58 protein-coding genes, 1 other RNA gene and 1 other annotated feature (1 of these 60 running past the window's edge) are annotated in these 56,750 nt (G+C 52.3%); of the genes, 19 read left to right on the forward strand and 40 right to left on the reverse strand.

Going from position 1 to position 56,750, the window contains the following annotated elements; translation table 11 throughout:
• Positions 1-84: 84 nt before the first annotated feature.
• The 3 genes from QVF11_RS16265 to QVF11_RS16275 all read right to left on the reverse strand — a co-directional run bounded on the left by QVF11_RS16265 (position 85) and on the right by QVF11_RS16275 (position 4,203).
• Positions 85-921: a shikimate dehydrogenase family protein gene (locus tag QVF11_RS16265; protein ID WP_287858247.1), complete on the reverse strand. Its 837-nt coding sequence runs from the start codon at positions 919-921 to the stop codon at positions 85-87.
• A gap of 29 nt (positions 922-950) precedes the next feature.
• Positions 951-2,270: an MFS transporter gene (locus QVF11_RS16270; protein ID WP_112213431.1), complete on the reverse strand. Its 1,320-nt coding sequence runs from the start codon at positions 2,268-2,270 to the stop codon at positions 951-953.
• Positions 2,271-2,346: 76 nt separating this feature from the next.
• Positions 2,347-4,203: a bifunctional sugar phosphate isomerase/epimerase/4-hydroxyphenylpyruvate dioxygenase family protein gene (locus QVF11_RS16275; protein WP_287858249.1), complete on the reverse strand. Its 1,857-nt coding sequence runs from the start codon at positions 4,201-4,203 to the stop codon at positions 2,347-2,349.
• A 126-nt stretch (positions 4,204-4,329) separates the two neighbouring features.
• Between QVF11_RS16275 and QVF11_RS16280 the strand changes: the two genes are divergently transcribed.
• Positions 4,330-4,968, forward strand: a complete 639-nt coding sequence (locus QVF11_RS16280; RefSeq protein ID WP_110275752.1) for a TetR/AcrR family transcriptional regulator — start codon at positions 4,330-4,332, stop codon at positions 4,966-4,968.
• Positions 4,969-4,994: 26 nt separating this feature from the next.
• On the opposite strand, the gene fumD is transcribed toward QVF11_RS16280, so the two are convergent.
• Positions 4,995-5,207 carry a fumarate hydratase FumD gene (gene fumD / locus QVF11_RS16285; protein ID WP_287858252.1) on the reverse strand — a complete coding sequence of 71 codons (213 nt, stop codon included), beginning with the start codon at positions 5,205-5,207 and terminating at the stop codon, positions 4,995-4,997.
• Positions 5,208-5,519: 312 nt separating this feature from the next.
• Between fumD and ynhH the strand changes: the two genes are divergently transcribed.
• The 3 genes from ynhH (at position 5,520) to lpp (ending at position 7,679) form a co-directional block, all read left to right on the forward strand.
• Positions 5,520-5,711 carry a protein YnhH gene (ynhH, locus tag QVF11_RS28705; protein WP_420915791.1) on the forward strand — a complete coding sequence of 64 codons (192 nt, stop codon included), beginning with the start codon at positions 5,520-5,522 and terminating at the stop codon, positions 5,709-5,711.
• Positions 5,712-5,717: 6 nt separating this feature from the next.
• Positions 5,718-7,130: a pyruvate kinase PykF gene (gene pykF / locus QVF11_RS16290; RefSeq protein ID WP_112213429.1), complete on the forward strand. Its 1,413-nt coding sequence runs from the start codon at positions 5,718-5,720 to the stop codon at positions 7,128-7,130.
• A 312-nt stretch (positions 7,131-7,442) separates the two neighbouring features.
• Entirely contained in the window at positions 7,443-7,679 is a 237-nt protein-coding gene (gene lpp, locus QVF11_RS16295) for a murein lipoprotein Lpp (protein ID WP_003029373.1), read from the forward strand.
• A gap of 66 nt (positions 7,680-7,745) precedes the next feature.
• Here lpp and ldtE read toward each other — a convergent pair whose 3' ends face one another.
• The 7 genes from ldtE to sufA form a co-directional block, all read right to left on the reverse strand.
• On the reverse strand, positions 7,746-8,729 hold the full coding sequence (gene ldtE / locus QVF11_RS16300; protein WP_112213428.1) for a L,D-transpeptidase LdtE: 984 nt from the start codon (positions 8,727-8,729) through the stop codon (positions 7,746-7,748).
• 99 nt (positions 8,730-8,828) lie between these two features.
• Positions 8,829-9,245, reverse strand: coding sequence for a cysteine desulfuration protein SufE (sufE, locus tag QVF11_RS16305; protein WP_110275748.1), 417 nt, complete (start codon positions 9,243-9,245; stop codon positions 8,829-8,831).
• Positions 9,246-9,256: 11 nt separating this feature from the next.
• Positions 9,257-10,477, reverse strand: coding sequence for a cysteine desulfurase SufS (gene sufS, locus QVF11_RS16310; RefSeq protein ID WP_287858256.1), 1,221 nt, complete (start codon positions 10,475-10,477; stop codon positions 9,257-9,259).
• A complete protein-coding gene (gene sufD, locus QVF11_RS16315; protein WP_287858258.1) occupies positions 10,474-11,748 on the reverse strand; it encodes a Fe-S cluster assembly protein SufD in 1,275 nt (424 codons plus the stop codon). The genes sufS and sufD overlap by 4 nt, the downstream gene beginning before the upstream one ends.
• Positions 11,723-12,469, reverse strand: coding sequence for a Fe-S cluster assembly ATPase SufC (sufC, locus tag QVF11_RS16320; protein ID WP_110275745.1), 747 nt, complete (start codon positions 12,467-12,469; stop codon positions 11,723-11,725). The genes sufD and sufC overlap by 26 nt, the downstream gene beginning before the upstream one ends.
• A 16-nt stretch (positions 12,470-12,485) precedes the next feature.
• Complete coding sequence (gene sufB, locus QVF11_RS16325) at positions 12,486-13,973, reverse strand: Fe-S cluster assembly protein SufB (RefSeq protein WP_112213425.1); 1,488 nt, start codon at positions 13,971-13,973, stop codon at positions 12,486-12,488.
• 2 nt (positions 13,974-13,975) lie between these two features.
• Complete coding sequence (gene sufA, locus QVF11_RS16330) at positions 13,976-14,353, reverse strand: Fe-S cluster assembly scaffold SufA (protein ID WP_112213424.1); 378 nt, start codon at positions 14,351-14,353, stop codon at positions 13,976-13,978.
• A gap of 776 nt (positions 14,354-15,129) precedes the next feature.
• Here sufA and QVF11_RS16335 point away from each other — a divergent pair.
• On the forward strand, positions 15,130-15,447 hold the full coding sequence (locus QVF11_RS16335) for a hypothetical protein (RefSeq protein ID WP_287858261.1): 318 nt from the start codon (positions 15,130-15,132) through the stop codon (positions 15,445-15,447).
• Positions 15,448-15,564: 117 nt separating this feature from the next.
• On the opposite strand, the gene QVF11_RS16340 is transcribed toward QVF11_RS16335, so the two are convergent.
• Complete coding sequence (locus QVF11_RS16340; protein ID WP_110275741.1) at positions 15,565-15,813, reverse strand: GlsB/YeaQ/YmgE family stress response membrane protein; 249 nt, start codon at positions 15,811-15,813, stop codon at positions 15,565-15,567.
• Between the two features lie 165 nt (positions 15,814-15,978).
• Here QVF11_RS16340 and QVF11_RS16345 point away from each other — a divergent pair, with 165 nt between their 5' ends.
• Entirely contained in the window at positions 15,979-16,167 is a 189-nt protein-coding gene (locus tag QVF11_RS16345; protein WP_110275740.1) for a YegP family protein, read from the forward strand.
• A 33-nt stretch (positions 16,168-16,200) separates the two neighbouring features.
• On the opposite strand, the gene menI is transcribed toward QVF11_RS16345, so the two are convergent.
• Together menI and ydiJ are read right to left on the reverse strand one after the other, a co-directional pair.
• Positions 16,201-16,611: a 1,4-dihydroxy-2-naphthoyl-CoA hydrolase gene (gene menI, locus QVF11_RS16350; protein ID WP_112213422.1), complete on the reverse strand. Its 411-nt coding sequence runs from the start codon at positions 16,609-16,611 to the stop codon at positions 16,201-16,203.
• The gene (gene ydiJ, locus QVF11_RS16355) at positions 16,608-19,664 is read right to left on the reverse strand and encodes a D-2-hydroxyglutarate dehydrogenase YdiJ (RefSeq protein WP_287858264.1); all 3,057 of its coding nucleotides are present in this window, start codon (positions 19,662-19,664) and stop codon (positions 16,608-16,610) included. The genes menI and ydiJ overlap by 4 nt, the downstream gene beginning before the upstream one ends.
• Positions 19,665-19,867: 203 nt before the next feature.
• On the opposite strand from ydiJ, the gene ydiK reads away from it, so the two are divergent.
• Positions 19,868-20,989, forward strand: coding sequence for an AI-2E family transporter YdiK (gene ydiK / locus QVF11_RS16360; protein WP_112213420.1), 1,122 nt, complete (start codon positions 19,868-19,870; stop codon positions 20,987-20,989).
• Between the two features lie 233 nt (positions 20,990-21,222).
• An RNA gene (gene rprA, locus QVF11_RS16365) (antisense sRNA RprA) lies at positions 21,223-21,330 on the forward strand.
• Here the strand turns inward: rprA and QVF11_RS16370 are convergent.
• From QVF11_RS16370 to ppsA, 3 genes are all read right to left on the reverse strand, one after another.
• Complete coding sequence (locus tag QVF11_RS16370) at positions 21,330-23,699, reverse strand: glycoside hydrolase family 3 N-terminal domain-containing protein (RefSeq protein WP_287858266.1); 2,370 nt, start codon at positions 23,697-23,699, stop codon at positions 21,330-21,332. The two genes, rprA and QVF11_RS16370, sit on opposite strands and share 1 nt — an antisense overlap.
• Positions 23,700-23,703: 4 nt before the next feature.
• Positions 23,704-25,101 carry an MFS transporter gene (locus QVF11_RS16375; protein ID WP_287858268.1) on the reverse strand — a complete coding sequence of 466 codons (1,398 nt, stop codon included), beginning with the start codon at positions 25,099-25,101 and terminating at the stop codon, positions 23,704-23,706.
• A 238-nt stretch (positions 25,102-25,339) separates the two neighbouring features.
• Positions 25,340-27,718 (reverse strand): phosphoenolpyruvate synthase, encoded by a 2,379-nt coding sequence (gene ppsA, locus QVF11_RS16380; RefSeq protein WP_112213417.1) that lies wholly within the window; start codon positions 27,716-27,718, stop codon positions 25,340-25,342.
• A 342-nt stretch (positions 27,719-28,060) separates the two neighbouring features.
• Between ppsA and ppsR the strand changes: the two genes are divergently transcribed.
• The 3 genes from ppsR (at position 28,061) to hemP (ending at position 30,439) form a co-directional block, all read left to right on the forward strand.
• Entirely contained in the window at positions 28,061-28,894 is an 834-nt protein-coding gene (gene ppsR, locus QVF11_RS16385; RefSeq protein ID WP_110275732.1) for a posphoenolpyruvate synthetase regulatory kinase/phosphorylase PpsR, read from the forward strand.
• Positions 28,895-29,049: 155 nt separating this feature from the next.
• Positions 29,050-30,096, forward strand: a complete 1,047-nt coding sequence (aroH, locus tag QVF11_RS16390; protein ID WP_287858271.1) for a 3-deoxy-7-phosphoheptulonate synthase AroH — start codon at positions 29,050-29,052, stop codon at positions 30,094-30,096.
• A 163-nt stretch (positions 30,097-30,259) separates the two neighbouring features.
• Entirely contained in the window at positions 30,260-30,439 is a 180-nt protein-coding gene (gene hemP, locus QVF11_RS16395) for a hemin uptake protein HemP (protein ID WP_112213502.1), read from the forward strand.
• A 35-nt stretch (positions 30,440-30,474) separates the two neighbouring features.
• Here hemP and selO read toward each other — a convergent pair whose 3' ends face one another.
• From selO to QVF11_RS16415, 4 genes are all read right to left on the reverse strand, one after another.
• Complete coding sequence (gene selO / locus QVF11_RS16400) at positions 30,475-31,917, reverse strand: protein adenylyltransferase SelO (protein WP_287858273.1); 1,443 nt, start codon at positions 31,915-31,917, stop codon at positions 30,475-30,477.
• 114 nt (positions 31,918-32,031) lie between these two features.
• Positions 32,032-32,496 carry an NlpC/P60 family protein gene (locus tag QVF11_RS16405; protein WP_112213414.1) on the reverse strand — a complete coding sequence of 155 codons (465 nt, stop codon included), beginning with the start codon at positions 32,494-32,496 and terminating at the stop codon, positions 32,032-32,034.
• A gap of 81 nt (positions 32,497-32,577) precedes the next feature.
• On the reverse strand, positions 32,578-33,327 hold the full coding sequence (gene btuD / locus QVF11_RS16410) for a vitamin B12 ABC transporter ATP-binding protein BtuD (protein ID WP_112213413.1): 750 nt from the start codon (positions 33,325-33,327) through the stop codon (positions 32,578-32,580).
• Positions 33,327-33,878, reverse strand: coding sequence for a glutathione peroxidase (locus tag QVF11_RS16415; RefSeq protein ID WP_182239399.1), 552 nt, complete (start codon positions 33,876-33,878; stop codon positions 33,327-33,329). The genes btuD and QVF11_RS16415 overlap by 1 nt, the downstream gene beginning before the upstream one ends.
• A gap of 223 nt (positions 33,879-34,101) precedes the next feature.
• Here QVF11_RS16415 and QVF11_RS16420 point away from each other — a divergent pair, with 223 nt between their 5' ends.
• Positions 34,102-34,902, forward strand: a complete 801-nt coding sequence (locus QVF11_RS16420) for a MetQ/NlpA family ABC transporter substrate-binding protein (protein WP_287858276.1) — start codon at positions 34,102-34,104, stop codon at positions 34,900-34,902.
• A 49-nt stretch (positions 34,903-34,951) separates the two neighbouring features.
• On the opposite strand, the gene btuC is transcribed toward QVF11_RS16420, so the two are convergent.
• The 9 genes from btuC to thrS all read right to left on the reverse strand — a co-directional run bounded on the left by btuC (position 34,952) and on the right by thrS (position 43,313).
• Positions 34,952-35,938 (reverse strand): vitamin B12 ABC transporter permease BtuC, encoded by a 987-nt coding sequence (gene btuC / locus QVF11_RS16425; RefSeq protein WP_112213410.1) that lies wholly within the window; start codon positions 35,936-35,938, stop codon positions 34,952-34,954.
• A 95-nt stretch (positions 35,939-36,033) separates the two neighbouring features.
• Entirely contained in the window at positions 36,034-36,333 is a 300-nt protein-coding gene (ihfA, locus tag QVF11_RS16430) for an integration host factor subunit alpha (RefSeq protein ID WP_004102960.1), read from the reverse strand.
• 4 nt (positions 36,334-36,337) lie between these two features.
• Positions 36,338-38,725, reverse strand: a complete 2,388-nt coding sequence (gene pheT / locus QVF11_RS16435; protein WP_287858279.1) for a phenylalanine--tRNA ligase subunit beta — start codon at positions 38,723-38,725, stop codon at positions 36,338-36,340.
• Between the two features lie 15 nt (positions 38,726-38,740).
• The gene (pheS, locus tag QVF11_RS16440; protein ID WP_112213408.1) at positions 38,741-39,724 is read right to left on the reverse strand and encodes a phenylalanine--tRNA ligase subunit alpha; all 984 of its coding nucleotides are present in this window, start codon (positions 39,722-39,724) and stop codon (positions 38,741-38,743) included.
• 169 nt (positions 39,725-39,893) lie between these two features.
• Positions 39,894-40,019: a sequence feature (Phe leader region), on the reverse strand.
• On the reverse strand, positions 39,970-40,014 hold the full coding sequence (pheM, locus tag QVF11_RS16445) for a pheST operon leader peptide PheM (RefSeq protein ID WP_001386830.1): 45 nt from the start codon (positions 40,012-40,014) through the stop codon (positions 39,970-39,972). Its footprint overlaps the feature before it by 45 nt.
• A 118-nt stretch (positions 40,020-40,137) precedes the next feature.
• On the reverse strand, positions 40,138-40,494 hold the full coding sequence (gene rplT, locus QVF11_RS16450; RefSeq protein ID WP_004102963.1) for a 50S ribosomal protein L20: 357 nt from the start codon (positions 40,492-40,494) through the stop codon (positions 40,138-40,140).
• A gap of 50 nt (positions 40,495-40,544) precedes the next feature.
• Complete coding sequence (gene rpmI / locus QVF11_RS16455; RefSeq protein WP_001124225.1) at positions 40,545-40,742, reverse strand: 50S ribosomal protein L35; 198 nt, start codon at positions 40,740-40,742, stop codon at positions 40,545-40,547.
• A 96-nt stretch (positions 40,743-40,838) separates the two neighbouring features.
• The gene (infC, locus tag QVF11_RS16460) at positions 40,839-41,381 is read right to left on the reverse strand and encodes a translation initiation factor IF-3 (RefSeq protein WP_052746887.1); all 543 of its coding nucleotides are present in this window, start codon (positions 41,379-41,381) and stop codon (positions 40,839-40,841) included.
• Between the two features lie 3 nt (positions 41,382-41,384).
• Positions 41,385-43,313, reverse strand: a complete 1,929-nt coding sequence (gene thrS, locus QVF11_RS16465) for a threonine--tRNA ligase (protein WP_142514047.1) — start codon at positions 43,311-43,313, stop codon at positions 41,385-41,387.
• 215 nt (positions 43,314-43,528) lie between these two features.
• On the opposite strand from thrS, the gene QVF11_RS16470 reads away from it, so the two are divergent.
• On the forward strand, positions 43,529-43,675 hold the full coding sequence (locus QVF11_RS16470; protein ID WP_185928555.1) for a hypothetical protein: 147 nt from the start codon (positions 43,529-43,531) through the stop codon (positions 43,673-43,675).
• A gap of 90 nt (positions 43,676-43,765) precedes the next feature.
• Here the strand turns inward: QVF11_RS16470 and QVF11_RS16475 are convergent, their stop codons facing one another.
• A complete protein-coding gene (locus tag QVF11_RS16475; RefSeq protein ID WP_112213406.1) occupies positions 43,766-43,999 on the reverse strand; it encodes a hypothetical protein in 234 nt (77 codons plus the stop codon).
• Positions 44,000-44,268: 269 nt separating this feature from the next.
• Positions 44,269-45,027, reverse strand: a complete 759-nt coding sequence (locus tag QVF11_RS16480; RefSeq protein WP_110275668.1) for a DUF481 domain-containing protein — start codon at positions 45,025-45,027, stop codon at positions 44,269-44,271.
• 288 nt (positions 45,028-45,315) lie between these two features.
• Between QVF11_RS16480 and pfkB the strand changes: the two genes are divergently transcribed.
• The 3 genes from pfkB to QVF11_RS16495 all read left to right on the forward strand — a co-directional run bounded on the left by pfkB (position 45,316) and on the right by QVF11_RS16495 (position 47,604).
• Positions 45,316-46,248 (forward strand): 6-phosphofructokinase II, encoded by a 933-nt coding sequence (gene pfkB / locus QVF11_RS16485; RefSeq protein ID WP_287858297.1) that lies wholly within the window; start codon positions 45,316-45,318, stop codon positions 46,246-46,248.
• Between the two features lie 92 nt (positions 46,249-46,340).
• Entirely contained in the window at positions 46,341-46,625 is a 285-nt protein-coding gene (gene ghoS / locus QVF11_RS16490) for a type V toxin-antitoxin system endoribonuclease antitoxin GhoS (protein WP_287858298.1), read from the forward strand.
• A 106-nt stretch (positions 46,626-46,731) separates the two neighbouring features.
• Positions 46,732-47,604, forward strand: coding sequence for a fructosamine kinase family protein (locus QVF11_RS16495; RefSeq protein WP_112213403.1), 873 nt, complete (start codon positions 46,732-46,734; stop codon positions 47,602-47,604).
• A 12-nt stretch (positions 47,605-47,616) separates the two neighbouring features.
• On the opposite strand, the gene tonB is transcribed toward QVF11_RS16495, so the two are convergent.
• Entirely contained in the window at positions 47,617-48,342 is a 726-nt protein-coding gene (gene tonB, locus QVF11_RS16500) for a TonB system transport protein TonB (protein WP_287858299.1), read from the reverse strand.
• A gap of 211 nt (positions 48,343-48,553) precedes the next feature.
• Between tonB and QVF11_RS16505 the strand changes: the two genes are divergently transcribed.
• Positions 48,554-48,850: a YciI family protein gene (locus QVF11_RS16505; RefSeq protein WP_110275659.1), complete on the forward strand. Its 297-nt coding sequence runs from the start codon at positions 48,554-48,556 to the stop codon at positions 48,848-48,850.
• A 57-nt stretch (positions 48,851-48,907) separates the two neighbouring features.
• Here the strand turns inward: QVF11_RS16505 and QVF11_RS16510 are convergent, their stop codons facing one another.
• Positions 48,908-49,081, reverse strand: a complete 174-nt coding sequence (locus QVF11_RS16510) for a YciY family protein (protein WP_130624366.1) — start codon at positions 49,079-49,081, stop codon at positions 48,908-48,910.
• 143 nt (positions 49,082-49,224) lie between these two features.
• On the opposite strand from QVF11_RS16510, the gene cls reads away from it, so the two are divergent.
• Entirely contained in the window at positions 49,225-50,685 is a 1,461-nt protein-coding gene (cls, locus tag QVF11_RS16515) for a cardiolipin synthase (protein WP_112213401.1), read from the forward strand.
• A gap of 34 nt (positions 50,686-50,719) precedes the next feature.
• Entirely contained in the window at positions 50,720-51,049 is a 330-nt protein-coding gene (locus QVF11_RS16520; RefSeq protein WP_110275588.1) for an HI1450 family dsDNA-mimic protein, read from the forward strand.
• 65 nt (positions 51,050-51,114) lie between these two features.
• Here the strand turns inward: QVF11_RS16520 and QVF11_RS16525 are convergent, their stop codons facing one another.
• From QVF11_RS16525 to oppA, 6 genes are all read right to left on the reverse strand, one after another.
• On the reverse strand, positions 51,115-51,951 hold the full coding sequence (locus QVF11_RS16525) for an ion transporter (protein ID WP_287858302.1): 837 nt from the start codon (positions 51,949-51,951) through the stop codon (positions 51,115-51,117).
• A 44-nt stretch (positions 51,952-51,995) separates the two neighbouring features.
• Positions 51,996-53,000 (reverse strand): murein tripeptide/oligopeptide ABC transporter ATP-binding protein OppF, encoded by a 1,005-nt coding sequence (gene oppF / locus QVF11_RS16530; RefSeq protein ID WP_112213399.1) that lies wholly within the window; start codon positions 52,998-53,000, stop codon positions 51,996-51,998.
• Positions 52,997-54,010 (reverse strand): ABC transporter ATP-binding protein, encoded by a 1,014-nt coding sequence (oppD, locus tag QVF11_RS16535; protein WP_142514050.1) that lies wholly within the window; start codon positions 54,008-54,010, stop codon positions 52,997-52,999. Before oppD ends, oppF begins: the two co-directional genes overlap by 4 nt.
• A gap of 11 nt (positions 54,011-54,021) precedes the next feature.
• A complete protein-coding gene (gene oppC, locus QVF11_RS16540; protein WP_110275584.1) occupies positions 54,022-54,930 on the reverse strand; it encodes an oligopeptide ABC transporter permease OppC in 909 nt (302 codons plus the stop codon).
• A 14-nt stretch (positions 54,931-54,944) separates the two neighbouring features.
• Positions 54,945-55,865: an oligopeptide ABC transporter permease OppB gene (gene oppB, locus QVF11_RS16545; RefSeq protein ID WP_110275583.1), complete on the reverse strand. Its 921-nt coding sequence runs from the start codon at positions 55,863-55,865 to the stop codon at positions 54,945-54,947.
• Between the two features lie 84 nt (positions 55,866-55,949).
• Positions 55,950-56,750: the 3' end of an oligopeptide ABC transporter substrate-binding protein OppA gene (gene oppA / locus QVF11_RS16550; protein ID WP_287858306.1), read on the reverse strand. 831 nt of this gene lie beyond the right edge of the window; the window shows 801 of its 1,632 coding nt (coding positions 832-1,632); its start codon lies beyond the right edge, outside the window; the stop codon is at positions 55,950-55,952.

Here is a 56,750-nt window from a genome sequence, read left to right on the forward strand (position 1 = left end):
AAAGCCTATCCTCAGCATAGTACCGGGAAGGAGGGAGTGACCATCTCATTAAATATAGCGCTATATTAACCGGATTCAGCCGTTTCAGTAACGAATTTCCGCCAGCTCGCGCAGCTGTTCCGGAGTTGCCACCGGCAGGTTGAAGAAGCGCAAATAGGCCGGGATCATCTCGAACAGCATATCGGTACCGCGCTGGATTGGGCATCCCGCCGCCTGTGCCGCCAGCAATAATGGCGTGAACTCCTGGGCCATCACCACTTCGCCAACAAACGTTCCCGGCGTCAGACGCTGCGGATCCAGCGGCAGCGGATCGCCCTCTTTCATTCCCAGCGGCGTCGCGTTAACCACCAGATCGTGCCCCTGCGGGTCGCGCTGCATCAGGGTAATATCCAGCTGAGGATAGTGCGCAAGCAGACGCTCAGCCAGCGCTTCAGCGGTCTGCGGACGGGCATCGTATAGCGTCAGGGCGCTAACGCCTGCTGCCGCCAGCGAAGCGGCAATGGCCGAGCCTACGCCGCCGCTACCAACCACCAGCGCTCGCGCCCCTTGTGTCACGAAACCTTTACGCTGAATGCCGAGGACAAACCCTTCTCCATCAAACATATCGCCGCTCAGGCTGCCGTCAGCTTCAAGGCGAATCGCGTTACAGGCTCCGGCAATCGCCGCCGTCGGGCTGATATGCTGGACCAGGTCACAGGTGGCGATTTTGTGCGGCATAGTGACCAGCGCGCCGATAATATTAGTCATCTTAAACAGCGCCGGCACAAAGGCGGCATAATCCTCTGGCTTCACACCCATTGGCACCACCTTGGCGTCAACCTGCTGATGGGCAAACCACGGGTTATAAATCATCGGCGCTTTAAATTTGGCAGTTGGGTAGCCAAGATGCGCTATCAGCCGCGTATTACCACTAATCACCATGCCCTGCTCCTTTAGTTACTGCAAAAATGTTACTGCGAAAGTTCAATACGCTTCACGTCGCCCAAAATAAACACATATGCCGCTACGCCAAGCAGCGCAGCGCCACCGATATAAATCAGCGCGTAGAAGAAATTACCTGAGGCAGCCACAATGAAACCAATTACCAGCGGCGTCAGGATGCCGGCAAGGTTGGCGCAGAAATTAAACAAGCCGCCGGTCAGACCGCCTAGGCCTTTTGGAGCGATATCAGAAATTAACGTCCAGCCCAGACCGACCATTCCCTGACCAAAGAAGGCAAACGACATCACCAGAATGACCGCCAGATCGCTGGTCAGCCAGTTGGCGGAAATAATGGTGCTCGCCATCAGCAGACCGGCAATAATCGGCAGCTTGCGTCCGAGGTTTGCCGAGCCGGTAGCTTTCAGTAATTTGTCCGAAACCCAACCGCCGAACATCACGCCACCCGCCGCCGCGAGAAACGGCATAATGGCGAAGAAGCCGACTTTGATCCACGGCATATGGCGTTCGGTCGCCAGATAGGTCGGGAACCAGGTAAGGAAGAAGACCAGTACCGTATTACCGGCGAACTGACCGATGCTGGCACCGAGAATCTGCCGTTTGGCCAGCAGTTGGCGAATCAGCGGCCAGCTAAATGCCGTGTGTTGTTCCGCTCCGGTCGTCATCCCGCCGCCGTTGACGATATGCTCGCGCTCCTGCTGATTAAGATGCTTATCCTCATGCGGCTCGCGATAGCAGCGCCACCACACCAGCGCAAACATTACGCCGACCGCACCCACGCTGATAAACAGCGCCCGCCAACCGAAGCTGCCCATAATCCAGAACAGCAGCGGTGAAAAGCAGGCCAGCCCGAGATATTCGCCGACGGTATAAACCGCCGTCGCTTTCGCACGCTCCTGCTGCGGGAACCAGGCGCTCACTACCCGACTGTTCACCGGGAAACAGGGCGCTTCGCTGACGCCAAGACCAAAGCGGCAAAGCAGCAGCGTTTTCAGGCCCACCGCCATACCGTGGAACATGGTAAATAGCGACCACAGGGTCAACGCCAGAAAATAGGTAATTTTGTTGCCAAAGCGATCGAGAAAGATGCCGCCAGGGATCTGCGCCAGCGCGTAGGTCCAGGCAAAAGCGGAGAAGACGATCCCCATCACCGCGGCATCTATACCCAGTTCAGCGGTCAGCTGCGGTGCGGCAATCCCCAACACCGTACGGTCGAGGTAGTTAATCATCGTGCCGACGGCCAGCAACGCAAGGATCCCGATACGCCGCCGGGATGGACGCCCCCTGGCCGCAGCACCCGCCGTCGCCTGATTTTGGCTATAAGAGTTCATAGTCGTTTCCTGTCATAGGGTACAGATATGTGTTGTTATTGTGTTGGTGGCGTTCTCAAACGAACCATCTGCTACATTACTCGGTGTACTGCATTGCTGACAAGCGTACAGCTGCATTTACAGCACCATAAAGTGCGTAACTGTTGCGTCTCTCGGTCAATTCAAAGAAAAAGCGCCCCGTAGAGAACGGGCGGGTATAGAGATGCAGGAACTCACCGCCGCTGTTATCGCGGTCATAGAGAATACTATGATTTTTCAGCAGATTGACTGAACAGCCGTCGCCAAAACGGGCCAGCAAATCCTCATAGTAGTTCGCCGGGATCGGCAGTGCATTGACCGAGAGCTGTGGCAGGTTTTCCAGCGTCGCGGATAAATCGTGGCAGGCAAAAGCGGCATGCTGTAAACCTGCCCCCTGATAGCAGGCGACCGAGCGGGCAATTTGTGTGGCGCGGCTTTGCGAGATATTTAATGCAAGGCGAATGTCCCCCTGCGGACTGCGCACCGCCAGACTGCGCACCAACCCGTACGGATCCGGTAGCGTCTGCTCATGCTCAAGCGTGAAGCCAAATACGCTACGGAAAAAGATAATCCAGTTATCGCGGCTATCCGCTTCCATTCCAAGGGCAAGATGGTCAATGCCGCAATAATCGTCACGTAGCGTAAGATTCGCGCGCAGATGAAAATCACGGGTATAGATGTCATCACCCACTTCAATCAAATAGATAAGGCTACCGTCCGGAGCGCAAATCGCCGGGATAGGGCTTTCGTTTGGCCCGGCATCTCCTTGCCAGGTTGCGTAGCCGTAGGCACGCGCGCGTTCGACAATCGCCTCACTCTGGCTAACGCGCAGCGCCATGGCGCACAATGAAACCCCGTGGCGCTGGTGAAAATGATCGGCCCAGCTGTGCAGTTGCGCGTTGACGACCACCCGGGCCCCGCCGTTGCGCCAAAGGGAGACGCGTTTTGAACGATGCGTTCCTTCTTCAGCAAAGCCAAGCTGCGCCAGCCGTTGCCCCAGCCCTTTAGCCTCCGCTGGATTCGCGGCGAACTCAATAAACTCCAGCCCGGCGTATTCAGGAAGTTCAGGAAGTGCGAACAACGGCGCGCTGCTCTGCGGCAGCCGCTGACGGGTCTGCTCTTCCAGCCACAGCAAAGAACGATAGCCATCTTTCGCCGTCGCATTGTTGGGCGAGGCGCGGAAGCTATCATTGAAAATCTCCAGCGACCACGGGCCGCGATAGCCGCAACGGGTTAGCGCACAGGCAAAGTCCACCAGCGGTAGCTGCCCCTGTCCGGGAAAGCAGCGGAAATGCCGACTCCATTCCAGAATATCCATCTTCATCAGCGGCGCGTCGGCCATCTGCACAAAGATGATTTTCTCCGGCGGTACTTCCGCCAGTCTTTGCAACGTGTCGCCGCGCGCCAGTACGTGGAAGCTGTCGAGCACAATGCCCAGCGCCGGACTGTTGACGCTTTTGACTCGCTCCCAGGCCTGATGCCAGCGGTTAACGTGCGTGCCCCAGGCCAGCGCCTCGTAACCAATGGCGATCCCTTCTTGTTCTGCCAGTTCGGCCAGCGCGCGTAAATCTGCGACCTGTCGTTCGACATCAGCAGAACAGTCCGGCTGAACGTTGCTGCATAGCAGCATGGTGCCGCAGCCCAGCTCGTGCATTAGCGCGAATTTGCGCTTTGCACGCTCCAGATTCGCTTCGAACTGACTGCGGCTGGCGCCTTCAAAATCACGAAAGGGTTGAAAAAGCGTGATTTTTAGCCCTAAATCGGCTGCCAGATGACGGATATCGGCTGGCGAACCCGTATAATAGAGCAGATCGTTTTCGAAGATTTCGACGCCCTGATAACCCGCTGCGGCAATCGCGTGCAGCTTTTCGGGTAAGGTGCCGGAGATGGAGACGGTGGCGATTGAGCGCAGCATAAAGTCCTCGTGTCATTAGCTGACCTAAGACCTGAATATGTATCATTTGGTTCAATCGCGCCATGGTGGGTTGCCAAATTGTGATCAATATGTGTATTTTTTGCATCTTATTAAAAAGGAGCCATTATGTCCGCCGTTGCTCACGATGAGGCACAATCCCTGAAAGAGCGGATCTTTGCCGCTGCCATTACCGTTTTCGCCGAGCATGGATTGTCAGGTGCGCGAATGGAGCAGATCGCCACCGAAGCGCAGACCACGAAAAGGATGGTGGTTTATTACTTCAAGACCAAAGAGCAGCTCTATCAGGCGGTGCTCCAGCACATCTATGCACGTATTCGCGAAACCGAGCAGCAGCTTGGGCTGGAAAACGTGCCGCCGGTTGAGGCGCTGGTGCAACTGGTGAAGTGGAGCGTACGCTATCACGCTACGCACGCCGACTATATGCGGGTGATCTGTATGGAAAACATGCAGCGCGGAAAATGGCTAAAAAATTCCGGTCAGTTAAAACCGCTAAACCGCACCGCCCTATCGATTCTGGAAGACATTCTTCAGCGCGGCCAGCAGCAAGGGGTGTTTCAGGCAGGACTGGAAGCGCGCGATGTGCATCGGCTGATCAGTAGCTTTAGCTTTTATCAGGTATCAAACTTTTATACCTTCAGCAGCCTGTATCTCGACGATCCGTTGCCGGAAATTGATGATGAAGCGATGGTCACACATCACTGCGATATTGCCGTCAAAGCGGTGGTTCGCTTCGTCATTTCCTGAAGCGTAAAGGCAACGCGCGGGAACGGCTAGTTTCCTGAAAGAGCATGGACAACTTTCGTCATCGCTTCCTGCGTCAGTTCGGAACGCTGAACATGAGAGTTAGCCAGAGCGGTGCGCAGGACGCCGGCGATAACGATATGTTTCGGCTCCTGGCCCAAATCGCGCATTTCAAGCACGACTTTGCCGACTACACGACACATTTCCTGGTACAGTTCGTCGTCTTTCGCTTTATTTCCCATTGTATTTGGCTCACAAATTTTCATTATCAATCAAATCATTATTGATATATTTTCTGGATAAATCAAACCAGTGCCGCTTTTGCTGACCAGCAGATGATTTTCTCTGCAAAACTTGTGAATAAATCCGCGTTTTCGCGCTATTTATCTTGTCACCAGATGAAAAAATGTGTTGCGCAAAATCATAGGATTAGTTTGCTTTTTGTTAAGTATATAACTATAGAAATGAAACATGGTTTTCATTTTCTTTTTTGGATTTGGCAACGTATAATGCCCAACAAATTCGTATTGAATGGTTTCAGCGCATTGGATTGCATGACTAAACGCATAACACATTGCCTCTTTTCATGGGCTGAACCGCCAGCACACTTTCTTCTGCACGCTCTATTGTTGTCACCTATCCTTAGAGCGTGGCATAGCAACTTTCGTAATACAGGTTTAACTCCGCGGCAGTGCGCCCACGGAGTGAGATTTCCCCATCCTTATCCTTCACAACTTAAAGATTAAACTGTCATGAAAAAGACCAAAATTGTTTGCACCATCGGTCCGAAAACCGAATCCGAAGAGATGTTGACCAAAATGCTGGACGCGGGCATGAACGTTATGCGTCTGAACTTCTCTCACGGTGACTATGCGGAACACGGTCAGCGCATCCAGAACCTGCGCAATGTGATGAGTAAAACCGGTAAGAAAGCGGCTATCCTGCTGGATACCAAAGGTCCGGAAATTCGTACCATTAAGCTGGAAGGCGGTAATGACGTTTCCCTGAAAGCTGGTCAGACTTTCACCTTCACCACCGATAAATCCGTTGTCGGTAATAACGATATCGTTGCGGTGACCTATGAAGGTTTCACCAGCGACCTGAGCGTTGGCAACACTGTGCTGGTAGACGATGGTCTGATCGGTATGGAAGTCACCGCAATCGAAGGTAATAAAGTTGTCTGTAAAGTACTGAACAACGGCGACCTCGGCGAGAACAAAGGCGTTAACCTGCCGGGCGTTTCCATCGCCCTGCCGGCCCTGGCTGAAAAAGACAAACAGGACCTGATCTTCGGTTGCGAGCAAGGCGTTGACTTTGTTGCTGCTTCCTTTATCCGTAAACGTTCTGACGTCGTTGAAATCCGTGAGCACCTGAAAGCCCATGGTGGCGAGAAGATCCAGATCATCTCCAAGATCGAAAACCAGGAAGGCCTGAACAACTTCGACGAGATCCTCGAAGCGTCTGACGGCATCATGGTTGCACGTGGAGACCTGGGCGTAGAGATCCCGGTTGAAGAAGTTATCTTCGCTCAGAAGATGATGATCGAGAAATGTATCCGCGCGCGTAAAGTGGTTATCACCGCGACTCAGATGCTGGATTCCATGATCAAAAACCCGCGTCCGACCCGTGCTGAAGCAGGCGACGTGGCTAACGCCATCCTCGACGGTACCGATGCAGTGATGCTGTCCGGCGAATCCGCAAAAGGTAAATATCCGCTGGAAGCAGTCACCATCATGGCGACCATCTGTGAACGTACCGACCGCGTGATGACCAGCCGTCTGGAGTTCAACAACGACAACCGTAAGCTGCGCATCACCGAAGCGGTATGCCGCGGTGCGGTTGAAACGGCTGAAAAACTGGAAGCGCCGCTGATTGTTGTCGCGACCCAGGGCGGAAAATCTGCACGTGCCGTACGTAAATACTTCCCGGATGCGACCATCCTGGCGCTGACCACCAACGAAACTACTGCGCGTCAGCTGGTGCTGACCAAAGGTGTTGTGGCGCAGCTGGTAGAAGATATTTCTTCTACTGATGCTTTCTATATCCAGGGTAAAGAGCTGGCGCTGCAAAGCGGCCTGGCACGCAAAGGTGACGTAGTTGTTATGGTTTCCGGCGCGTTAGTCCCAAGCGGAACCACCAATACCGCTTCTGTGCACGTGCTGTAATAATTTACAGGTTAATTAGTATTTCCTTTAAAAGCGCCTCTTCGGGGCGCTTTTTTTTATTTTAGTACTAGCTACTATTAATAAAAATGCAAATCGGAATTTACTATTTAACCAGAGATTATCTAAGATGAATCCGATGGAAGCGTGCTGTTTTCACACGCGTTTTTAAACTAAAGCGACGATTTCGATGCTTCTTTGAGCGAACGATCAAAAATAAGTGCATTCAAGTAAAAAAATATTCTCATCACAAAAAAGTTTGTGTAATACTTGTAACGCTACATGGAGATTAACTCAATCTAGAGGGTATTAATAATGAATCGTACTAAACTGGTACTGGGCGCGGTAATCCTGGGTTCTACTCTGCTGGCTGGTTGCTCCAGCAATGCTAAAATCGATCAGCTGTCTTCTGACGTTCAGACTCTGAACGCTAAAGTTGACCAGCTGAGCAACGACGTGAACGCAATGCGTTCCGACGTTCAGGCTGCTAAAGATGACGCAGCACGCGCTAACCAGCGTCTGGACAACGCAGCTACTAAATACCGTAAGTAATAGTATCTGTGTAATAAAAATGGCGCACCTTGTGCGCCATTTTTTTTGCTTTGCTTTTCACCTCGCCTACTGCGTTCTTTTCGCTTCATCCACTGGCGCATTTTGTACCGACAACGTCGAGGTCGCGTTCTCACTACCTGATACCGCCACCGGATACCCCGCTCGTCTGGTCAGCGCGCGCTTAAGTAACGCCTCATCTATCGCTTTATTGCCAGCAAACTGATGAAATTCCGCAGGATGCGTATAGGCCATCGTCTGCGTATTACTACCTTCATCAGATGTTAACGGACGATGAACTTCAACATAACGTTTGCCGTCAGGCTCTACGGCGAACTTCACCGGCTGATTGATAATACGCACCGGCGTGCCACTTCTAACCTGACTGAATAAAGACTGAATATCCGCGGCATTCATCCGCATACAGCCTGAGCTGACGCGTAGCCCCACGCTGTCCGGCGCATTAGTGCCATGAATAAGATACTCGCCGTTACCGTACGCCAGACGCAGCGCATAGCGTCCTAACGGGTTATACGGCCCTGCTGGCACTACCGGCGGCAATTTAATTCCTTTCTCCAGCGAGCGTGCTCGTATGCCCGCCGTCGGCGTCCAGGTCGGATTAGGGATTTTCTGTCCGATACGGGTAGTCATCTCCGGCGTTTCCAGCCCCTGTTGGCCAATTCCCAGCGGATAAACCTGCACCTGATTCACGCCCGGCGGGAAGTAGTAAAGGCGCAGTTCAGCCAGGTTGACGACAATCCCCTCTCGCGGTACGTCAGGCAGCAACATTTGCGAGGGAATAAGCACTTGAGTGCCCGGCTTAGGCTGCACCGGCGCGATAGTATCGTTCGCTTCAAGGATCAGCATCGCCGCCGTGTCAAAACGACGGGCAATCGCCTGTAGATTGCGGTCGTCCTCCTGCACTGTCCAGGACTGGTTTTCACCAATCAGGCGGCTATTGGCTGGGGGAAGTGGGTAATCAACGGCCCAGGCAGCGTGTGACGCACTGAGGGCGCTCAGAAGGGTTATGGTAATGAGGGACGCGCGTTTCATACTGAGATTCCTTCTTTCGCTGATAAAACGCCAGGCCTGTATGCCGACGGGAAGCAAACTCCCGTCGCGCATAACAGAATGAAATCTACCTGTTTTATTCTAGCTAAGAATTGCCGCTTTCGCGCGAATTGCACGGATCATGGCTTCCAGTCCTTGCGACCGGGATGGGGTGAGGTGCTGCGTCAGGGCCATTTTTTCGAACCACGGACGCACGTCAAAAGCGGTGATATCTTTGGCGGTCATCTGATCATAAAGAATAAACACCACCGCGATAAGCCCTTTTACGATGGCTGCATCGCTGTCGCCGCGAAGCACGATGGCACCAGTCTCATCCTGCGTCATCACAATCCACACCTGACTCTGGCAGCCCTGAATGATGTTCTGCGCGATGTGTTCCTCGGGACTCAACGAAGCCAGACGCTGACCGAGTTCAATAATGTAGAGATACTTCTCTTCCCAGTTTGCGCAACGGCTAAAGTTGCGCAGCAGTTTGTCTTTGTCGGGTAAAGCCGCCATCGTTGCTTCCTTTAGCTCAATAATTTATGGACTCGCTGCAGCCCAGCCACCAGCCTGTCCACTTCTTCCGTAGTATTGTACATCGCCAGCGATGCCCGACACATGGCCGGAACACCGTAGAACGCCATTAACGGCATCGCGCAGTGATGACCGGTCCGCACCGCAATCCCATAGTTATCGAGGAAACTGCCGACGTCGTAGGCGTGATGCTTACCGAGATTAAAGGCAATCACCCCCAGACGGTTTTCCGGGCCGTAAAGGGTTAAATCCGGCACGCTCTTCAGCGCCTGTAGCGCATAGCGCATCAGGGTTTGTTCATATTCAGCGATATGCTCCAACCCGAGCGCGATAACATAATCCAGCGCCGCGCCAAGGCCGATAATACCGCCAGTATTCGGCGTTCCCGCCTCGAAGCGCCATGGTGCTTTTGCCCAGGTAGTGCCTTCTGTCAGGCTCACGGTGGCGATCATCGACCCGCCACCTTCCCACGGCGGCATCTCCTGCAATATGTCCTGCTTAACATAGAGCACGCCTATCCCGGTTGGACCGTACAGCTTGTGCGCAGAAAAGGCGTAAAAATCACAATCCAAGGCCTGCATATCTACCGGATGATGCATCACCGCCTGTGCGCCATCGACCAGCACTTTAGCCCCATGCTGATGAGCCAAAGCAATCAGAGCCGAAATGGGGTTTTCGGTGCCCAGCACATTCGAAACCTGGGTGATAGCCAGTAAGCGGGTCCGTTCGTCAAACAGACCAGGGATCGCATCCAGTTGCAGAGTGCCGTCCTGATTGAGCGGGATCACCCGCAGCTGCGCCCCGACTCTGGCGCACAGCATCTGCCACGGGACAATGTTGGCGTGATGCTCCATTGCGCTGACGATAATATTGTCGCCCGAGCCAACACTGGCACTCCCCCAGCTGTTCGCCACCAGATTAATCGCCTCGGTGGTACCGCGAACAAACACCAGTTCTTCCGCTGAGCGGGCGTTCAGGAAGGTTGCCGCCTGCTGGCGCACCTGTTCCATTCGCGCCGTCGCTTCCGCGCTGAGCGTATGAATACCGCGATGCACCGCCGCATAGCCGTGACGGTAAAACTCTGCTTCGGCATTAATCACCGCTTCCGGTTTCTGCGCACTGGCGGCGCTATCGAGATAAGCCAGCGGTTGGCCATTAACCTCACGATTGAGCAGCGGGAAATCCGCACGCACCCGTTCCACTGAAAATGTCATGCCATACCTCCCGGCAAACGCTGGCCAATACGCGCCAAGATCTGTTGCCTGAGCGCCTCATCGTCGATAGCTTCCGTTAGCTCTGCAGCAAAGGCGTAAAGGATCATCTGCTGCGCCGCCTGTTGGGTGATACCGCGCGAGCGCAGGTAAAACAGCTGCTCATCGTCTATGCGGCCGATGGTCGCGCCGTGGCTACATTTAACGTCATCGGCGTAAATCTCCAGCTGCGGTTTGGTATCCACTTCAGACAAACGCCCCAACAGCAGGTTGTTGTTGGTCATCTGACCATCGGTTTTAATGGCATGCTGCGCCACATTGATCAGGCCATTAAACACCGCCCGACCTTTGTCGTTGACGATGGTTTTATGAAGCTGGCGGCTGTTGCAATATCCCACCTTGTGGTCAAGCCAGGTGCGGCTGTCACACACTTCGTTGTTGACCGGCATCACCAGCGAGTTAATGCGCAGGTTGCTGTTTTCACCATTGAGCTGCGAACTGGTGTGGTGGCGCAGCACCGAAGCGCCTAGCAGAAAACTGCTGCTGAAAGCCGAGGCATCACGCCCGAGCGCCATGTCGTTATGAGCAAAGTGGTAGCTCTGCGCGTTCTCAAAGGCCAGCTTGATGTGCTGGAGATGAGCGTTATCAGCCACCGACATAGTCAGCCTCGCGCCGGTAAAGTGGCGTTCTCCGTTCAGGCTCAGGTAGTGTTCGATGATCGTCGCTTGCGCGCCGCTCTCCAGCTCCAGATGATGCCGATAGTGAGCGGTGTTCATCTCATCGTTAGCCAGTCCGTGAGTCAGATGCATAATTACCAGCGGCTTTTGCGGGCGCTGATTACGCTTGACGCGGATGTGAGTGACGGTTGACGCCAGGCTTTCGGTGAGATGGAGAAACACCTCTGGCTGCACGGCATCGGGTAGCGCCTGGCGCTGGTTATCCACGCTGACATCGTAGCCGCTGGCGGTCAGATCATCACTTAAGCTTGCGCTAAACTGGCCATCGACAAACACCAGACGCCAGGCATCGATGGGCAGTGCCAGAGTATCCCGCTGCGCAGGAGTCAGCGCCTCCGGCTGAGCCGTCACAAAGGTCTGGTTGAGCAATGCATCCAGTGGCGTATATTTCCAGTTTTCATGCTTACGCGTTGGCAAGCCCAGACGCAGTAATTGTTGCAGATGCTGGTGCGCCTGTGGGCTACGCTGTTCGCTCTGGGCTTCAAACAGATGATGCCACTGTTGCAGCGCGTTACTGCTGTTCGGTAAGCCAGCCATAGCCCTGCTCCTCCAGTTGTTTGACCAGAGTAAAATCGCCGGATTTCACAATCCGACCCTGATACAGCACGTGGACGTAATCAGGCTTGATGTAGTCGAGAATACGCTGATAGTGGGTGACGATAATAAACGAGCGCTTGCCGTCGCGCAGGGAGTTGACGCCATCGGAAACAATCTTCAGAGCGTCAATGTCCAGCCCCGAGTCAGACTCATCCAGGATGCACAGCTCCGGTTCCAGCACCGCCATCTGCAGGATATCGTTGCGCTTTTTCTCGCCGCCGGAGAAGCCAACGTTAACTGAACGGGTCAGCAGATCCTCCGGCATTTTCAGCAGCTTAATTTTCTCTTCCATCAGATCCTGGAAGTCAAAACGGTCGAGCTGCTCCTGGCCGCGGTAGCTGCGCACAGCGTTAAGTGCGGTTTGCAGGAAAAACTGATTGCTGACGCCGGGGATCTCTACCGGATACTGGAAGGCCATAAAAATGCCCTCGCCCGCGCGATCTTCAGGGGCCAGATCCAGCAGATCTTTGCCTTTAAACTCCACGCTGCCGCCGGTAACTTCATAGTCTTCGCGCCCGGCGAGCGTTGCCGAAAGCGTACTTTTTCCGGAACCATTTGGCCCCATAATCGCATGCACTTCGCCAGGGCGAACGTCCAGATTCAGTCCGCGCAGGATCTCTTTATCTTCAACGGCGACCTGCAAATTTTTAATACTTAACATCTTATTTCCTTTGTTATCAGCCGACGCTGTGTTCAAGACTAATCGCCAGCAATTTTTGCGCTTCAACGGCAAATTCCAGCGGCAGCTCTGAGAAGACGTCCTTACAGAAACCATTGACGATCATTGAAATCGCATCGTCTTCGCTGATCCCGCGCTGTAGACAGTAGAACAGTTGGTCTTCACCAATACGCGACGTAGTGGCTTCATGCTCCAGCTGAGCGCTGTTGTTGCGGCATTCCACATACGGGAAGGTATGCGCCCCGCTATCCGGGCCAATCAGCATGGAGTCGCATTGGGTAAAGTTGCGCGCGTTGGTCGCCGTCGGCATGATTTTCACCAGCCCGCGATAACTATTCTGACTATGACCGGCGGAAATCCCCTTCGAGATAATCGTCGAGCGGGTATTTTTACCGATATGAATCATTTTGGTCCCGGTATCCGCCTGTTGATGACCGCTGGTGAGCGCCACCGAGAAGAATTCACCGATAGAGTTGTCGCCGCGCAGAATACAGCTCGGGTATTTCCAGGTGATTGCCGAGCCGGTCTCCGACTGGGTCCACGACATTTTGCTGTTTTCACCTTCGCACAGGGCACGTTTGGTGACGAAGTTAAGGATCCCGCCAGTGTTGTTGTCGCCGGGGAACCAGTTTTGCACCGTGGAGTACTTCACCTCGGCGTCTTTATGAATAATGACTTCGACCACCGCCGCGTGCAGCTGGTAGCTATCGCGTACCGGTGCCGAGCAGCCTTCAATATAGCTGACGTAGCTACCTTCATCGGCCACCAGAATCGTGCGTTCAAACTGGCCGGTTTTCTCGGCGTTAATACGGAAGTAGGTCGACAGTTCCATCGGGCAGCGTACGCCTTTCGGCACGTAGATAAAGGTGCCATCAGATGCGACCGCCGCGTTAAGGGCGGCAAAGAAGTTGTCATTGCCGGGCACCACGGTGCCGAGATACTTTTTCACCAGCTCAGGGTGATCGTGGATCGCTTCGCCGAAGGAACAGAAAATAATCCCCTGCTCCGCCAGCTTTTCGCGGTAGGTGGTCGCCACGGAAACCGAGTCAAAAATGGCGTCGACGGCCACTTCTCGCCCTTCACGTACCGGCACGCCGAGCAGGTTAAACGCCTCTTCCACTTCATTGGTCAGAAATGCGCTGGGACCGGTTTGTTGCTGAGCCCCGGGTTCAGATGCGCAGGTGTCATCGCAGTTGCCGCAGGAGGGCGCTGAATAATAGCTGTAATCCTGATAGTTCAGCTTGTCGTAGTGCGCTTTCAGCCAGTGTGGTTCTTCCATCGCCTGCCAGGCTTTAAACGCATTAAGACGAAACTCCAGCATCCATTCTGGCTCATTGCGGCGTGCAGAAATCGCCCGAACCACCTCTTCATTTATGCCTTTCGCCAGCTCATCGGTCTGTAGCTGGGTAAAAAAGCCTTCTTTATAGTTGAGTGGCCCGCCGCTCCAGGTTTTGACATCGTCAGTTGCTTCAGTATTACGAGACATAGTTACTCCGCCTGAACGCCAAAACTTTCACCGCAGCCGCATTCGTGCTGGGCTTTTGGATTATGGAATTTAAAGATCTGATTTAAGCCTTCGCGAACGTAATCAAGCTCGGTGCCATCGATAAACGGCATAGCTTGCAGCGGTGCCCACAGCTTCGCGCCGTCACGCTCGAACAACAGGTCGTCTTTCGCCGGTTCGGCGATTAATTCGAGGACGTATCCAAAACCGGCGCAGCCGCTGGTTTTGACGCCAAGACGCAGTCCCTGCATTTCGGGTTGCTTACGGACCAGATCGCAAATATGGGCGGCGGCGGCCGGAGTCATCTCCAGACCGCGCCAGCTAAAATCGTCGGGATTAAAAGTTCCTGCTTGTAAGTCCATCGCTCTACCTCATAGGTTGACGCCATCAGGGCATACCCGCCATGTTAGTGATAATGATTATCACTTCAACCCATCCAGAGAAGGGGTATTCCACTATCAGGCTCTTTTTTTGTACTTTTTATAAGCATAGACCCTGTTCCCCGCGTTTTCAGCCCATCATTTTTTGTTTTAATATACTGAAAAATAATAAGTTATTTATTATCAGGCGGTGTTCTGAGGTGCAATGGAAAAGATGTATCGAAAATACCGATTTTTGAAATAGAAAAAGAGTCGTTCTGCTGATTACCCCGATGTGTCAAATCAGCCGCTTAGCCCCAGTGCTCGACTCGCAGTGAGTGAGCGAAAAACGAACAATTCTCATACTACTTCAAAGCAAATACATTCATGCAATAGATTCTATTCATTTTCATTATAAGTACTCCTGTTTCACAGAAATAAAGATTTATTTGCCAAAAGCTAGTTCGTGTAAAATGAGCTGCTAAATTTTCTTCATCTTTAAACGCAATGTCACAATGCTGACTTATCAGGAACGTATGTAGTACTGGATTATGGATATAGAAACAGATGTAATGTCGATGTGTATGGTCGTATTGTTAATTATAAGCGTTTTGCTCGATTAACCTCTTCCCACTATAAATCCGTGAGCCTCGCCGTCTTCGGTAAGGCCTTCACATTCGTTAAGAAATAAGGAGATTCATAGGATTCGCCCGCCGTGGGATTGTTTGCCAAAAGCGTACCCTCTATGCTTTTATCCACAAACTCACGAGGTGATAAAAATGAAAAAAGCAATCATTGCACTTTTCGCAATTGTTTCGATTACAGCCGCCAGCGCTTTTGCCGCAGATAAAGCAGAGGCTCCCGTACCGACAGCCAATAATGCAGGCCATCCGCCGTTTGAACTCACTCAGGGCCACGGTCCGATGCCGTTTCCCCCTTTACCACCGCAAAAGCCGGTATTATTCTCCGCAACAGTGGCAACCGATAACCCGGTTGAAACCATTAATAAACTCACACCGCTTATTCCTGCCAGCAAAGCTAAACATTATGAAGTTCGCGTGGAAGTCGTGCCAATGCCTGATATGCCGAGCCTGTAAGCCTATAACTTCGCCATGGATTTATCAGCCAATCAGGTGATTTATAACGATTAAAAAAGGCTGCCGACATTGGCGGCAGCCTCTTCATTTTATGACTCAATTCGTGCGCAGGAAGAATTAGCTCTTAATCTTCCTGTAGATAAACAGTACCACCAACGCACCGATTACCGCCACGATAAAGCTACCAAAATTAAACCCGTCCACCTTGCCAAAACCGAAGAAGGTGCTGATCCAGCCACCAACTACAGCACCGATGACACCGAGAATTACGGTAACGATAAAACCACCGCCGTCTTTCCCCGGCATAATCCACTTGGCTAAAATACCGGCAATAAGCCCAAAAATAATCCAGGAAATGATACCCATAGCTAACTCCGTCCTCTTTGTTACCTTGTAAATCTTTCGTATCTAAAATATTAGCATATATATTACGAAGTTTTTATTATTTTATATTTATCATGTGAATACTTGTCATATGAGAGATGATGGTCTACAGATTATGGCGTGGGTAACTCATATAAGGAGTGAAGAATGGGCTATTACGTCATAAAAAAATCGGAAAAGAACGTCTCTCAACCCTGGTATTTTGTGCTAAAAGCGGATAATCACGAAACGATTGCCTCCAGTGAAATGTATTCATCTAAGGAGGCTGCGAAAAAGGGGATTGCTTCAGTGCAGAAGAATGGAGCAAGTGAAACCATTAAAGACGAGACGCAGTAAAGTTCAGGGGGGAAATGCTCCCCCCTGATTATCTTATATCACTGCCGTGGTGAGCCGCGAAGAGCAGCAAAGACGCCCCTGCTCATCAGAGATTTCGATTTGCCAGACCTGGTGGCGAGAGCCAACGTGCAGCGCCCGGCACACGCCGCGAACCCTGCCGCTACGCACCGAGCGAATGTGATTGGCATTGACCTCCAGCCCCACCACCTTCTGCTCTCCTTCGCTACACAAATAGCCGGCCACCGAGCCTAACGTTTCGGCTAACACCACCGACGCGCCGCCGTGCAGTAGCCCAAAGGGCTGATGGGTGCGACCGTCTACCGGCATCGTCGCCTCGAGCGAATCATCGGTAATCGCTTCAAACTGAATATCCAGCAGACCGACCATATTGCCGTCACCCATCGCGTTCAGCTGTTCCAGCGTACTTTGACGTTTCCAAATCATCCAATAATCTCCAGTAACGCCTGCAGCGGGTGACGGACACCACTACCTTCAATACGCTTCACCTGGCTACGGCACGAATAGCCGGTAACCAGACAGCGGTTACGCGGTAGACGCTGCATTGCCTGCTGCCAGGAAAGTGCGTAGATGGCCAGCGAGTTGGCGTGATTCTTCACTTCATGGCCGTAAGTCCCGGCCATGCCGCAGCAGCCTACATTAACGTTTTCCAGCTTCGCACCGAAGCGCGCGAAAATATCCGCCCACTGTTTGGTCGACGCGGGAAGCGCCGTCACCTCGGTACAGTGGCCAAACAGATACCACGACTCGCCGCCCTGATCCTGCACGGCTGTCGCCGACAGCGCCTGCGGCAGCCACTCATGCACCAGCATCACACGAAAATCACCACGTTTATCGCCCAGCACCTGGTTGTATTCATCGCGATAGCAGAGCACCAGCGCCGGATCGACACCGACCATTGGCATGCCTAGCTGAGCCACGCGGTTGAGGAAATCGGCAGTTTTCTGCGCGGTGCGCGCGAAGCGCGTCAGGAAACCCTTAATATGCTGCGCCTTGCCGTTTGGCGAGAACGGCAGAAGTACCGGCTGATAACCGACCTTTTCCACCAGACGGACAAAATCGGCCACCACCTGCGCATCGTAATAACTGGTAAACGGATCCTGGACCACCAGCACCATTTTTGCTTTCTGCTCAGCACTCAGTCCTTCCAGCTGTTCCAGAGTGGTATTTACCGAGCGATGGCCGACCATCTGCTGTTTCAACGAGGGCGTCGAGAGCAGCGGTAAATCCACCATGCCGATATGCTTTTCCGACAGCTTGCGTATCCACGGCTGGTTAATAAAGAAGTTGAAGGTCTTCGGCGCATGCGCCATCAGCGGCGCATAGGATTCAACGGTTGCCACCAGATGATCGCGAACCGGGCGCAGGTAGCGGCTGTGATAGAGCTGCAGGAAGCGCGAACGGAACTCCGGGACGTCGATTTTTATCGGACACTGGGTCGAGCAGGCTTTACAGGCCAGACAGCCGGACATTGCCTCTTTAACCTCATGCGAGAAATCGTACTCTCCTTTGCGCGCATGCCAGCTATTACGGGTGCGTTCGACCAGGGTTCGCAGGCTGGCACGTTTTTCCGGCAGATCGTTTTCCAACTGGTTAGGATCGATACCACGATCCGCCAGCAGACGTAGCCATTCGCGCACCAGCGTCGCCCGACCTTTCGGCGAATGGATACGGTGGTTGCTGACCTTCATCGAAGGGCACATCGGGCTTTTGGCATCAAAGTTGAAGCACAGACCGTTGCCGTTGCACTCCATCGCACCGCGCCATGAGCTGCGCACCGCAATAGGGATCTGCCTGTCGAAAGTCCCGCGTTTAACCGCGTCCACTTTCATCATTGGCGCATCAACGCCTTCCGGTGGGCAAATTTTCCCGGGGTTCAGGCGGTTGTCCGGGTCAAACGCAGCTTTAATCTTACGTAACTCACCAAACAGCTCCTCACCGAAGAACGCCGGGCTGTATTCGGCGCGAAAACCTTTGCCGTGTTCCCCCCACAGCAGGCCGCCGTACTTGGCGGTTAACGCCACCACCTCGTCAGAGATGCGCTTCATCAGCATCTCTTGCTGCGGGTCGCACATATCCAGCGCCGGGCGCACGTGCAGCACGCCAGCATCGACGTGGCCAAACATGCCGTAGCTCAGGCCATGACCGTCAAGCAGCGCGCGGAATTCAACAATATAGTCTGCCAGATGTTCCGGCGGCACGCAGGTATCTTCGGCAAAAGGTATCGGTTTGGCCGCCCCTTTGGCGTTACCCAGCAGCCCGACCGCTTTTTTACGCATCGCATAGATGCGCTCCACGCCGTCGAGTTCATTACAAACCTGCCAGCCGATGACGCCCGCTTCGTTGCGCGAGATCAGCTCATCCAGACGCTGACATAACGTCGTCACCTGGCGGTCAATCATCTCGGCGTCATCACCGGCAAATTCGACGATATTCAATCCCAGCATCTCTTTATCCGGGACATCGGTGATCAGTTCGCTAACCGAGTGCCAGACAATATCTTCCCGCGCCAGATTGAGCACTTTCGAGTCGACGGTTTCCACCGACAGCGCCTTCGCCTCAACCATAAACGGCGCGTTGCGCAGCGCTGAGTTAAACGAATCGTATTTAATATTAACCAGACGACGCACTTTCGGCAGACGGGTGATATCCAGCCGCGCCTCGGTGATAAACGCCAGCGTCCCTTCTGAACCCGTCAGAATGCGGGTCAGATCGAATTCGCTCATCTCGTCATTAAAGACGTGGCGCAAATCGTAGCCCGTCAGGAATCGGTTAAGTTTGGGAAATTTATCGATAACCAGCTGCCGCTGCGCTTTACAGCGCTGATAAACCGTACGGTAAATACGCCCGATTGCCGACTGTTCAGCGCTCAGGGTTTCCGCCAGCGTCACGGGAATCTGCTGGGTATCAAGAATATCACCGCCGATCAGCACCGAACGCACGCCGAGAACGTGATCAGAGGTTTTGCCATAGACCAGCGAGCCCTGCCCGGAGGCATCGGTATTGATCATCCCGCCAAGCGTCGCGCGGTTGCTGGTCGACAGTTCCGGCGCAAAAAAGTAGCCGTAGGGTTTAAGATATTGATTAAGTTGGTCTTTAATGACCCCGGCTTCCACACGCACCCAACCCTCTTCAGGATTGATTTCAATAATGCGGTTCATGTAGCGGGACATATCGACGATGATGCCCGCGTTTAACGCCTGCCCGTTAGTGCCGGTGCCGCCGCCGCGTGGCGTAAAGATCAGCGTTTTAAAACGCTCTTCCGCCGCCACTCTTGCCAGCAGCGCAACGTCTGCCGTGGAACGGGGGAATAAAATCGCATCCGGCAACAGTTGATATACACTGTTATCAGTCGCCATTGTTAGCCTGTCGGCATAACTTGTGGCGGTATCACCGGTAAAACCTTGTTGCTCCAGTACCTGCAAAAAATTCAGCACCAGTTGAACGACACCTGGCGCTTGAGAAATTTGTGGGATCATGACGCTCGACCCTGCCTGACTATGTTGTGTTGTAAGTGATTAAACGTTTGCGTTGTGCACTCAACTTTTTATCACATTTTTTTCATATGCGCCCGCCAGAATTAAGTGCAAAATCAGGCGCGCGAACTTATTGATATTATTATCAGTATATGGAATTACGCTGCGTCAGCCTTTTGACGCGACTGCAAAGGTAAAATTTCACTATGATTAGCCCCAATCAGCCCCGGGACATACCGCAAGTTCTGCTGTCGGTGCTGTTTTTGTCCCTGATTATTATTTCCTGCCTGTGGGTTGTGCAGCCATTTATCCTGTCATTTGCCTGGGCCGGCACTGTGGTTATCGCCACCTGGCCAGTACTTTTGCGCCTGCAGCGCCTGCTTTTTGGCAAACGCTCTCTGGCCGTGCTGGTCATGACGCTGCTGCTCTTTTTACTGTTCGTTATCCCTATCGCACTGCTGGTCAACAGCCTGGTGGATAACAGCGCGCCGCTTATTAAAGTGGTCACCAGCGGCAACTTTACCCCGCCCGATCTGGCGTGGCTGAACAGTATTCCGCTGATTGGCGATAAGCTGTATACCGGCTGGCATAATTTGCTGGAGATGGGGGGAACGGCAATTATGACCAAAATTCGCCCCTACCTTGGCACCACCACTACCTGGTTTGTCGGCCAGGCGGCGCATATAGGCAAGCTGTTGGTTTATTGCGGCCTGATGCTGCTGTTTAGCGCCCTGCTGTACTGGCGCGGCGAACAGGTGGCCTATGGATTCCGCCACTTTGCAACTCGTCTGGCGGCAAAACGCGGCGATGCGGCAGTGATCCTCGCCGGTCAGGCGATTCGCGCCGTCGCGCTGGGAGTGGTGGTGACTGCGCTGGTTCAGGCGGTACTGGGCGGTATCGGTCTTGCCATCAGCGGCGTGCCCTACGCCGCGCTGCTCACCGTGGTGATGATTTTTACTTGTCTGGTACAACTGGGGCCGTTGCTGGTTCTGGTGCCGTCAATTATCTGGCTGTACTGGACCGGGGATACCACCTGGGGCACCGTACTATTGGTGTGGAGCTGCGTGGTGGGCACGATGGATAACTTTATTCGCCCAATGCTGATTCGGATGGGCGCAGACCTGCCGATGATTCTGATCCTTTCCGGCGTAATCGGCGGCCTGGTGGCTTTCGGCATGATTGGTCTGTTTATCGGCCCGGTGCTGCTGGCCGTCTCCTGGCGTCTGTACGATGCGTGGGTCAACGAAGCGCCACTGCCGCCGAAAGATCCTGACCTGGTGCTGGAAGAGCTCAGCGAGCTGAATACGCGAGCCCCTCTGGATAAATAGAGTGAAAAGGCGGGGAAACTCACCTTTAAATACTGTGCTCGTATTTTTGCCGGGCGGCAGCTAACGCCTTGCCCGGCAATGCCACTTAAACTTAAATAAAACTGATGCATCGCACACAGCAATCCCCTTTCCTCAAACTATTTTCCACATTTACTTCGCAGATTCTTTACCTCAATTTAACTATTGAGAGGAATCCGATCGACGCAAAAAATCTCTATGCCTACTATTAGCTCACGGTTATGAATCAACACATTGATTTATAAGCATGGAAATCCCCTGAGTGAAACAACGAATTGCTGTGTGTAGTCTTTGCCCATCTCCCACGATGGGCATTTTTTTGTCAGCTCACTTCGCAACGGCTCATCATGCGCCAGTCCCGTGGTAGCTCGTGAACCTCACCATTCACCGTTACGGTTGCCGTCCCGCGAATGTCTGTGGAGGATGCACCAATCTGCAGTTCAAACTCTCCCGGTTCGACAATTCGCTGACCGTCACGACGGGTGAAGTTGAGCATATCTACCGGCAAATAGAATCTCAGCGTTGCCGTTTCGCCAGGATCGAGCGTCACACGCTGGAAGGCCTTTAGCTCCTGGAGCGGGCGCACCATCGAGGCGACTTTATCGCGAACGTAGAGCTGAACCACCTCGCTACCGCGGCGTTCTCCGCTGTTGCGCACGGCAACCTGCACGGCGATTTCACCCTCCACGTTAACCTCCTGCGCCAGCAAATGTGGTTCGGCGTAATCGAACGTCGTCCAGCTTTGCCCGTAGCCGAACGGGTAACGTGAGCCAAAGTGAAACGCAAACGGCGTACCGCCGCTTTTCAGCTTATGGTTGTAGTAATAGGGCATCGCACCGGCGCTTTTCGGTACGCTGACCACTAAGCGTCCCTGCGGTTCGGCGCGACCGGTTAATACATCGGCAATCGCCCAGCCACCTTCCTGACCAGGTGCCCATGCCATAAGCAAGCCAGCAATGCTGTCTTCCAGCCCCTGTAGGTTATAAGGTCGCCCTCCGGTCATCACCACAATAACGGGTTTACCGGTGCCAACCAGTGCTTCAAGGAGTTGCTGCTGAACGCCCGGCAGATTCAGGCTGTCGGTATCAGAACCTTCACCTACTGTGCCACTCTGGAACAGACCCGCCAGGTCACCCACGCAGGCCACGACGATATCACTTTCCCGGGCGGCGCTTACCGCATCTGGGATCAGGCTGACGTCCAGCGAGACCGGTGATTGCTGCATCGGTTTGCCGCCGCTATCGCCAGGGAATACCGGCGCACCGGCCATCCGATGTTCAATAATATGACAGCCCTTAGCGTAGCTGACCTGATCCTCGCCAAGATACTGCCGCAGGGCGTTTAGCGGCGTAGTCACCTGCGAGACCTCATCCACCATATCGCTGATGATCAGGTGTACCGGGAAGCTGTAACCGCTCAGCAGCGCCAGAGGATCGTCGGCGGTAGGCCCCACGACCGCCACCTTCGGCTTACCCGACAATGGTATCGCGCCCCGGTTTTCCAGTAGCGTCAGCGAGCGTGTAGCAACATCGCGCGCCGCCAGACGGGCGCTTGTCGATTGCAGTACAATACCTGTCACGTCAGTATAGGGGTGTTCAAATAGCCCAAGGCGGAATTTCTCGGCCAGAGTGCGGGCGACAATCTCATCAATTTTCGCCATAGTGATTAATCCGCGATCCAGCGCCTCGCACAGGTGGCGTGCGCAATCATCTTTCGGCAATTCCACATCAAGACCGGCATTGAATGCCAGCGCTGCGGACTCCGCTGCATCGTGTGAGATACCGTGATGCTGATGCAGCAGACTGACGCCGCCGTAGTCGGCAACGATAATACCGTCAAAGCCCCACTGCTCGCGCAGAACGGTGGTCAGCAGGAAGCTATCGCTGTGGCCCGGCTGGTTATCGATATCGTGATAGGCTGGCATCACTGAACCGGCATTGGCCAGCTTCACCGCCATCTCAAACGGTAGAAGGAAGATATCGTTAAGTTCGCAAAAACCAAGGTGTACCGGAGCATGGTTGCGCGCGCCCTCGCTAAACGAGTGCCCGACGTAATGTTTGAGCGTCGCCAGCAGATCTCGTTTTTCACTTTGTAAGCCATTGACGTAGGCGCAGGCCATGACCCCAACCAGCCACGGATCTTCGCCAAAGGTCTCTTCGGTTCGCCCCCAGCGTACATCGCGAGAGACGTCCAGCACCGGAGCCAGCCCCTGTTTACAGCCGGTCGAACGGGCTTCAGCGCCAATTTCCCGCGCCACGCGCTCGACTAACTCAGGGTCCCAGGTTGAACCGTAGTTTAGCGATGAGGGAAACAGCGTCGCATCTTTGCACAGCAGCCCAACCAGACACTCTTCATGAAACAGTGCCGGAATGCCCAGCCGGGTCTCTTCGATCAGCATTTTTTGCAGGCGATTCGCCGCCCGTACGCCACTCTGCGCATCCACAATATGTGTCCCCAAGGGACGAGTGATTTGCCCGATGCCAAGTTTCAGCCTTTCCGCCAATGAAGTCTGCTCACTGACGCCAGCGAATTCATCGCTCATATCGCTGCGCTCACGGTGCTCACCATTTTCCACCAACACCAGCCAGTATGCGTGCATCTGAGCAAATTTTTCTTCGGTCGTCATTCGCGACAATAAATCCGCAACGCGTTCCGCGATAGGGCGATGAGCATCCTTATAAATCACAGTCATGTTATTACTCCTGTAGGGCTGAATTCAGCGTCGGCTGCGCTGTTTCTTGCGCGCGCGCTTCACGTTTATGGGCCAGTTCACGGGCGATGCTGTCTGCCGTACGGCTGTTGAGTTTGTAGAGCATCAGCAGAAGCGCCATGGCGATAAACAGTACCGATGGCACCAGAGTGAAAAGCGCATTGATGGTGTTTAACACCGTGGTGGATTGATTGAGCGCATTGGGGGCATAGTTCACCATTCCCAGCACCCAGCCGACGACGGCGCCGCCAAGCGCGAGGCCGAATTTAATGGCAAATAGCGCGGTAGAAAACACCAGACCATCGAGACGTCGTCCACTGCGATGTTCTTCGTAATCCACCACATCAGAGAACATAGTCCATTGCAGCGGCGTAGTGAGATTTTGAATAAAGCCAAAGATGACGTTGAGGCTCAATATTAACCACAATTGATTGGCGGGAATAAAGAAAATAGCCGCTGCAAAAACAACGTAAGTAATAATTGTCCACTGATAGGAACGTACGCGGTCAAATTTCCCGAGCAGGCGTGCAGATAATAATGCGCCGAGCAGCGCCGCAATCATCCCGGTAACGATAAATGTGAATACCATATCCGGGCGCTGCATCACATATTTGACGTAATACATGGTTGCCGAGCCGCGCGTCACCACCGCGGTAAGTAATAAAATATTGAAGATAAAAACGATGCGCCACTGACTATTTCCCGCTAGCAGCTTAAGGTCTTTTAATAACGAACCTGAGCTGTCGCCCTGCGGGGTATAACGCTCCCGGGTCAGGAAAAAACAGCTAAAGAAAAGCACGATGCCGAGGATACCCATCAGGGTCATGGCATAAAAATAGCCTTTTTGCGCATCACCCTGTCCCAGATGGGCGACCAGCGGCAGCGCAATCACGGTGACAATCAGCCCGCCAATAAACGACAGCGCAAAGCGCCACGACTGGAGCGAGTGACGCTCGTGCGGGTCCATCGTTAACGCGCCGGGCATGGCGCAATAAGGCACGTTAATCGCCGAATAGATAAAGCTTAAAATAGCGTAAGTAACACAGGCGTAAACGATTTTTGCCGTTGGTCCAACATCAGGGACGTAGAAAGTAATAATACAACTCACGCCAAACGGAATGGCGAACCACAATAGCCAGGGGCGAAAACGTCCGTGCCGGGTACGAGTTCTGTCGACCAGGGCGCCAATACAGGGATCGACCACCGCATCAATAACCCTGACGACCAAAAACATTGTCCCCATGATTGCGGCAGGTAAACCAAAAACATCAGTGTAGAAATAGGCCAAAAAAAGCGTGGCCGTTTGCCACACCAGCGCGCTGGCCATATCGCCAAGTCCATAACCTATTTTATCTTTTGTAGTGAGTACCGAGGAAAGTGTCATTATTATTATCCTGTACACAATAGAAGAGGTATTTCAGGAAGTGGTTATCATGATTTTTGATAACGTTGTGTCAGTATTAGTAATAAACAGAGAAGGGACAATTGTAGAAATTAACTGTCGGATTACGGTATTTTGTTTTTTCCGTTTTATGTGACTGAGCGCAAATAAGCGGTGCGGGTGTGCGAAAACAAAAAAATCCCCGCCATTACTGACGGGGATGACATATTTTAACGAAAATTTACTTATTCAGTTCAGCCAGGCCAAGCCAGGTTTGCACCACGGTGTCCGGGTTCAGGGACAGGCTATCAATCCCCTCTTCCATCAGCCATGCGGCAAAGTCTTCATGGTCAGACGGGCCCTGCCCGCAGATACCCACGTATTTGCCCTGCTTCTTCGCCGCGCGAATCGCCATCGACAGCAGCGCTTTCACCGCTTCGTTACGCTCATCGAACAACTCAGAGACCACGCCGGAGTCACGGTCCAGACCCAGCGCCAGCTGCGTCATATCGTTGGAACCGATAGAGAAACCGTCGAAGTATTCGAGGAACTGGTCGGCCAGCAGCGCATTCGATGGGATTTCACACATCATAATCAGCTTCAGGCCATTTTCGCCACGCTTGAGGCCCTGGCGTTCCAGCTCTTCAACCACCGCTTTCGCCTGCGCCACGGTGCGAACAAACGGCACCATGATTTCGACGTTAGTCAGGCCCATATCATTACGAACGCGTTTTACCGCGTCACACTCCAGCGCAAAGCAGTCGCGGAAGCTTTCGGAAACGTAACGACCGGCTCCACGGAAGCCCAGCATCGGGTTCTCTTCTTCCGGCTCATAACGCTCGCCGCCGACCAGGTTGGCGTATTCGTTAGATTTAAAGTCGGAGAGACGCACAATCACTCGTTTCGGGAAGAATGCCGCGCCAAGCGTCGAGATCCCCTCAGTCAGACGACCAACGTAGAACTCTTTCGGCGAGTCGTAGCCTTTCATTAGCTCGCGGATTTCGTTCTGCAAAGCCGGTTCCTGATCGTCAAACTCCAGCAGCGCGCGCGGGTGAACGCCAATCATTCGGTTGATGATAAACTCCAGACGCGCCAGGCCCACGCCTTCATTCGGCAAGCAGGCGAAGTCGAAGGCCCTGTCCGGGTTGCCGACGTTCATCATGATCTTCAGCGGCAGATCCGGCATTTCGCCAACGCTGGAGCTCTTAATGCTGAAGTCGAGGATTTCGGCATAGACGTAGCCAGTATCGCCTTCCGCACAGGAAACAGTGACGTTCTGGTTTTCCTCAATGCGTTCGGTCGCATCGCCGCAGCCCACTACCGCCGGGATCCCCAGCTCACGCGCGATAATCGCTGCGTGACAAGTGCGCCCGCCTCGGTTGGTGACGATCGCCGCCGCTTTCTTCATGATCGGCTCCCAATCCGGGTCGGTCATGTCGGTGACCAGCACGTCACCGGGCTCAATGCGGTTCATTTCACTGATATCGTGAATAACTTTTACCGGACCCGCACCAATACGGTGGCCGATGGCACGCCCTTCGGAAACAATCTGCCCCTGTGCATGGAGGGTATAACGCTCCATCACCTGGCCGCGCGAACGCACGGTTTCCGGTCGCGCCTGTACGATAAACAGCTTACCGGTGTGGCCATCTTTCGCCCATTCGATATCCATCGGACGGTTGTAGTGTTTCTCGATCTGCACCGCTTGTTTCGCCAGCTCCTGCACTTCCTCGTCGGTTAACGAGAAAACGTCGCGCTGCGCCTGCGGAACATCTTCGATACGCACCTGTTTCCCGTGTTCCTGGGTCGGGGCGTAAATCATGCGGATCTTTTTCGACCCCATGGTGCGACGCACAATGGCCGGGCGACCCGCTTCCAACGTCGGCTTATGGACATAGAATTCATCCGGGTTCACCGCGCCCTGTACGACCATTTCGCCGAGTCCCCAGGCGGAGGTGATAAACACCACCTGATCAAAGCCGGACTCGGTATCAATGGAGAACATCACGCCGGATGAGGCGAGATCGGAGCGCACCATTCTCTGCACCCCGGCGGAGAGCGCCACGCCGCGGTGATCGTAACCCTGATGCACGCGGTAGGAGATTGCGCGATCGTTAAACAGCGAAGCAAAGACGTGCTTCACCGCGACAAGCACGGCGTCAAAGCCCTGCACGTTGAGGAATGTCTCTTGCTGCCCGGCGAAGGAAGCATCCGGCATATCTTCGGCGGTCGCGGAGGAGCGAACGGCAAAAGAAGCCTCAGCGTCATCAGCGGACAGCTGGGTATAGGCATCGCGAATCGCATTTTCCAGTTCACTCTGGAACGGCGTATCAATGATCCATTGACGGATCTGCGCGCCCGCTTTCGCTAATGCGGAAACGTCGTCAATGTCGGTTTCATCCAGCAGTGCATAAATGCGCTGGTTAACACCGCTTTGGTCCAGGAACTGATCAAAAGCATCAGCGGTGGTGGCAAACCCGTTCGGTACGGAAACACCCATACCAGAAAGATTCGTAATCATTTCACCCAGGGAGGCATTTTTGCCTCCAACCCTGTCTACATCATTCATGCCGAGTTGGTTATACCAAAGCACCAGCGGTGACGAGCCATTGTTGGACATCGAGACAATCCTTTTGTGATTTAATACCAGTGATAAATAATTCACGATCGACTACGGGATTTATCCTGACATATTTACGCGGCTTAAAAAAACGGTGAATCGTTCAAGCAAATTATTTTTTCGTTTTTAGGATTCTTTTCCAGATATAGCTAACTTAATGATTCTTCAAGAATCTGGTGGATTTTGATACAAAAGATACGCAGTTACAAAAAATGAATAGGGCTTTTCATTAAAAATAAAAATAGCGTTTCACTTTTTAAATATGAGACAAAGCCTGGAGCGATATGCTTAAATTTAATATCAGCTTTCAGGTAATTAAACTCTTTATACCGGATGGTCAAAATGGAAAGTGCTGTAGATCGCCACGTGTTTTATATTTCCGACGGTACCGCCATTACGGCAGAAGTGCTGGGTCATGCGGTTATGTCGCAATTCCCGGTCGCCATTAGCAGCGTGACCCTGCCGTTTGTCGAAAATATCAGCCGCGCGCGCGCCGTGAAGGAACAAATTGACGCGATTTTTCAACAAACCGGTATCCGTCCGCTGGTCTTCTACTCCATCGTTATTCCGGAAATTCGCGACATTATCATGCAAAGCGAAGGATTTTGTCAGGACATCGTTCAGGCGTTGGTGGCTCCGCTGCAACAGGAATTACGTCTTGACCCGTCGCCGATCGCTCATCGTACTCACGGACTGACGCCGGGTAATCTGAATAAGTACGACGCACGTATCGCTGCTATCGACTACACCCTCGCTCACGATGACGGGATTTCACTGCGCAACCTCGACCAGGCCCAGGTGATCCTTCTTGGCGTTTCGCGCTGTGGGAAAACGCCCACCAGCCTGTATCTGGCAATGCAATACGGTATTCGCGCCGCCAACTACCCGTTTATCGCCGATGATATGGACAATCTGATTCTTCCCGCATCGTTAAAACCGCTACAGCACAAACTATTCGGGCTAACTATCAATCCGGAACGTCTGGCGGCTATCCGTGAAGAGCGACGGGAAAATAGCCGCTATGCTTCCATGCGTCAGTGTCGGATGGAAGTGACCGAAGTGGAAGCTCTCTATCGCAAAAATAAGATACCTTGCCTGAACAGTACCAATTACTCAGTGGAAGAAATCGCCACTAAAATCATGGACATTATGGGGCTAAGTCGCAGAATGTACTAACGAGCTAGTACATTATCAAAAATTTGTTTATGCTATCACCCATGGCTCATACAGGATCATGCCCTGCTCTTGCAATAAGCAGGGATTGGTTTATCGTGATGCGCATCACTTCCCGGCATTTTCGCCGCGGAAGAAACAGATTTTTGAGACCCCCAATGAATAAAACAGACGAATTGCGTACCGCGCGCATTGAAAGCCTGGTAACGCCCGCGGAACTGGCGCAACGGCACCCTGTGTCTGCCGATGTTGCAGCACACGTCTCCGCTTCTCGCCGCCGAATCGAGAGGATCCTCAACGGTGAAGATCGCCGCCTGCTGGTGGTGATTGGCCCATGTTCCATTCACGATACTGATGCGGCGATGGAGTATGCGCACCGCCTGCAAGGAATGCGCGAACGTTACCAGCCGCAGCTGGAAATCGTGATGCGCACCTACTTTGAAAAACCGCGCACGGTGGTTGGCTGGAAGGGATTGATTTCCGATCCTGACCTGAACGGCAGCTATCGAGTCAATCATGGCCTTGAGCTGGCCCGCAGCCTGCTGTTGCAGGTAAACGAGCTGGGCGTGCCGACCGCCACCGAATTTCTCGATATGGTGACCGGGCAGTTTATTGCCGACCTGATTAGCTGGGGCGCTATCGGCGCGCGCACCACCGAGAGCCAAATTCACCGCGAAATGGCCTCGGCGCTCTCCTGCCCGGTAGGATTTAAGAACGGTACCGATGGCAATACGCGTATTGCCGTTGACGCCATTCGCGCTTCCCGCGCCAGTCATATGTTCCTGTCGCCAGATAAACAGGGGCAGATGACCATCTACCAGACCAGCGGCAATCCTTATGGTCATATCATTATGCGTGGCGGGAAACAGCCAAACTACCACGCCGCCGATATCGCCGCTGCCGGGGATGTGCTGGCGGAATTCAACCTGCCGCAGCAGTTGGTGGTTGATTTTAGCCACGGGAATTGCCAGAAACAGCATCGCCGTCAGCTGGACGTCTGCGCCGACATCTGCCAGCAGATCCGCACGGGATCAACCGCCATCGCCGGGATCATGGCCGAAAGCTTCCTTCAGGAAGGCACGCAGAAGGTTATCCCCGGCCAGCCGCTGGCCAGGGGACAATCGATTACCGACCCTTGCCTGAGCTGGGAAGATAGCGAACGCCTGCTTGCGGAATTAGCCGCAGCAACCGCAACCCGCCTTTAGCCCTTCTCCCTACCACATTCGTGGTGGGGATATTTTCTCAGCCCCCGACAACAAACCTGCCAAATATGGTATTCCTGTAAAAAATACTTGCCGTGAAAATCAACATTATTGATAATGATAATCATTGTTGCTTTGATTTTTATTTTTGAGTGCTATGACGCGTATGGATAACACTGCCACAGCAGAAAAAACAAAAGACAATGCCCCTTATCCCGTTTCCACGGACAGGCAGATAAACAGCCGCACGTTATTAGGTAGCGAAGGACGGGTGGTTATCGAACACGACGGTCAGCGTTATTTACTGCGCCAGACCAATGCGGGCAAGCTGATACTGACCAAATAATTATCCCCACCGATAACGGCAGGGATAACGGTTTACTAGCTGGAACAGCTCACTTCAAGACGCCTCCCCCAGTCTGGCGGACGGTTAATATAATCATCCGTTCGATCAGCAAAGGGCTGAGATAAAGCGTTATGCAAACGCTCCAGCTCGCTCATATCACCCTGCTCCGCTTGTTCTATCGCGCGCTGCGCCAGCCAGTTACGCAGTACAATTGCCGGATTTACGCTCCTCATATGGGCCTGCCGCCGCGCATCGTCAATCTGCTCATCGCGCAGGCGTGCGCGATAATCAGCAAACCAGCGATCGAACGTCTCGCGGTCGATAAACTCATCGCGCAGCGGCGAAGCTGCGCTCGTCTGTTCGCTCGCGCAAAGAATACGGAAAGTTCTCGTGTAGTCACTGCCTTCGCGCTCCATCAGCGCAAACAGCCCATCAAGCAGCTCGTTATCGCCTTTTTGCTGGGTAAACAGCCCCAGCTTGTCACGCATACGGCGACCGTACGCCGTCAGCAGTGCATGCTGGTAACCATCCAGCGCGGTATTTAATGCCTCAGCGCTGATAAAAGGTGATAGCGTTTGCGCCAGTCGTTGCAGGTTCCATAGCCCTACCGCTGGCTGATTATCAAAGCTATAGCGCCCCTGATGATCGGAATGGTTGCAGATAAAGCCCGGCAGGAAGTCATCAAGGAAACCGTACGGACCGTAGTCCATCGTTAACCCCAGAATTGACATATTATCGGTGTTCATCACCCCGTGGGCGAAGCCGACAGTTTGCCAACTGGCGATCATTTCCGCCGTTCGCGTGACAACGTCACTAAACCATAAAACATACTTATCGGCTTCGTCTTGCAGGTGCGGCCAGTGATGGCGAATCGCAAAGTCCGCCAGCTGCTGAACCTTTTGCGGCTGGCGGCGATAGTAAAAGTTCTCAAAATGGCCAAAACGCAGATGGCTTTCCGCGATACGCATCAGCATCGCACCCTGTTCAACGGTTTCCCGATACACCGGCGTGTCGCTGGTCACTATCGCCAGCGCACGGGTGGTGGGAATGCCCAGCGCATGCATCGCTTCCGAGGCCAGACCTTCGCGTATCGTCGAGCGTAATACCGCCCGCCCGTCGCCCATTCGCGAATAGGGAGTGAGTCCGGCACCTTTCAAATGCCAGTCAAAGCGTCGACCATCGGAGAGTTGCTGTTCGCCAAGCAAAATCCCGCGCCCATCACCAAGCTGTCCGGCCCAGGAACCGAACTGGTGACCGCTGTAAACCTGCGCCAGCGGCGACATCCCCGGCAGCAGGGTTTCGCCACCCCATACGCCAGCGCCCCGATCTGGTTTGAATAACGAATCAGGGATGCCCAGCGTTCGCGCCAGTGACGCGTTGTGCCAGACAAGCCGCGCATTCTCCAGCGGAGTCGGTGTTAATGCAGTATAAAAATCCGGCAGTTCATCACGCCAGTGGGTAGTAAAAGACAGGGCCATGGTACCTCCTGTCTCCAGTGTAGTGCTTTCAACAAATTATTAACACGGAGGGATTGAATGGGTATTGCGATGAAAAAGGGAAACTGGCGCTTCCCTTCGGCTAATTGACCAACGCTAAATCCTTCGCGCCTGCCAGAATTTCTTATGCCAGTACACGTTATCCAGTGATGAACGCGTCACGCCCTGGCTGGTGGAGGCGTGGATAAACTGATTATCCGTGTCATAAATACCGACGTGCAAGCCGCTCTCTCCGGAGCCCGTCTTGAAAAAGACCAGATCGCCGGGCAGCAATTCGCTCTTATCAATCTTAGTGCCTATTTCCGCCTGTTCACGGGTTTCGCGCGGCAACTGCAACGCGAACTTATCGCGAAAAGTCATCAGCACAAAACCGGAACAATCAACACCGCGCGGCGACATTCCGCCATAACGATACGGCGCTCCCCGCCAGTTTCTTAACTGCTCATTGAGGTTGGCGACAACGGTAATAGAATCTGCAAGCCGCGGATTTGGCGGCGGTGCCCGATGGCTACTACAACCCGCCAGAAATAGCGCTACAAACAACACGAACCAGAAACGCATCTCAGACGATTCCTCTGTTCCCTATCTTATTGTCAGAATAATTTAGCTTGTTTATCAATTCGCTGGCAAGGCTACTGCGTGCTACTGTGACGCAACGAGCATAAGATGACCCGCCACCTCCACTCGTTGAAAGGCCATCGCATAGGCGGCGGTTAAATTTTCTTCGCTCAGCACCTCGGATGTACTGCCGCAGGCGATAGTCTCCCCCTGACGGATAAGCCAGGAACTCTGGGCATGGCGGAGGGTGTGATTGAGATCGTGACTGCTCATGACGATCGCAATACCTGAGGCACAAAGTTCACTTAATACCCGATCGAGCGCTGCCTGCTGCGCCACGTCGAGGCTATTCATCGGTTCATCCAACAGTAACAGCTGTCCTGCCGGATTGGCCTGACGATGGATTTGCAATATTACCGCTGCCAGACGCACACGCTGCCACTCTCCACCCGAAATATGATTCACCTGGCGTCCGAGCTTATCGCTCAGACCCAGTTTTTCTGCGATGGTCTTCAGGAGCGCGTTCTGTGTCTCGTTTTGCAGATGCAGCGACAGATAGTGCCAGACCGGCATCGCGAAGGGCGGCATCTGGTGCTGGCTGAGATAGGCACGATGACGGGCCAGGTCCTGCGCTAGCCAGTCGTTCAGCGGGCGCTCATTGAGCGTCACCTGTCCGGGGCCAGTGGTGAGACCCGCCATTCGCGCCAGCAGCGTGCTTTTCCCCGCGCCGTTTGGCCCCACCAGGTGAATAATCTCTCCGGGTCGGACATCCGCGGTAAATGGGGCCAGCCGCCCCGCCTCTTCTACATCCTGTAGCTGCATCAAAAATGGCATTATTTGGCTAAAGCTCCTTTAATCGCGGCCACCAGCTGCGGGGAGTCCGGCGTCATATCAGGTGAGAAACGGCCGATAACCTGACCGTCGCGACCAATCAGGAATTTTTCAAAGTTCCACAGGATGTCGTCAACATACAGCGGCGCCCGGCCTTTACTGGCCATTCGCTCATAGAAACCGCTGCCTTCCGGCGCGATGGCCTGCGGGGCAGCATCGACCAGCTTCTGATATAAAGGCGCACGATGTTCGCCGTTGACGTCAATCTTGCTGAACATCGGGAAAGTGACGCCGTAAGTAGTGCTGCAGAACGTTTTAATCTCTTCTTCGCTGCCCGGCTCTTGCCCCAGGAATTGGTTACATGGAAAGCCCAGCACGCTAAAACCTTCGCTTTCGAGATCTTTTTGCAAAGTTTCCAACTGCTCATATTGCGGCGTCAGGCCACATTTTGACGCAACGTTGACGATCAACAGCACTTTGCCTGCATAAGGCGCAAGCGTTGTTTTCTCACCATCAATAGTGGTGACTTCAGTATTGAGAATATCGTGTTGCATAGCCTTCCCTCAGTGAATTAAACCGGTTTCTGCGTGGTGATCCCTATCTACTGTAGCGGATTCAGACCGCGTCATTCTACTTTGAATCGCCCTGGAGTGTCTCTTGATGTAACAGCCCTGCCAACATGAATTCATCTCAACAAGGAGACAGAGCAATTCAGTGTACAGTGATAAATGGATGTAATAGTATTTCGTTAATTGTTAATTTGAGAGAGTTTTATTGATGAAAAAGATGTTTAGCACGGCGTTAATTGCCGTCTCCGTGGCGCTACTCTCGGCCTGTTCGCCAGATGAAGATAATAAAGTTAAAGTGGCGATTAACACCGGTCCGGATGAGGCTATCTGGAAAGTCGTGGAACAAGTTGCCAAAGACAAATACAACCTTGATGTTGAGGTTATCTCGTTTAATGATTACGTCCTGCCTAATGAAGCCCTCAACAATAAAGACGTCGATGCTAACGCGTTTCAGACGCTACCTTACCTTGAGGCACAATCAAAAGAGCGTGGCTATAAGTTTGCGATTGTCGGTAAAACTTTTGTCTTCCCGATTGCCGCTTACTCAAAGAAAATCAAGAACATCAACGAACTGCCTGACGGCGCAACGGTGTCTATTTCTAACGAAACCACCACTCTGGGCCGCAGCCTGCTGTTGCTCCAGGCGCAAGGCTTAATCAAGCTGAAAGACGGTGTCGGTTACCTGCCCACGACGCTGGATATTATCGACAATCCAAAACAGCTGAAAATTGTCGAGGTTGATACGCCGCAACTAACCCGTACGTTGGATGACCCGAACGTCGCGCTGTCGATTATTAATACTAACTTCTCTGCGCAGGCCGGTTTGTCTGCTGCCCGCGATGGTTTATTTATGGAAGGTCCGGACTCTCCGTACGTTAACGCTATTGTTTCGCGCGAAGATAATAAAGACAGTAAAAAGGTTCAGGAGCTGAAAGAAGCCTTCCAGACCAAAGAAGTCGCAGATAAGGCAGCAGAAGTCTACAAGGGCGATGCCATTAAAGGCTGGTAATATTCTCGACTTATTGCAGGCGCTGTGGCAATACAGCGCCTGTATTGCCCTACTGCGGGCGGCCTGATTTTAACAATAACCAGATAAACACCGGCGCCCCCAGCGTCGCGGTAACCACGCCGATGGGCAGTTCCGCCGCCGACAGCGCCAGACGCGCGACAATATCCGCCCCCAGTAAAGCACTGGCTCCGGCTAACATACAGGCCGGAAGCAAAACACGATGATCGCTTAAACCGCATAAACGCAGAATGTGCGGAATGACCAGGCCAATAAAACCAATCGCCCCAGCCAGCGCCACGCTAACTCCCACCAACCAGCCGGTAGCCACCACCAACACTTTGCGCCATAGCCACAACGGTAAGCCCAACTGTCGCGCGGACACTTCGCCCAGCGCCAGCAGATTGAGCGGCTGCGATTGCAAACACACCCAGCCCAACACCGGCAACAGCGCCAGCATTAGCCACAGCTGCTGCCAGTCAACGCCGCCAAAACCGCCCATCATCCAGTACATCAACTGACGAAGATCGAAAGAGGTAGAAAAATAGACAGCCCAGGTCATCAGTGCACTACAGATGATACCTAACGCGACACCCGCCAACAGCAACCGGCTGGTGGACAAGTGTCGCCTGGCGAAGCGCAGCAAAATAAAGGTGATGACTAGCGCGCCAAGAATCGCGCATAGCCCTAACGCCCAACCAGGAAGCAACCCTTTCCCCAGCAGCACAGCAGCAATCAGGCCAACCCCTGCCCCATTGGATACGCCCAGCAGCCCCGGCTCCGCTAGCGGGTTTTCAAATAGCGCCTGCATTATCGCCCCCGAAAGCGCCAGCGCTGCTCCCACAAGCAGGACGGCCAGAGTACGAGGCAGACGGATCTGCCAGATAAAAAGCTCACCTTTAGCGCTCAACCACTCGCCGGGGCCAATCCACTGGTCTCCAGCGCACAGGCTGATGGTCGATGTGATCAGAAGCAGCAAGGTTAATACCGCAAGCCAGCGCCGACTGCGGCGCTGCTGAATTTGAGCAAAGGTCAGCATAGATTCCTAAATCCAGGAGTGGGATGTGATTGATTTTACGGTATTCAGTAAAGAAAAGAAAAAGGCCGCATCGCGGCCTTTTTAGTTAGTTCAGATTATTTGTCTCTGGGTGACGCATTTTCAACACGGCTTTTTAGCTTCTGGCCTGGTCTGAAGGTCACCACTCGCCGGGCTGTAATAGGGATATCCTCTCCCGTTTTCGGGTTACGGCCCGGGCGTTGGTTCTTATCACGCAAATCGAAGTTGCCAAACCCGGAGAGTTTTACCTGCTCTCCGTTTTCCAGAGCACGGCGAACCTCTTCGAAAAACAACTCCACCAGCTCTTTGGCATCCCGCTTGCTAAGCCCAAGCTTATCAAACAGATATTCTGACATTTCAGCTTTTGTAAGCGCCATAGGTTCAATCCCTCAATGATGCCTGGAATCGCTCTTTCAATGCCTCTACACATTTGGCGACGGTAGCGGCAATCTCCTCTTCTTCGAGTGTACGGCTGGTATCCTGAAGGATTAGACTAATCGCAAGGCTCTTAAAGCCTTCCGACACGCCTTTACCGCGGTACACGTCAAATAAGTTTACGCCAACTACCTGATTTACGCCAACTTTCTTACACTCGGCTAAAACATCGGCAGCGGGAACGTTTTCTGCCACAACAACAGCGATGTCACGACGGTTCGCCGGGAAGCGCGAAACTTCACGCGCCTGAGGCACCACGCGGTCTGCAAGCTTGTTCCACTCCAGTTCGAAGACCAAAGTGCGACCGTTCAGATCCAGTTTACGTTCCAGCTCCGGGTGAACAACCCCAATAAAACCAATACGTTCACCTTTCAGATAAATCGCTGCGGACTGCCCCGGATGAAGCGCAGTATTAGCTTCGATACGGAATTCGATATCGGAAAGCTTACCGGTCAGGTCAAGAACGGACTCAAGGTCACCTTTTAAATCATAAAAATCAACGGTTTCTTTTGCCAGATTCCAGTGCTCTTCGTAGCGGTTACCGCAAATCACGCCAGCCAGCATCACATCCTGGCGAATACCCAGCGGAGCCTGAGTATCTGGAACAAAGCGTAAGCCGCTCTCAAAGATACGTACACGGCTCTGCTGACGGTTTTGGTTATACACCACAGTTCCCAGTAAGCCAGTCCACAATGACAGGCGCATTGCCGACATTTCGCTGGAGATTGGGCTCGGCAGAATCAGCGCTTCTTCACCAGCGTGGATCAATTGCTGTACTTTCGGATCTACAAAACTATAGGTAATAACTTCCTGGTAGCCTTTGTCATTGAGCAGGGTTTTCACGCGCTTAAGCGACAGATCCGCCTCGCGGTGGGTGCCCATGATCAGGCCAGCCTGGACCGGCTCATCAGGAATATTGTTATAGCCATAAACGCGAGCGACTTCTTCGACCAGGTCCTCTTCGATCTCCATGTCGAAACGCCAGCTCGGCGCAACGGCTTTCCACTCGTCCTGACCTTCAGTCACTTCGCAGCCCAGACGACGCAAAATATCGCTCACCTGCGCATCATCAACGTGATGACCAATCAGGCGATCGAGCTTGCTACGGCGCAGTGTGATAGTTGCAGGCTTAGGCAGAGTCGCTTCATTAGTAACATCGATGATCGGACCAGCTTCACCGCCACAGATATCCATCAGCAGGCGAGTTGCACGTTCCATTGCCTTATATTGCAGCGCTGAGTCCACACCACGCTCATAGCGGTGAGAGGCATCGGTATGCAGGCCATGGCGACGCGCGCGGCCAGTAATAGACAGCGGGCTGAAGAACGCACATTCCAACAGAACGTTTTGCGTTTCGTCATTCACACCAGAGTGTTCACCACCGAAAATGCCGCCCATTGCCAGCGCTTTCTGGTGGTCAGCAATAACCAGAGTATCGGTGTCCAGCTTAGCTTCAGAGCCATCCAGCAGAACTAAGGTCTCCCCTTCGTGCGCCATACGCACGACAATCCCGCCGTCAATGCGATCTTTGTCGAAGGCGTGCATTGGCTGACCCAGTTCAAGCAGCACATAGTTGGTCACATCAACCACGGCATCGATGGAACGAATACCGCAACGACGCAGCTTCTCTTTCATCCACAACGGAGTCGGCGCTTTAACATTAATGCCTTTCACCACGCGCCCCAGATAGCGCGGGCAAGCATCCGGCGCTTCAACCTGGATTGGCAGCACATCATCAACAGTCGCCGCAACCGGGGTAATTTCCGGAGCATTCAGAGGAGCTTTGTTGAGCACGGCCACATCGCGAGCAACACCAATAATACCCAGGCAGTCGGCACGGTTCGGCGTGACGCTGATTTCAATGGTGTTATCGTCCAGCTTCAGGTATTCACGGATGTCGGTACCCAGCGGCGCATCAGCAGGCAATTCGATAATGCCGCTATGATCGTCGGAAATACCCAGCTCGGAGAAAGAACACAGCATACCTTCAGAAGGCTCGCCGCGCAGTTTCGCCGCTTTAATTCTAAAATCACCCGGCAGTACGGCACCGATGGTTGCAACCGCAACCTTCAGACCCTGACGACAGTTCGGCGCGCCGCAGACGATATCCAGCAGACGTTCGCCGCCAACGTTGATTTTCGTTACGCGTAGTTTGTCAGCATTAGGGTGCTGAGCGCATTCAACCACTTCACCTACGACAACGCCGTTGAAGCTTCCCGCGACCGGCTCAACACCGTCAACTTCGAGGCCTGCCATGGTTATCTGGTCCGACAGCGCTTCGCTGTCGATGGCCGGGTTAACCCACTCGCGTAACCACAGTTCACTGAATTTCATTGTTCTGTCCTGCCCTTATTTAAACTGTTTGAGGAAACGCAGATCGTTTTCGAAGAATGCGCGTAAGTCGGTTACGCCGTAGCGCAGCATAGTCAGTCGCTCCATACCCATACCGAAGGCAAAGCCGGAATAGATTTCCGGATCAATGCCAACGTTGCGCAGTACGTTCGGGTGCACCATGCCGCAGCCGAGCACTTCCAGCCATTTACCGTTTTTCCCCATGACGTCAACTTCAGCAGAAGGCTCTGTGAACGGGAAGTAGGACGGACGAAAACGAATCTGCAAATCTTCTTCAAAAAAGTTACGCAGGAAATCGTGGAGGGTTCCCTTCAGGTTGGTGAAGCTGATGTTAGTGTCAACAATCAGGCCTTCCATCTGATGGAACATTGGAGTGTGAGTCTGATCGTAGTCGTTACGATATACTCGCCCCGGCGCAATGATGCGGATTGGCGGCTGCTGGTTGGCCATGGTGCGGATCTGCACGCCTGAAGTTTGAGTGCGCAGGAGGCGCGTGGCATCAAACCAGAAAGTGTCGTGGTCAGCACGCGCCGGATGGTGGCCAGGAATATTCAGCGCATCGAAGTTATGGTAGTCATCTTCGATTTCCGGACCGGTCGCGACGGTAAAGCCTAGCTCACCGAAGAAACTTTCAATACGGTCGATGGTACGGGTAACCGGGTGCAGACCACCGTTCTCGATACGACGCCCCGGCAGAGAGACATCAATGGTCTCCGCGGCCAGACGCGCGTTAAGCGCTGCGCCTTCGAGGTCAGCTTTACGCGCGTTAAGCGCCTGCTGGACCTGCTCTTTGGCTTCGTTGATAACAGCACCGGCTGCCGGGCGATCTTCAGCAGGCAGCTCACGCAGGGTCGTCATCTGAAGGGTCAGTTGCCCTTTCTTACCCAAATATTCCACGCGGACGTTGTCCAGCGCAGCAACATCTGATGCCTCGTTAATGGCTGCCTTCGCACTGGCAACCAGCTCTGCGAGATGTGACATGGTTTTCCTCATTATGTCGGTGCAGACACCGGTTATGGTTATTATTTTGCTCTCACTATTTCGAGTGACAGGTAGTGGGTAAATCCGTATCTACCGCAGATTGCTCCAGCTGGATCGCACGAGTTAATTCACCTACCTGCAGCTTGAAATAGAATGAGCCAGTTCATATACGAAAAAAGCCTCCACAGTGGGAGGCTTTCTGGCGCTGTTTTCCGTTTCTTCTTTCACGCGCTAGCCTCCTGAGTTCAGGTGCTAAAGTAAAAAAAGAAGCGGAAAATAGCAGCATTCATGCTTGCATTACCTTGTCTGGTACGAAACGGAAGACCTGTATTGAAAAGCTTACGCCAATAAAAGTCAATGTATTGATAATGTTGAAACGAAAAGAGGGAGACAAGCTCCCTCTTTCAACTGGCTTATGCCAGAGCTGCTTTCGCTTTTTCGACCAGCGCGGTGAACGCTAATTTGTCGAATACTGCGATGTCAGCCAGGATCTTACGGTCGATTTCAACAGAGGCTTTTTTCAGGCCGTTGATGAATTTGCTGTAAGAAATACCGTTCTGACGTGCTGCTGCGTTGATACGCGCAATCCACAGTTGACGGAACTGACGCTTTTTCTGACGACGGTCACGATAAGCGTACTGACCAGCTTTGATAACAGCCTGGAAGGCAACGCGGTATACGCGAGAACGCGCACCGTAGTAGCCTTTAGCTTGTTTCAAAATTTTCTTGTGACGTGCACGGGCAACTACACCACGTTTTACGCGAGCCATATGTGCTCTCCTGTATCTATTCTAATTAAAAAGTTAAAAGGGTTAACGACTTATGCGTACGGCAGGCACGCGATTACCAGGCCCAGATCGCCTTTGGAAACCATGGCTTTCGGACGCAGGTGACGTTTACGCTTGGTAGCTTTTTTGGTCAGAATGTGACGCAGGTTAGCGTGCTTGTGCTTAAAACCACCTTTACCGGTTTTTTTGAAGCGCTTAGCAGCACCGCGTACGGTCTTAATTTTTGGCATTTTAATAACTTCCACTTCGCATTGTTAATAAACGAAACATAGGCGAACAACGACTATAGAGCCCGCAGGCTCCATAGGCATTGCTACTTGAAGGCCTTACTGTTTCTTCTTAGGAGCGAGCACCATGATCATCTGGCGGCCTTCGATCTTCGTTGGGAAGGATTCGACAACTGCCAGTTCACTCAGATCGTCACGAACGCGCGTAAGCACTTCCATACCGATCTGTTGGTGGGCCATCTCACGACCGCGGAAACGCAGCGTGATCTTGGCCTTATCGCCATCTTCCAGAAAGCGAATCAGGCTGCGGAGTTTTACCTGATAATCGCCATCGTCGGTACCAGGGCGGAATTTAATTTCCTTAACCTGGATAACTTTTTGCTTTTTCTTCTGTTCCTTAGAAGACTTACTCTTTTCATAAAGGAACTTGCCGTAGTCCATGATACGACAAACTGGCGGTTCGGCGTTAGGGCTGATTTCAACTAAATCTACTCCGGCTTCTTCAGCCTTTTCGATTGCTTCTCTCAGACTCACAATACCCAAAGCTTCGCCTTCCAGACCTGTTAAGCGAACTTCCAGGGCGCGAATCTCGCCATTGATACGATTCGGACGTGCCGTTTGAACTCGTTTTCCGCCTTTAATACCTTATTCCTCCAGTTGTTTTAGACTGCGGCTGCGAATCTCTTGTTGCAGCTTCTCGATAACTTCATTTACGTCCAGGCTGCCCAAGTCTTTGCCACGACGGGTACGCACGGCAACTTTGCCTGCTTCTACCTCTTTGTCGCCACAGACCAACATGTAAGGGACACGACGTAAAGTGTGCTCGCGGATTTTAAAGCCTATCTTCTCATTTCTCAAGTCTGCTTTTACGCGAATGCCCGCATTTTGTAGTTTACGAGTCAATTCGTTAACGTATTCAGCCTGAGAATCAGTAATATTCATCACCACAACCTGCACAGGTGCAATCCAGGTTGGGAAGAAACCAGCGAACTCTTCGGTCAGGATGCCAATAAAGCGCTCCAGTGAACCAAGAATCGCACGGTGAATCATTACCGGAACCTGTCGTTCGTTATTTTCGCCTACATAAGAGGCGCTTAAACGCTGCGGCAGAGAGAAGTCCAGCTGTACTGTACCGCACTGCCATGCACGATCGAGGCAGTCATACAGGGTAAATTCAATTTTCGGACCGTAGAACGCGCCTTCGCCCAGTTGATATTCAAACGGGATGTTGTTCTCTTCCAGCGCGACCGCCAGATCCGCTTCAGCACGATCCCACGTCTCGTCGCTGCCGATACGTTTTTCGGGACGAGTAGACAGTTTGACGACGATTTTCTCGAAGCCAAAAGTGCTGTACATATCGTAGACCATACGAATACAGGCGTTAACTTCATCACGAACCTGCTCTTCCGTACAGAAGATATGGGCATCGTCCTGAGTAAATCCACGTACGCGCATCAGGCCATGCAACGCGCCTGATGGCTCATTACGATGGCAGCTACCGAACTCAGCCATACGTAATGGCAGATCGCGATAGGATTTCAGACCCTGATTGAAGATCTGAACGTGACCTGGACAGTTCATCGGCTTGATGCAGTATTCACGATTCTCGGAAGACGTGGTAAACATCGCATCTTTATAGTTGTCCCAGTGGCCCGTTTTTTCCCACAGCACACGGTCCATCATAAACGGACCTTTAACTTCCTGATACTGGTACTCCTTCAGCTTGGAGCGCACGAAAGTTTCCAGTTCACGGAAGATAGTCCAGCCGTCGTTGTGCCAGAACACCATACCCGGTGCTTCTTCCTGCATATGATACAGGTCGAGCTGCTTGCCGATTTTACGATGGTCGCGCTTGGCGGCTTCTTCAAGACGCTGCAGATAAGCATTCAGCGCCTTTTTATCTGCCCATGCGGTTCCGTAGATACGTTGCAACATCTTATTGTTGCTATCACCACGCCAGTAGGCACCTGCGGTCTTCATCAGTTTGAAGTGATGGCAGAACCGCATGTTCGGCACGTGCGGTCCACGGCACATGTCGACATATTCTTCGTGATGATACAAGCCAGGCTTGTCATCATGAGCAATGTTTTCATCAAGAATGGAGACTTTGTAGCTTTCACCGCGTTTCACGAAGGTTTCACGCGCTTCGTGCCAGCTAACTTTCTTCTTGATAACGTCGTAGTTTTTCTCGGCGAGCTCGTGCATGCGTTTTTCGAGCGCGTCGATATCTTCCTGGGTCAGAGTGTGGTCCAGATCGACATCATAGTAGAAACCATTGTCGACAACCGGGCCGATCGCCATCTTGGTATTTGGCCACAGCTGTTTAATTGCGTGCCCCAAAAGGTGGGCGCAGGAGTGACGAATAATTTCCAGACCATCTTCATCTTTAGCGGTGATGATGGAGAGGCTTGCATCGTTTTCAATAGGATCGCAGGCATCAACCAGCTCGCCGTTGACACGACCAGCAATTGTGGCTTTCGCCAGACCTGGACCGATATCCAGAGCAATATCCATCGGGCTCACAGCGTGATCAAAATGGCGTTGGCTGCCATCAGGAAGCGTAATTACAGGCATTTCATGTCCTTATTTGCAGTGGTGCCCCACACGAAAGAGCACATACAAAACAATATAATCATAATTATCAACAAGTTCAGGCCCAGTTCCCGCTTCACTCTGCGAAATATGAGCACGACCGTTTACCGAATCGAACCCACCTGCAGCCGCCTGTAGATAACACCGACAGTCAGTTTACACATCATTACTGCGTGATTAAAGTCACATGAGACTAAATGGTTCTGGTTGATGGAAAAACAAGAGGTGGCAGCCCAAAAAAACGCACGCTATTTGATTTGATGATATGCGAAAAAAGAAACGGTATCGGTATGATAAAAACCAAGTGTGATAATAAGAATTTAACACAACAAATGGATGTTTAACAAAAAATGCGGAAAGCAAAACCGGTACATCATTACCCGGCTTGCTGCTTTACGAAATAATGGAATATAAATGATGTGTTAGATGAAATATCAGGACCACTCACCGGCAACAAGCTTGTGCACATCAAAGGCATCATTCATTGACTGACCCGTTGATTGGGAACCTGGAGCAATATTGGAGCCCGCTTCAACGTCAGTCGCTTTAGCAATGCCAACTTGAGTATGGTCGTTGTTGGCTGGCTGTGGAGCCGTGTTAGCAGCAAATGCGCCAAAAGATAGCGTGCACAGCATCACAGCCGCGATTGCGATTTTGTTATTTTTCATGATAGTGATTCTCTTATTTGTTTCAGCTAATTGAACGGAGGCATTATCTCCGTCAGTGCTAAACAGTATAGATCCAGATCACATTCTTGTCCGACTAAATATTTATCTTTTCGTGTCAAATTAACTGCATATTTGTCAACAAAAAGACAATTATGAGGAAATTATGAAGGCAATTTCTTTTTATAAAAAATAAAACGAAAGGCCAAAAATAATAATGTCACTTATTGCAAAATTTAAAACAATCAGGCCGGAATATCCGGCCTGATATATTACATTTTATAACCGAGCGACAGAGTAGTACGTCTATCGGTGTGCGCTGGCGCTGAGGACGGCGGTTCAGAGTTCCAGGTCAGGTTATAGGCTACTTTAAGCGCAAAATGTGCATTGATAGCAACATTTAACGCGCTTTCCGTGTTGAGCGTCGTATCTTCAGAGCCGAAAACTGAAACACCCTGTGTAAATTTGGTGGTATCGGTCATCTGCCACGCATAGGTACCAGAAGCATAGCCCAGCGGCTGAGTGTCGTTGTCACCATCGGTATATTCGTCATAACGTACGCCAGGACCAAATTCAAAACGCAGGCTGTGTACCGGGCCATTGAGGATTTGCCGACCATAACCCGCGGTGAGTACATCACGCTGCTGATAACCGTTATAACGATCCGTCAACCAGCTCGCCTGGCCAAAAATATAATTCTGATCGGTCAGGTTATAACGACTACGCCCGCCTACCGCGTACTTTTCCGAAGAACGTTGATCGTTTGACGATGTATTGCTGGCATTCCCCCAAAGTGACCACGCTGTAGTATTACCATACCAGGTCAAAGTAGAGTCCGCAGTCATCGAGGAACTTTTCGTATTGCCAGACTGCGCCAGATAACCAGCGTTAACAGTACCTTCGAAAGGTTTTTTGGCTGTGGAAGGGTCATCCATGACAGTAAAAACGGAATCATCGGCCATTGCGCATGTAGATGCAAAGAGCCCCCCCGCCAGCATTGCCGCTGCGGGTACTGTCTTCAAAAGCTTCATTTAATTTAAAGTCCGTACAACATAAAAGGAGACCAGGATGGTCCCGGGAGCTTTCGCAAGGATCGCTGATTGCCGCTCCAGGAAAGGGATTAAATTATAAAAAAGCACGATTAACTTAGCAATCAATTACTATTTCATTTTTTGTATAAGAGGCTTCTCAAAACAATTTTTATTTCATAAAGATAAAAAGAGATGCTGGTGCAAATGTCACTCGTTACTTTCCCTGCCCTCCTTTAAGTGCCATGCTTAAAAACAGAGCAGCTAAATTCGTGTTATGGAGGAAATTGGATGACCAAAATCTATACGCTCACATTAGCCCCTTCGCTCGACAGCGCAACGCAGACCCCGCAAATCTACCCGGAAGGCAAACTACGCTGTAGCGCTCCCGTTTTCGAACCTGGCGGTGGAGGGATAAATGTTGCGCGAGCCATTACTTTTCTTGGCGGCAGCGCTACCGCAATATTCCCCGTCGGCGGCGCGACGGGAGAACATCTCACAGCCCTGCTGATCGATGAACATGTTCCGGTAGAGACAGTAGAAACGCATGACTGGACGCGACAAAATCTTCATGTGCATGTGAATACCAGCGGTGAACAGTATCGTTTCGTCATGCCTGGAGCCGCGTTAACCCAGGAAGAGTTTCATCGCCTGGAAGAAAAAGTTCTCTCCATTTCCCCCGATTCCCTATTGGTTATCAGCGGCAGTCTGCCACCAGGCATCAGCGTCGAGAGCCTGACAAAATTAGTCAAAAACGCTCAACAGCATGGACTGCGTTGTATTATCGATAGCTCTGGCGAAGCCCTCGCCGCCGCACTCAACGTTGGCAATATTGAACTGGTTAAACCGAACCAGAAAGAACTCAGCGCCCTCGTTCAGCGCGATCTCAGCCAACCGGATGATGTACGTAAGGCAGCCCTGGAGCTAATTCGTATCGGCAAGGCCCGGCGCGTCGTGGTTTCACTGGGACCCCAAGGGGCTTTAGGTGTCGATGCCAACGGCAGCGTACAGGTCGTACCGCCACCGATGAAGAGTCAGAGTACCGTCGGCGCTGGTGACAGTATGGTCGGTGCGATGACTCTTCGGCTGGCGGAGAATGCTTCCCTTGAAGATATGGTGCGCTTTGGCGTTGCGGCGGGGAGCGCTGCAACAATAAACCAGGGAACTCGTCTTTGCTCTCTGGAAAATACGCAAAAAATCTACGATTACCTGCGCGGTTGTTAATCCCCCTACTCCCTCTGCCTCTCCAGAGGGAGTCGCCAAATCACCGTGATGGTCTATGCTGAAAATGCCATGGATAACAATGAGGTGAAAAAATGAGTAGCGAAATTACTGCCTGGGTCGTCACGGCTCGCTTTCATGAAGAAACGTTAACAGAAATTAACGAGCTCAGTAACCATCTCATTCGAGCCGGTTTTACCCTTGTTTTAAATGATGATGAAGGAAATGCCCACGAGCTCGGAACCAATACATTTGGCCTGCTTTCCGCTCAGGATGCCGCCGATGTGAAAGCCCTGAGCGCAGGTTTAGCCGAAACTGCCCTGGGAAGACCTATCGAAATAACCGTCACCACATTTGATCAGTGGTTGAAAGCTCAATAAGTGCGATTAGCGCAGTAGAAACCGTCAGTTGTGCGTCAGTTCGAATTTTACACCGAGGTTATGCGCTAACCTTATGAAATGGTGGAAAACATAGGGGAGAGACAGCATGTGGCAAGCTATCAGCAATTTGTTAAGCGATTGGCACACTGAAGCAGCTGAAATCGAACTGCGAAACGAACTACCTGGTGGAGAAATCCATGCAGCCTGGCATTTACGCTTTGGTGGGCGAGATTACTTCGTAAAATGTGATGAACGGGAGCTTTTGCCCATCTTCACCGCTGAAGCAGATCAGCTTGAGCTGCTGTCACGAAGTAAAACCGTTAGCGTACCGCAGGTTTTTGCTGTCGGCAGCGACCGGGATTACAGTTTCCTGGTGATGGAATATCTCCCTCCCCGGCCACTGGATGCGCATAATGCTTTCCTGTTAGGTCAACAAATCGCGCATTTACATCAATGGAGCGATCAGCCGCAGTTTGGTCTCGATTTTGATAACGATCTCTCCACCACTCCGCAGCCAAACGCGTGGCAGCGCCGCTGGTCCACTTTCTTTGCCGAGCAGCGCATTGGCTGGCAGTTGGAGTTAGCCGCCGAAAAAGGTCTGCATTTTGGCGATATTGATACTCTCGTCGACACTGTACAACAGCGGCTGAGCAATCATCAGCCACAGCCATCATTACTTCACGGAGATTTATGGTCTGGCAACTGTGCGCTAGGGCCGAATGGACCTTATATTTTCGACCCGGCCTGCTATTGGGGTGACAGAGAGTGCGATCTGGCTATGCTGCCGTTACATCTTGAACAACCACCGCAAATTTACGACGGTTATCAATCCGTTTCACCGCTGCCGTCCGGCTTTCTCGAACGTCAACCCATCTACCAGCTATATACATTGCTGAACCGGGCGATTCTGTTTGGTGGACAACATTTGGTCACGGCGCAGAAAGCACTTGATGACGTATTAATGGAAAAGGCCCCTTAAGGGGCCTCACTCTTAGCTAATCTTCACGCCTTTCAGACGGAACTGAATGGTCATGGTGATGCCAGTACCCGGTTTACCTGCTTCATAGCGCCATTTACGTAAAGCGCTCTTCACTTCACGCTCAAACATATTCGCTGGCTGAGCGGAGAGGATCTGCACGTTATCCACGCGACCGTCCGGCGTAACATCAAATTTAACGCGAACATCACCCTCAATGCGCAGCGCCTGGGCACGAGCTGGATAGGTCGGTTCTCCGCGGCTTAACGCTCGTGGACCGGTCGGGGCCGTAACGGTTGGTTTAGCGGTCGCGGTCGATGTACTTGGTGCCGTGCGCGCTGGTGCCGTATTTGAGTTTTCAAACGGCGATGCAGGGCGCGTTTCCGCTGGTTTCACATCACGCTTTGGCTGCTCAACCTTTTTTTCCAGCTTCGGTTTTGGTTTTGGCTTCGGCTTGGGTTTATGGATCACAACCGGTGCCTCTTTTGGCGGTTCAGGCACCACTTCCGGTTCAGGCTCTGGCTCAACTACGGGTTCAACCACCGGCTGCGCCGCCTGAGGCGGTTCCAGATCGGCCGGGGCCACCATTGTAATTTCGATAGGCTGCGAAGGCGAAGGTCGTTCAATAACCTGATGTACCGAAGTATACAGCAACGCCGCTACAACACCTCCGTGGATAACCACGGACAGTAGCGTAGGCCACGGAAAGCGGCGAGGTAAATCAAGGGTCATTGCGCTCATAGTCGTTTCTGTTGAAAAATGATGCCCCGATTTTAAATGCAAATAGCAATCATATTCAACTAGGGTTGTTATGTTGCATCAAAATTTGCCTCCTTTTCTGACAAAAAGGCGCCAGAGCATGGCAATCTAAGGGTCGTGCGCATCTTTGCATTGCAGTCAACGACGGTTTCACTTAACGTGATTCGCCAATTTATTAATAAGGAGCCATGCCGTGCTTTACGTTATCTACGCTGAAGATATCGCCGACTCTCTGGAAAAACGATCGTCGGTACGTCCCGCCCACCTGGCGCGTTTACAACTATTACATGATGAAGGTCGTTTGCTGACCGCTGGCCCAATGCCTGCTGTAGACAGTAATGAACCTGGCGTGGCTGGCTTTACCGGTTCAACGGTTATTGCAGAATTTGAATCACTGGAAGCGGCGCAATCATGGGCCAATGATGACCCGTATATCGCTGCTGGGGTTTATCAGAAAGTGTCCGTTAAGCCTTTCAAAAAGGTATTCTGAAAACAAGACCCTGACCAAAAACAGAGGCACCGCGAGCGGTGCCTTTTGTTTCGACTCTCAAAACTCAGAGAAAGTGAACAGCAGGGAATGACGTTGCCGTTTCACCAGCTCTTTTCTGATGGAGAGGATGCGCATATTGCGACGCGATTGGCCTTCCAGCCAGCGTGTTTTACGGCGACTCACCTGTCTTAGCATGCGCCAGCGCCCTACTTCCGTTCTACTACGCTTCATTGCTACTACTCTACAAGTGAAAACAGCCAGCATTATAGACCGATGAATCTGGGTGACCAACGCTTTCGCTGCGTTTTTATTTGCCAGATTGATGTTGATGCGTAAACTCATGACATAAAGTCATTCAAAAGGATTTTTCATCTATGACAACCTTTTACACAGTGGTTAACTGGCTGGTCATACTCGGTTACTGGCTGCTGATCGCTGGTGTAACATTACGCATACTAATGAAAAGACGTGCAGTTCCGTCAGCAATGGCGTGGTTGCTGATCATCTACATCCTTCCGCTTGTGGGAATCATTGCCTATCTCTCGTTTGGCGAGCTGCATCTGGGTAAACGCCGCGCTGAACGCGCTCGCGCAATGTGGCCTTCGACGGCCAAATGGTTAAAAGATCTCAAAGCCTGCAAACATATCTTTGCCGATGAAAATAGCCCGGTCGCCGAATCGTTATTCCAACTCTGCGAGCGCCGCCAGGGCATCGCTGGCGTTAAAGGCAACCAGCTTCAGCTACTCACCGAATCAGATGACGTTATGCAGGCGCTTATCCGAGATATTCAGCTCGCTCGTCACAATATTGAGATGGTGTTCTATATCTGGCAGCCCGGCGGTATGGCCGATAAGGTCGCGGAATCGTTAATGGCAGCGGCCAGGCGCGGCGTACACTGCCGTTTAATGCTCGACTCCGCGGGTAGCGTGGCTTTTTTCCGCAGCCCGTGGGCCGCCATGATGCGCAATGCGGGAATTGAGGTTGTCGAAGCGCTGAAGGTAAACCTGATGCGCGTCTTTCTGCGTCGTATGGACCTGCGTCAACATCGCAAAATGGTCATGATCGATAACTATATTGCCTATACCGGCAGTATGAATCTGGTCGATCCACGTTTCTTTAAACAAGACTCTGGCGTTGGTCAGTGGATCGATTTGATGGCGCGAATGGAAGGCCCAGTCGCGACTGCCATGGGTATTGTTTATTCCTGTGACTGGGAGATTGAGACCGGAAAAAGGATTTTACCACCGCCGCCAGACGTCAATATCATGCCGTTCGAAGAGGCCAGTGGGCATACAATTCATACCATAGCTTCCGGTCCAGGCTTCCCGGAGGACTTGATTCATCAGGCTCTGTTGACCGCCGCCTATGCAGCCAAAGAGCATTTGATCATGACCACTCCATACTTTGTGCCCAGTGACGATCTGCTGCATGCTATCTGTACTGCCGCCCAACGCGGTGTCGATGTCAGCATTATTTTGCCACGCAAGAACGATTCGCTGCTGGTCGGCTGGGCCAGCCGCGCTTTCTTTAGTGAACTGCTGGCGGCAGGGGTGAAAATTTACCAATTTGAAGGCGGACTGCTGCATACCAAAAGCGTATTAGTTGACGGCGAACTCAGTCTGGTCGGTACCGTGAATCTCGACATGCGCAGCCTATGGCTTAACTTCGAAATTACGCTGGTGATTGACGATGCCGGATTTGGTAGCGATCTGGCGGCAGTTCAGGACGACTATATCTCTCGCTCGCGCCTGCTGGACGCCCGCTTGTGGTTAAAACGTCCGCTGTGGCAGCGGATCGCCGAGCGACTGTTTTACTTCTTCAGTCCATTGCTGTAAAACGTGCCAATCAGATGTTTAATGGGTAGCAATCATGGATATGGATTTAAACAATCGCCTGACCGAAGACGAAACGCTTGAACAAGCCTACGATATCTTCCTGGAACTGGCTGTCGACAACCTCGATCCGGCGGATGTCATTCTGTTCAACCTACAATTTGAAGAACGCGGCGGTGCCGAGCTGTTTGACCCGGCTCCTGATTGGGAAGAACACGTCGATTTTGACCTCAATCCGGATTTCTTTGCCGAAGTGGTGATTGGCCTGGCCGATACCGATGGCGGTGATATTAACGATATCTTTGCCCGCGTGCTGCTGTGTCGCGAAAAAGACCACAAGATTTGCCATATTCTGTGGCGAGAATAAGCTCTTTCTCAAGCCAATAGCTATACAGAAGAAGCCTGCCTGATTTACCGAAGCAGGCTTTTTATTTACTTAGGCAGTTCGCTTCCGCATACCTTACAGTAGTGTGCATCTTTCTCATGCGTATCATGCTGGCAATTTTGACATGTACGCTGAGCTCGTCGATTCTGAAATGCCGTGGTCATGTGGGTGGTAATTAAGCCGGTCGGAATCGCAATAATCGAGTAGCCGATTAAGATAAGTATGGAGGCAAGAATACGCCCCAACGGCGTATGTGGTGTGATATCGCCATACCCCACCGTCGTTATCGTCACAATCGCCCAGTAAACTGACGCATTTAGCGTGGTGAATCCGTATTTCGGCCCCTCAACCAGATACATTAGCGCACCAAAAATCACCATCACGATAGCAATAAAAGAATAAAAAAGGATCAGCTGGTGGCGGGCGCTGACGATGGCGGCCCAGAAAATATTCAGCGATGGCATAAAACGCAGCAGCTTAAGAATGCGTAACGCGCGAATAGCACGCATGGCCCGCCAGGCAAAGACGTAATCGAGGCTAATCTCCGGCCACAGCCACATCACATACATCGGTAAGATAGTGGCAAGGTCAATAATTCCCCAAAAACTAAAAATATACTTAAGCGGATTCGGCCAGCTGATGATCCGCAGAAGATATTCGAGGGTAAAAACCGCAGTAACAATAAGCTCAAGCCAGACAAAAATATGCCATTCATCTAATGTCAGATGATATTGAGTTCCTAGCCCGGACTCGATAAATATGACCAACACCGATAGCAACGCAAAAACGCCGCAAAGACCTTCAAAATGGCGGCCAGAGCGTCGGTTTTGATCGAAGAGTAAATGATACAGCCGCAGACGAGCGGCATGAATATGAAAAGCCACGTTAACCTCGCTAAAAAAGGGCTGACTTACGTCAGCCCCAGAGATTATAACGGGTCTACCTTCAGGCAGGAAACCGCGTGCCGGAAACTGCCCTCCAGCACCGGTCGCGTTTTCGCGCACTCCGGTCCGGCAATAGGGCATCGCGTGCGGAATACGCATCCCGACGGTGGGTTAATCGGCGATGGTAATTCCCCCTCCAGCAACTGAATAGTTTTATTTCTTTCCAGGTCAGGATCCGGAACGGGAACCGCCGACATCAACGCTTTGGTATAAGGATGCAGCGGATTATGGTACACCTCATCGTAAGTGCCCAGCTCCACGGCATGACCCAGATACATCACCAGCACGCGGTCAGAAATATGCTTAACGACCGCCAGATCGTGGGCGATAAAAATCAGCGACAGGCCCATTTCACGCTGCAGCTGCTGAAGAAGATTCACCACCTGCGCCTGAATCGACACGTCCAGCGCTGAAACCGGTTCATCACAGATAATCAGTTTGGGTTCAAGGATTAGCGCGCGCGCAATACCAATACGCTGGCACTGACCGCCGGAGAACTCGTGCGGATATCGGTTAATCAGGTTTGGCAGCAGCCCCACTTTCATCATCATCGCTTTAACCCGGTCGCGAACTTCCTGACGCGGCATTTTCGGATGATAAGTACGCAACGGCTCGGCAATGATTTCCCCGATAGTCATTCGCGGGTTCAGCGACGCCAGCGGATCCTGGAAGATCATCTGGATATCGCTGCGCACATCGCGCCATTCCTCAGACTTCATCCCCAGCAAATCTTTACCCAGCCAGGCAACTTTACCGTCAGTGGCTTTTACCAGGCCAATAATGGCTCGCGCAAAGGTTGATTTTCCACAACCTGACTCCCCGACCACGCCCAGCGTTTCACCTTCGTACAGGCGCAAAGTTACGCCATCTACAGCCTTGAGCGTTTTTGACGGCTGCCAGAACCACTGTTTACCGTCTTTAATATCAAAATGCACTTTCAGGTCGGCAATTTCGAGCAGGACTTTTCTTTGTTCCGTTACGGCGTTCATAGCAAATCCCCCACCGGTTGAAAGCAGGCACGCAGGCGGCCTGGCGCAAACTCCTCAAGAGGCGGAGCGCTATTACAAATCTCCATTGCATGCGGGCAACGCGGCTGGAACGGACAACCCTTCGGCAAACGCAGCAGGTTTGGTGGGTTGCCCGGAATGGTCAACAAGGCGTCACCTTCAGCATCCAGACGCGGAACCGCATTCAGTAGACCAATTGAATAAGGGTGCGACGGATGATAAAAAACGTCGCGCGCCTGACCATATTCCATAGTGCGGCCAGCATACATCACCAGCACCTTATCGCAGATCCCCGCCACTACGCCGAGATCGTGGGTAATCATAATGATCGCGGTATTGAACTCGCGCTTGAGTTCATTCAGCAACGTCATAATTTGCGCCTGCACGGTCACATCCAGCGCCGTTGTCGGCTCATCGGCAATCAGCAGCTTAGGCCGACACAGCAGCGCCATCGCTATCATGACGCGCTGGCGCATCCCGCCGGAAAACTCGTGTGGATACATTTTCATCCGTTTACGCGCTTCCGGCATTTTGACCGCATCCAGCATTTTAACCGACTCTTCAAACGCTTCGGCTTTGCTCATCGCTTTATGCAGCATCAGGACTTCCATCAGCTGTTCGCCTACCCGCATATACGGATTGAGCGACGTCATCGGGTCCTGAAAAATCATTGAGATCTGCTCGGCGCGTAGCTTATTCAGCTCACGTTCCGGAAGGTTCAGGATCTGCTTACCGTGAAAGGTCGCTGAGCCGCCAATGCGACCATTTGCCGCCAGCAGGCCCATCAGCGCAAAAGCGGTTTGCGACTTACCGGAACCGGACTCACCCACGATACCTAAGGTTTCCCCTGCTCGTAGATTAAAGTTGAGATCGTTGACCGCAGTAACATCGCCATCGGGAGTGCCAAAGGTGACGCGAAGGTCTTTAACATCCAGAAGAAGGCTGGATTGTTGTGCTACCTGCGGCGCTTTTGCCGTTTCAATCGTACTCATGACGGCGCTCCTTAGCGGTCTTTCGGGTCGAGGGCATCACGCAAGCCATCGCCGATAAAGTTAAAACAAAATAGCGTTACCACCAGGAAACCGGCAGGGAACAGCAGCAGCCACGGCGATACTTCCATCGAGTTCGCACCATCGCTGAGCAACGCGCCCCAGCTGCTTAGCGGCTCCTGGGTACCCAGACCAAGGAAGCTCAGGAAGGATTCGAACAGGATCATGCTCGGGACCAGCAACGAGGCATACACCACCACCACGCCAAGCACGTTCGGCACAATATGGCGGATAACAATGTTACCTGTTGAGACTCCACCGACCTGCGCAGCTTCAATAAACTCTTTGCGCTTCAGGCTCAGGGTCTGGCCGCGAACGATACGCGCCATATCCAGCCAGGAGACCATCCCAATGGCGACGAAAATGAGCAAAATATTCTGGCCAAAGAAGGTCACCAGCAGAATGACGAAGAACATAAACGGGAAAGAGTTGAGGATTTCCAGCAGACGCATCATCACCGAGTCCACTTTGCCGCCCAAATAACCGGAAAGCGAGCCGTAAAGCGTGCCAAGAATCACCGCCACCAGCGCCGCAGCGACGCCGACCATTAATGAAATACGACCGCCGATCGCCACACGCACCAACAGGTCGCGGCCAGACGAGTCAGTACCGAAGTAGTGAGCGGACTCCATATCAGGTGCGCTGGACATCATGCCCCAATCGGTATCGTAGTATGAGAACTGCGACACCATCGGCGCGATGGTGACAAACAGCGCGATAATCACCAACACAATCAGACTGGCGACGGCGGCGCGGTTATGCATAAAGCGGCGGCGGGCATCCTGCCAAAGGCTACGCCCCTCGACTTCCAGCTTTTCACTGAAGTTTTCCAGCGCCTCGTTGTTTTTCTTACTTAACATCATGGCGAACCCCAGCGTTAGTAACGAATCTTCGGATCGATAACGGCATACAGCACGTCAACAACCGCGTTAAACAGAATGGTCAATGCGCCAACCAGAATGGTCAGGCTGAGCACCAGCGAATAATCGCGGTTCAGCGCGCCGTTAACGAACAGTTGGCCAATACCCGGCAAGCCATAAATGGTTTCGATAACCATCGAGCCAGTAATAATGCCGACGAAGGCAGGTCCCATATAGGAAAGTACTGGTAGCAGCGCGGGTTTTAAGGCATGACGCAGAATGATGCGGCGCATCGGTAAGCCTTTTGCCCGCGCGGTACGGATGAAATTAGAGTGCAGGACTTCAATCATCGAGCCGCGAGTGATACGCGCAATACTGGCGATATAGGCCAGCGACAGTGCGACCATTGGCAAAATCATGTATTGCAGCGCCCCGCCGTTCCAGCCACCACCCGGCAACCAATGCAGAGTAATAGCAAATATCATCACCAGTAAGGGCGCGACCACGAAACTGGGTATCACGACCCCGGTCATTGCCACCCCCATCACGGCGAAGTCCCATTTCGTATTCTGCTTTAGCGCCGCAATAACTCCGGCAGTGACGCCAAGAATGACCGCCAGGAAAAACGCGGCAAAACCTAATTTGGCAGAAACAGGGAAGCTGGAAGCTACCAGATCGTTTACCGAATAATCTTTATATTTAAAGGAAGGACCGAAATCACCATGCGCCAGTTGCTTCAGGTAATTGAAATACTGGGTCATGATGGGGTCGTTTAAATGATATTTTGCTTCAATATTCGCCATGACTTCCGGCGGCAGCGTACGTTCACCGGTAAAAGGACTACCTGGCGCAAGACGCATCATAAAGAAGGAGATTGTAATTAGAATAAATAGCGTCGGAATCGCTTCCAGACAGCGACGAAAGATAAATTTTAACATTGCCCGTACCTTCTGGCCTGTGCCTATCGAGTGCGATGAATTCAGACACGGTGGGGCAAGCGCTGCCTGCCCCACGATTTGCCATTAATGTTTGATAATATAAAGGTTCTTAACGTAGATATTATCTAACGGGTCTTTACCTGTGTAGCCGCCGACCCAAGGTTTAACCAGGCGGGCGTTGACATAATAGAAGACCGGGACGATGACGGAGTCTTTGTCCAACTGCTGCTCAGATTGTGCATAGAGGTCTGCACGTTTCGCTTCATCACTGGTTTTCAGCGTCTCAGCAATAATCTTGTCAAAAGCCGGGCTCTTATAATGCGAGGTGTTGTTTGAGCTGTCGCTCAGCATGGTGTTCAGGAAGGATGTCGGTTCATTATAGTCCGCACACCAGCCGGCGCGCGCAATATCAAAGGTGCCCTGATGGCGATTATCGAGAAATGTTTTCCACTCCTGATTCTCCAGCTTCACGTTCGCGCCCAGATTTTTCTTCCAGATAGACGCGACGGCAATAGCCAGTTTTTTATGCAAATCGGAAGTGTTATAGAGCAGGTTAAAGGTCAGCGGTTTATCAGCGGTATAACCTGCTTCGGCGAGTAATTTTTTCGCTTCTTCGTTACGTTTTTCCTGCGACCACTTGAACCACTCAGGTTCAACCAGTTTCATACCATCGGTGTATGGTGGGGTGTAGCTATAGGCTGGCAGATCGCCCTGATTTTTTACTTTATTGACAATAATGTCGCGATCCAAGGCCATTTTCAGTGCGGTTCGTACACGAACATCGGTAAACGGTGCTTTCTGGTTATTGATTTCGTAGTAATAGGTGCACAGATACGGATCGACGTGAACTTCTTGCGGGATCTCTTTTTTCAGCTTCTGGAACAG

It is taken from the genome of Klebsiella sp., from assembly GCF_027492335.1.
Lineage (GTDB): Bacteria > Pseudomonadota > Gammaproteobacteria > Enterobacterales > Enterobacteriaceae > Klebsiella > Klebsiella huaxiensis.

Bases quoted from the DNA above. Each gene is read 5' to 3' on its own strand.
- QVF11_RS16370 (WP_287858266.1), bottom strand. From the start codon at position 23,699: ATGACTGTGATTTATAAGGATGCTCATCGCCCTATCGCGGAACGCGTT.
- QVF11_RS16280 (WP_110275752.1), top strand. From the start codon at position 4,330: ATGTCCGCCGTTGCTCACGATGAGGCACAATCCCTGAAAGAGCGGATC.
- ydiK (WP_112213420.1), top strand. From the start codon at position 19,868: ATGATTAGCCCCAATCAGCCCCGGGACATACCGCAAGTTCTGCTGTCG.
- QVF11_RS16495 (WP_112213403.1), top strand. From the start codon at position 46,732: ATGTGGCAAGCTATCAGCAATTTGTTAAGCGATTGGCACACTGAAGCA.
- QVF11_RS16470 (WP_185928555.1), top strand. From the start codon at position 43,529: ATGGTTCTGGTTGATGGAAAAACAAGAGGTGGCAGCCCAAAAAAACGC.
- fumD (WP_287858252.1), bottom strand. From the start codon at position 5,207: ATGGGAAATAAAGCGAAAGACGACGAACTGTACCAGGAAATGTGTCGT.
- sufD (WP_287858258.1), bottom strand. From the start codon at position 11,748: ATGGCTGGCTTACCGAACAGCAGTAACGCGCTGCAACAGTGGCATCAT.
- ldtE (WP_112213428.1), bottom strand. From the start codon at position 8,729: ATGAAACGCGCGTCCCTCATTACCATAACCCTTCTGAGCGCCCTCAGT.
- QVF11_RS16375 (WP_287858268.1), bottom strand. From the start codon at position 25,101: ATGACACTTTCCTCGGTACTCACTACAAAAGATAAAATAGGTTATGGA.
- ynhH (WP_420915791.1), top strand. From the start codon at position 5,520: ATGACTAAACGCATAACACATTGCCTCTTTTCATGGGCTGAACCGCCA.
- ihfA (WP_004102960.1), bottom strand. From the start codon at position 36,333: ATGGCGCTTACAAAAGCTGAAATGTCAGAATATCTGTTTGATAAGCTT.
- QVF11_RS16420 (WP_287858276.1), top strand. From the start codon at position 34,102: ATGAAAAAGATGTTTAGCACGGCGTTAATTGCCGTCTCCGTGGCGCTA.
- rpmI (WP_001124225.1), bottom strand. From the start codon at position 40,742: ATGCCAAAAATTAAGACCGTACGCGGTGCTGCTAAGCGCTTCAAAAAA.
- QVF11_RS16510 (WP_130624366.1), bottom strand. From the start codon at position 49,081: ATGAAGCGTAGTAGAACGGAAGTAGGGCGCTGGCGCATGCTAAGACAG.
- hemP (WP_112213502.1), top strand. From the start codon at position 30,260: ATGGATAACACTGCCACAGCAGAAAAAACAAAAGACAATGCCCCTTAT.
- QVF11_RS16345 (WP_110275740.1), top strand. From the start codon at position 15,979: ATGGGCTATTACGTCATAAAAAAATCGGAAAAGAACGTCTCTCAACCC.
- ppsR (WP_110275732.1), top strand. From the start codon at position 28,061: ATGGAAAGTGCTGTAGATCGCCACGTGTTTTATATTTCCGACGGTACC.
- ppsA (WP_112213417.1), bottom strand. From the start codon at position 27,718: ATGTCCAACAATGGCTCGTCACCGCTGGTGCTTTGGTATAACCAACTC.
- QVF11_RS16265 (WP_287858247.1), bottom strand. From the start codon at position 921: ATGGTGATTAGTGGTAATACGCGGCTGATAGCGCATCTTGGCTACCCA.
- btuD (WP_112213413.1), bottom strand. From the start codon at position 33,327: ATGCCATTTTTGATGCAGCTACAGGATGTAGAAGAGGCGGGGCGGCTG.
- rplT (WP_004102963.1), bottom strand. From the start codon at position 40,494: ATGGCTCGCGTAAAACGTGGTGTAGTTGCCCGTGCACGTCACAAGAAA.
- cls (WP_112213401.1), top strand. From the start codon at position 49,225: ATGACAACCTTTTACACAGTGGTTAACTGGCTGGTCATACTCGGTTAC.
- pheT (WP_287858279.1), bottom strand. From the start codon at position 38,725: ATGAAATTCAGTGAACTGTGGTTACGCGAGTGGGTTAACCCGGCCATC.
- oppD (WP_142514050.1), bottom strand. From the start codon at position 54,010: ATGAGTACGATTGAAACGGCAAAAGCGCCGCAGGTAGCACAACAATCC.
- aroH (WP_287858271.1), top strand. From the start codon at position 29,050: ATGAATAAAACAGACGAATTGCGTACCGCGCGCATTGAAAGCCTGGTA.
- ydiJ (WP_287858264.1), bottom strand. From the start codon at position 19,664: ATGATCCCACAAATTTCTCAAGCGCCAGGTGTCGTTCAACTGGTGCTG.
- QVF11_RS16340 (WP_110275741.1), bottom strand. From the start codon at position 15,813: ATGGGTATCATTTCCTGGATTATTTTTGGGCTTATTGCCGGTATTTTA.
- pykF (WP_112213429.1), top strand. From the start codon at position 5,718: ATGAAAAAGACCAAAATTGTTTGCACCATCGGTCCGAAAACCGAATCC.
- QVF11_RS16415 (WP_182239399.1), bottom strand. From the start codon at position 33,878: ATGCAACACGATATTCTCAATACTGAAGTCACCACTATTGATGGTGAG.
- thrS (WP_142514047.1), bottom strand. From the start codon at position 43,313: ATGCCTGTAATTACGCTTCCTGATGGCAGCCAACGCCATTTTGATCAC.
- QVF11_RS16405 (WP_112213414.1), bottom strand. From the start codon at position 32,496: ATGCGTTTCTGGTTCGTGTTGTTTGTAGCGCTATTTCTGGCGGGTTGT.
- oppC (WP_110275584.1), bottom strand. From the start codon at position 54,930: ATGATGTTAAGTAAGAAAAACAACGAGGCGCTGGAAAACTTCAGTGAA.
- menI (WP_112213422.1), bottom strand. From the start codon at position 16,611: ATGATTTGGAAACGTCAAAGTACGCTGGAACAGCTGAACGCGATGGGT.
- sufC (WP_110275745.1), bottom strand. From the start codon at position 12,469: ATGTTAAGTATTAAAAATTTGCAGGTCGCCGTTGAAGATAAAGAGATC.
- sufE (WP_110275748.1), bottom strand. From the start codon at position 9,245: ATGGCGGCTTTACCCGACAAAGACAAACTGCTGCGCAACTTTAGCCGT.
- pfkB (WP_287858297.1), top strand. From the start codon at position 45,316: ATGACCAAAATCTATACGCTCACATTAGCCCCTTCGCTCGACAGCGCA.
- btuC (WP_112213410.1), bottom strand. From the start codon at position 35,938: ATGCTGACCTTTGCTCAAATTCAGCAGCGCCGCAGTCGGCGCTGGCTT.
- tonB (WP_287858299.1), bottom strand. From the start codon at position 48,342: ATGAGCGCAATGACCCTTGATTTACCTCGCCGCTTTCCGTGGCCTACG.
- ghoS (WP_287858298.1), top strand. From the start codon at position 46,341: ATGAGTAGCGAAATTACTGCCTGGGTCGTCACGGCTCGCTTTCATGAA.
- QVF11_RS16335 (WP_287858261.1), top strand. From the start codon at position 15,130: ATGAAAAAAGCAATCATTGCACTTTTCGCAATTGTTTCGATTACAGCC.
- QVF11_RS16480 (WP_110275668.1), bottom strand. From the start codon at position 45,027: ATGAAGCTTTTGAAGACAGTACCCGCAGCGGCAATGCTGGCGGGGGGG.
- pheS (WP_112213408.1), bottom strand. From the start codon at position 39,724: ATGTCACATCTCGCAGAGCTGGTTGCCAGTGCGAAGGCAGCCATTAAC.
- lpp (WP_003029373.1), top strand. From the start codon at position 7,443: ATGAATCGTACTAAACTGGTACTGGGCGCGGTAATCCTGGGTTCTACT.
- QVF11_RS16475 (WP_112213406.1), bottom strand. From the start codon at position 43,999: ATGAAAAATAACAAAATCGCAATCGCGGCTGTGATGCTGTGCACGCTA.
- QVF11_RS16275 (WP_287858249.1), bottom strand. From the start codon at position 4,203: ATGCTGCGCTCAATCGCCACCGTCTCCATCTCCGGCACCTTACCCGAA.
- sufB (WP_112213425.1), bottom strand. From the start codon at position 13,973: ATGTCTCGTAATACTGAAGCAACTGACGATGTCAAAACCTGGAGCGGC.
- QVF11_RS16270 (WP_112213431.1), bottom strand. From the start codon at position 2,270: ATGAACTCTTATAGCCAAAATCAGGCGACGGCGGGTGCTGCGGCCAGG.
- oppB (WP_110275583.1), bottom strand. From the start codon at position 55,865: ATGTTAAAATTTATCTTTCGTCGCTGTCTGGAAGCGATTCCGACGCTA.
- QVF11_RS16520 (WP_110275588.1), top strand. From the start codon at position 50,720: ATGGATATGGATTTAAACAATCGCCTGACCGAAGACGAAACGCTTGAA.
- sufA (WP_112213424.1), bottom strand. From the start codon at position 14,353: ATGGACTTACAAGCAGGAACTTTTAATCCCGACGATTTTAGCTGGCGC.
- sufS (WP_287858256.1), bottom strand. From the start codon at position 10,477: ATGACATTTTCAGTGGAACGGGTGCGTGCGGATTTCCCGCTGCTCAAT.
- oppF (WP_112213399.1), bottom strand. From the start codon at position 53,000: ATGAACGCCGTAACGGAACAAAGAAAAGTCCTGCTCGAAATTGCCGAC.
- selO (WP_287858273.1), bottom strand. From the start codon at position 31,917: ATGGCCCTGTCTTTTACTACCCACTGGCGTGATGAACTGCCGGATTTT.